Genomic DNA, 57671 nt, shown 5'->3' with positions numbered 1-57671 from the left:
AATATGATAGATTAATTTTTCAACCAAAGGTGTCTCTGTTAAATCATTCCTATAGTAAGGAATAGGGCAACTCAACACCCTAGATGCATGAATACGCTCCACCATAATTGAAATTGTCTTTCGAAGGAGTTCCTTTGTTTCTTTCGGGATTTTATACTCCTGGAGTAGCGTCTCCAGAAAAGAAGATGTTGCCTCGGTGAGTGTCTTTCCTTCAAAGTAAGGGGCCACTTGGTGAATATAGAGCAAGCGCAAATTCAGCTCGGACCCCAAGACCTCCAGCCCACGGTTGGGCTTTCCTGAAATAGTGATAGAGTAACTCTCTGCCAAAGATTTTACTTGTTTTAAATCCTTATTAAGGGTACTTCTACTAACACCTGCTTCCTCAGCCAAGTCGTCAATAAGAAGAGGGGAGGTTGACTTAATTAAACGTTTTAGTAAATAGGCAATTCTTTTACTGGAAGAATTGAAGTCACTCTCCCGTTTTAAACTACCAGATAAAATCCCTTCCAACTCAGTATAGTCATACACCTCTAACATTAACTTATCATCTTGTGAGATAATCTGGATACTCGGAGCCAAAACATCATTTAATTGTTGGATACTCTTTTGCAAGGTTTGCATACTAATATCCAGCTCTGAGCGCATATCTACTAAGGAATAAGTTGGCTGTGAGACCATTTTTTCTAAAATGTTATACCATCGATTTACTATGGTCAACTCTCTTCCTCACCTTCATTTTTTTAACCGCGAGTTTTCCCTCCGGCAATATTTGTAGTGACTCCAGTTATATAGCTAGAACGGTCTGAAATATAGAATGCTACAAGGTCAGCTACTTCCCGTAGTTTACCACTTCGTCCCAAAGGAGTTGTTGAAGTTGAAGCATAACCAGCTCGAATATCTTCTACCGTCTTTCCACGGGTATAAGCAAGAGCTTCCTCATAAGAAAGAGTTCGAAGTCCCGTAGCTTCCATAATTCCTGGAGCAATTCCAACCACACGTACACCATGCTTACCCAGCTCTTTTGCCCATGAACGAGTGTAACTATAGACTGCTGCTTTTGTGGCAGCATAGGCACTTTGTCCTTCAGAACCTTCCAAGCCTGCTTCTGAAGCCATGTTCACAATTACACCTTTTCCATTTTTCACTAAAATACGTCCCACTGCCTGACTAACCAGATACAAACCTTTTTGATTAATCATCGTTACTTTTTCGAACGTCTCATCGTCCAATTCGTAAGGACCTTTAGGATTTTCTGCATCGATTAATAATCTAGGGATATTAATCCCTGCATTATTGACCACTGCATCAATATTGCCAAATCTTTCAACTATTTTGGCAACACCCTCTTCTACTTCAGAGCGAGAAGTTACATCAACTTTCACAAATAATAGATTTGGATGACGCAAATCGTTGTCGCTAAGATCGAAATTCGCTACATTGACACCTAATTCCAGCAATTCTTCAACGATTGCCTTACCGATCCCAGATGACGCGCCAGTCACAAGAACTGTTTTGCCTTTTATGTTTAACCAATCATTCATTTTGATACCTCTCAAATTTTATTTACAAGGCAATTATACAGCGCTTTCATAAAAGAATTAAGACACTCTTTTTTATACTGTTCAAAAAAATAATAAACTAATTATGAGGCTTGTAGTAAAAAATCCACAAGAAATGAACTTGTGGATCTCTTTTTATACTCTAAATGAACTCAAGGCATATAAGAATCAAAGGCGTGCATTCAACTCAGCACCCAGCTCTTCAAAGCCTGGTTTTCCAAGAAGGGCAAACATGTTTTTCTTATAAGCCTCAACTCCAGGCTGGTCAAATGGATTGATACCATTCAGGTAGCCAGAAAGAGCAATAGCCAACTCAAAGAAGTAAATAGTGTAGCCCAAAGTGAACTCATCTTGCTCAGGCAGTGTCACAAACATATTTGGAACTCCACCATCAGTGTGTGCTAACAGCACTCCATCTGTAGCTTTTTTATTGACAAAGTCAACATCTTTTCCTTGCAAGTAGCCAAGACCGTCCAAGTCTTCTGCCAATTCAGGAATCAGCACATTTTTGCGAGGTTTATCTACACGTACAACTGTTTCAAAGAGGATACGGGTACCTTCCTGGATAAATTGTCCCAGAGAGTGCAAGTCTGTTGAGAAGTTGGCTGAAGTTGGGTAAATCCCTTTTTGGTCTTTCCCTTCTGACTCACCAGCCAGTTGCTTCCACCACTCAGAGAAGTATTGCAGAGATGGTTCATAGTTAGCTAGAACTTCTGTCAGATAACCTTTACGGTACAAGATATTGCGTACAACTGCATATTGATATGCTTCATTTTCAGCCAACTTATCAGAAGCATAAGCCTTGCGAGCAGCATTTGCTCCTTCCATTAACTTGCTGATATCAGCCCCTGCAGCTGCGATTGGCAAGAGTCCCACTGCTGTCAATACTGTAAAACGACCACCTACACTATCAGGCACTACAAAAGTATCCCAGCCATTAGCATCTGCTTCAACCTTAACTGCACCTTTAGCGCGGTCTGTAGTTGCATAAATCCGTTTATTTGCTTCTTCCTGACCATACTTCTTAACCAAGAGTTCTTTGAAGACACGGAAAGCAATAGCAGGCTCTGTAGTCGTTCCTGACTTAGAAATAACGTTGACAGAGAAATCTTTGTCTGATACATAGTCTACCAAATCAGCCAAATAGCTTGAAGAAATAGAATTTCCAGCATAGAGGATTTGAGGTGCCTTGCGTTCTTCCTTGCTTTGTAGATTTACAAAAGAATTATTCAAGAAATCAATAGCTGCACGAGCTCCTAAATAGGAACCACCAATACCGATTACGATCAATACCTCACTATCAGATTGGATTTTAGCAGCAGCCTTTTGAATACGAGCAAATTCATCTTTGTCATATTCTTCAGGCAAGTTCAACCAACCAGTCATTTCTGCCCCAGGACCTGTACCATTTCGCAGAGCAGAATCTGCAGCAGTCACTTGAGGCTGCATATAATCTAGTTCATGTGGTGCTACAAATTTATCTAACACCTTTGAGTAGTCAAATTTAATATGTGACATGTTTATCCTCCAATTGTTCTTTTCTTTTATGATAACGCTTTAAGAAAAAATAAGCAAGTGCTTTCACTATTTTAAAACGTTTACATTTTATATTCTATACTATTTTTCTAAATAAGCTAACCTTAGGACATAACCGAGAGCACTCGTTTGCGTAAGTCAACAAATTTTAGGCCTATTGAGAAGAACAATTTTGATTGACAAGAAAACAAATACGCTTCTTAAGATTGGATGTCAGCTGAATTCATTTCAGGTCCGTTCAAACTAGATTCGCTGCTCCAATATTCATCTGCACCTTTTAGGCTTGATTCATTATACTTCGGAACCTAGTTCTCACTTTGTTCGAACTGCGTCAATGCACCTAAGTTCATCCGCGTCCGTTGGACTTGATTCACTAAGGGCTATCATAGGTTTACAGCTTTTTCCCTAACGGGAAAAACTGCATCCATTGCTCTAGGATTCGTCTGCGTCCCTTGGACTTGACGCATCAAGAGCAATAGAAAAGAGCACACAGTTCACTTCGCTTAGGGCTGCTGGATTCCTCCCCTGACCCGCTTCACGCAAAACTGTTGCTCCATGAATAGTATATCATATTTTTTTACTTTTGGCGACGATTTCTGAAAAAATCTTGCATGATTTGAGCGCACTCTTCTTGGAGAACACCTGCCTCCACCTCCACTCGGTGGTTTAGTCGTTCATCTGTTAAAATATCATACAGGCTACCAGCCGCACCAAACTTTTGATTTGGTGCTCCGTAGACAACATGAGGTATACGTGCTAGGCCGATTGCTCCGCTACACATGACACAGGGTTCAATGGTCACAAAAAGCGTTGTATCCAGCAAGCGCCAGCTATTCTCATGCTGATTCGCCTCTTCTATTGCCATAATTTCCGCATGCATAACCGCCCGCTGCAACTCCTCACGTGCATTATGCCCACGACCAATAATCTGACCGTCTTTTACGACGACACAACCGATAGGAATCTCGTCATTTTCTAAAGCAATTTTGGCCTCTTTCAAAGCCTCCTGCATAAAATATTCTTTTTCTTCTTGACTATAGTTCATAGATTTTCTGTTATCTTTCAAATTCTCTTCTGCTCTATTATAATGTTTAGAGCCAAAAAAAGCCACCAAGAATCTTGGCGACTTTTTAGGAGATTATGAAAAATTTTAGGATAGGTATATCATAAACTCCCTTACTTAAAGAAAACTTAAAGTTTTTTAGAAATTCCGATTGGATCGATTATAGCCGTAGCGCTCCATAAAATCTTCACGGAATTCTAACAAGTTATCATCCATAATAGCTTGGCGAACTTTCTTCATAAGGTTTACTAAGAAGTAAAGATTGTGGTAACTTGTCAAGCGAAGACCAAATGTTTCGTCAGCCTTGAGCAGATGGCGGATATAAGCCCGCGTGTAATTGGTACAAGTGTAGCAATCACAGTTATGATCCAATGGCGTGAAATCTTCTTCAAACTGGGCATTTTTGACGACTAATCGTCCTTCGCTAGTCATACAGGTACCATTTCGGGCAATGCGAGTCGGCAAAACACAGTCAAACATATCCACACCACGGATAACACCATCAATCAAGCTATCTGGCGCTCCCACTCCCATGAGATAACGAGGCTTATTTTCAGGCAACATAGGTGTTGTGAAGTCCAGCACCGCATTCATCTCTTCGTGAGACTCACCAACAGCCAGTCCTCCGATAGAGTAGCCTGGGAAATCCATGCTGACCAAGTCTTGAGCAGACTGGCGACGCAAATCTTCAAAGCCAGCCCCCTGAACAATACCAAAGAGACCTTGGTCGTGCGGACGGCTGTGGGCCTTGAGTCCACGCTCTGCCCAACGGCTGGTCCGCTCAATGGACTTTTTGACATAGTCATAAGGCTGGTAGAACTGCGGGCATTCATCAAAGGACATCATAATGTCACTGCCCAGATTGTTCTGGATAGAGATAGCCTTTTCTGGCGATAGGAACATCTTGGAACCGTTGAGGTGGTTCTTGAAGGTTACCCCTTCTTCTGTGATGTTTCGACTATCAGCTAAAGAATAGACCTGGAAACCACCACTATCGGTCAGAATAGGTTGGTCCCAGTTCATGAACTTGTGCAGACCACCTGCACGGGCAATTAGCTCATCGCCTGGACGTAGCCAGAGATGATAAGTATTGGCCAAGATAATACCCGACCCCATTTGCTTGAGTTCCTCTGGTGACTGGGTCTTGACTGTCGCCTGAGTGCCGACCGGCATAAACATAGGCGTTGGGAAGGTCCCGTGAGGTGTGATAATCTCTCCCAGACGGGCACCTGTGTGTTTTTCTTTTTTGATCAATCGATATTGAATCGGTGAATCTGACATTTTTACCTCCGACGCTGGGAAAGACAGTCCCAGATCTTATTTTTTGTGGAAGATTCCACAAGATACTGTATGATTTTATCAAAAAAAGCCCCGTCTGTCACGGGGTATGATATAATAGATAGCATTACTGGAGGTTTTTATGAATTTACGTCAACTAAGGGCTGAAGCCCGTCTCCTACAAAGGAAAATACCAGGACTCCTACTTCTCTTTTTCATCCCGATTATGATCTTGTTGCTTAGCAATTTTTTGGGTGATTCGCAAGAGGATTTGATGGAGTATTTCGCGTCAGTTGATCTAAAACAGGCTTTCTATCTTGAAGTTAGTCGCGGTCTTTTCTCTCAAGTTATCAATTTCGTCATCTCTCTTTTTATCATTTCAGCGTCCTATGCTTTAATTGATTTGTTGCGCAGGCAAACTGAACAGTTGAAGTTTTCGGACTCTCTGCGTGCTTTTTCCAATCAAATCTTTACTCCCCTTGTACTTACTTTGTTTTGCAAGCGTCTGATTTTATTTTGTTGGAGTATTTTACTTTGGGTTGGCTCTGTCATTTCTATATTTACGAGCTACCGCATCCTCTATATCTACAATCAAGCTCCTAATAATCAACTGTCTGATCAAGCCATTCAGCAGATTAGCAACTACTCGCCTTCTCTGTTTCTGGGCTTGCTTCTCGTTACTCTAGGCTTGATTATCTCCCTTCCTCAGTGTTATGCTTATTCGCAAGCTGAGTTCCTTCTTTACGATCAACTTAAAGAAGGAACTTACCAAGGTCCGCTTCAAGTCCTTCGTCAAAGCCGGCTTATGATGAAGGGATATAAAGACAAACGCTTTATACTAGATGTGAGCTTTATCGGCTGGCAGGTTTTAATGTTTCTGACCCTTGGTCTTGCTGGAATCTATGTTATCCCCTATATCCATACTAGCTCCGTCCTCTTTTATGAGCAATTAAAAGCCCTAAAAAATAAAAGCAACTCTGCTTGAGTGTACTGACCCCAAAAAGTTAGACAGTAAATCTAACCGATTGGGGGTAGTTCATAAGGCAGAAGTGCTTTTTGTTTGTACGCTATTTTAAGCCAGCTCGACTTTAAAGACCAATGGCAGATTAGTCTCAACTTCAGACAAGAATATCCGTAAACCTTGAGAAGTTTGCTCCCATTTCAGTGCTTTTTCATAGTCTAGCAAGGAGACACTTTTTATAATACCGTGAAAACGAGAGGAGGGATTTTCCCTTTCATCCGCCAAGGCTTCTACTGTCAGCCATTGATCCATAACTGGCTCCATTGCAAATACATAAACAGAACCTCCCTTGGCTGTAAAACGGAAATCTTGATGAGTATAGGTTACAGTATCATCATCTGAAAATGGTCCACTAGCCGGCTGCGTCGGCCCTTCTCCAAATTGTCTCCAAGCATAGGAGTCATATATCGCTGGGCCATTCACCTCCAGCCAAGCTCCTATTTCCTTTAAGATAGCCTGATCTCTCTCAGGAATCGAACCGTCTCCTTTAGGTCCGATATTGAGCAGGAGATTCCCATTTTTAGAAACTACATCGATCAAAGTTTGGATGATTTCTTTAGCTGATTTATAATCCAGTTGCTCTGTGTAGCCCCAAGAATTGCGTGCGATAGCTGTATCTGTCTGCCAAGTGAAAGGCTGTATCTCCGCAAAGCCACCGCGTTCCATCTCAACAATCCCAGACCCAAAAGCCAGAGCATCGTGCTTGTAGCAAATACTAGCCGGCTTACCGGTCGCAACTCCCAAATTATAATAATAGGCCGCAAAAAGTTTCAAATGTTCTTTAAAGGCTATATGTTGAATCCACCAATCAAAGTACAAAATCTCTGGCTGATAATCTCGGACAAGCTCACAGGTCCGCAAAAGCCAATCATCTAAAAATTCTTGATCAGGATAGGGCTGACCAAATAAATCATGGTGATCTGGCTCTGGCATAGCTGGCCAATAAAGTTCATCTCGGCTGACTTCTTTAGCAATGTCACTATCGAATTCTTTCCCATGTGAGAAGAAAAAATGATGCTCAGCCCGATGGGAAGAAGTACAGAAATGAAGATGGGCTTGATCTGTTGCCTGCTTTAACTCCTGTAAGATATCCCGCTTTGGCCCCATTTCCACACTATTAAAAGGTGAGAGCTGACTTTCATAAAGCTGGAAACCATCATGATGCTCAGCTACTGGAAAGATGTAGCGCGCCCCAGCCTCTTTAAATACCTGTACCCACTCCTCCGCCTGAAATTTTTCAGCAGTAAATAGAGGGATGAAATCCTTATAACCAAAATCCTTGTGGGACCCATAGGTTTTGACGTGATGTTCAAACTCGGCTGTACCTTGGATGTACATATTTCGAGAATACCACTCACTCCCAAAAGCCGGGATACTATAAAGCCCCCAATGGACAAAAATCCCAAACTTGGCTCCTTTGAACCAGTTGGGCACCTGATAGGTCGCAAGAGAATCCCAGTCTGGATAGAAAGGCCCTTGATTGGCAACTTTTTTGATTTCTTCTAAGCTAATTTTCATCGCTACTGCCTCATTAGTTTATTTTAAAACGCTTTCTTTTATTCTACCAGTTTTTTGGAAATTAAACAGATTATTTTAGCAAAAAATGATTCTAGATTTGCTTATCCATCATATTCACTCCCATCAAAAATATATTCTTCCGTATGAGGTAGTAGGGTTATCTCATCCTCTTGCTTGACATGATGGTAATCTTGAAAATAGAGAATCTTTTTTCTCCTGCATAAAAAAGTGGGATCATAATCGGTTTTCCATTTTTGCAAATACGATAAAAAATCGCACTGTCTATCATATTTTCAATAAAAATACCATCCTGCCCCTCTGAGATCAAACGTTGGAAACGGGCTAATAGCTTACCATGATGATCATATAAAGCGATCGTTGTAAGACCTAGCGGTGTTTCTTCTAATCTTTTTGGAAGCATTGTTTTTTCCTCCTTCTACTGAGATTATACCGATTTCCCCTTGCTCAAAACAGGACATGGATGTCACTATGATATTTGATGCTTTTAGCAAAAAACTCTTTTTCTAAAAGACTCATTTACAAGAGGACTTTAAAACCTGAACTAGAAAAAAGAAGGCTAAAGCAATGTTCAACCTTCTTTGTCTTTGAATCTGTGAATAGGATCATTTTGCAGGCAATTAGTTGTTTTCACAGATACACATCATTTACTAATTTGCCACTCGGTAGTATGGATGAAGTGCTACGTCAGAACTTTGACCAATAATTAAACGATCCTGATTTTCGTCTACTTGATGTACAGCCTCATCTTGACTATAGGCATCTGGCAGACGAATACCACCTGGCACTAGTAGACATAGAGCCCCACTCAAATTTTTGGCTCGGAACTCTCCAATATATAGCCCATCACGTATTTCTTTTAAAAGTATAGCCCCATCTTTGTTCGTTGTCCCATTATTGTAAATAACCAGCTTGTCTCCTTGGTCATTTTGCCAAGTTCCCGCAAGACTAGCGAAGTTTCCCTGTGCCAATTCATCAAAGTTGAAATTGGACTGTTGATTAGTGCTGTCTTTGCTCTGGTCTGCCTCAGAGGAAGGGGGAGTATCTTCTTTTTGACTAGCTTTGGAATCCTGGCTACTTGAGTTGGCCGTAGCCTTTTCCTTTGTGGATGATGTTGCTGATTTTTCGCTGGATTTGGTAGTCTGAGTAACCTTGCTTGAGCTTCTAGCAGTACTTTCTTGCTTATTCCCACAAGCATTGAGAATGAAGCAAGTCGTTAAAGACATAATAACTAAAAGAGTAAATTTTATAGTCTTCATCGCTAATTCTCCTTTTTGTAACAAAAGAAATATTTTGTAATTTAATTGTAATCTTTTGTAACATATATGTCAATAGTTTTTTGATTATATTTTAAATTTAATAGGAGGCTACAAAAAAAGTGACACTTAAACTGAAATGTCACTTTTAAAATTGGGTAAAGATTAAAATCCGTCTAAATCTTGACAAATTCGCTGAAAAGCTGTCTCAAGCGAATCCTCATCTGTGAAAAAGACTTCCTCTTCCCAGCCTAAGAAATCCCGTTCTTTCCACCAGCGCTTCATGTCGGCTGGGGTAAATTCTTCTTGTTTCGCTCTGGTCTGATGACGGCGGACCGTTTCTTCAAAAGTCAAATCATAGTAATACGCTAGAGTCTGAGAACCAAATAAATTCCGCAGTAGCTCTAGCATCTGTCCGTATATGTCTGTCTCATAAAACCCTTCTACCAGAACCAGCAGATCATGTTCATAACCGAAGCGAGCCAGCGTTTCCGTCAGGTCAATAGACAAATTTCCCGGCTCAACCTTTTCCTTGAGCATGTCCCGTCTAACCGTATCCTGCGATATTAAGAGAGTTCCTCGACCGTAGTGAGCATGCAGTTTTCTGGCCAGGCTAGACTTGCCAGAGCCCGAATTGCCACGAATGATAACTAACTTGGCCATCTTATTCGCCCAGAATCAAGCGGGTATGCTCGCGTTTAATACAGCGGTCCATGACAATATCGTCTCGACCAGCTGCCCGCAAAATCTGCTCGGCTTCCTCACTCTCCAAGCCCAACTGAGCCCAGAAAACCTTGGCATCAGCCTGCAGAAAATCATGCGCCACATCCGGCAAAAATTCACTGCGGCGGTATACATCGACAATATCCACTGGGAATGGAATGTCTTTGAGACTGGCATAAACAGTCTCACCAAAAATCTGACGGCCCGCTACCCGCGGATTGACAGGGATAATGCGATAGCCCCGTTCTTGCATCTCTTTGGACACACGGTTGCTGGTTGTTTCTTCGCGGTCAGACAGTCCGACAACAGCAATCACTTTGCTGTTTTTCAAATAATGCTTGACGATTGCATCGCTGGGATTTTGAAAATGATAAGTCATAGATTTCCTCCTCATTCATAATAAAGCTGGATAATTTTGCAGTGTTTGCGTCTTAACTGAGTCTGAGCTAAAACCTCGGAAAATAGATAATCCGTTCTAGGAGCATCGCTTCTCCGTCCGAATTGCTAATTTTCAGTCGGTTTTGACTCTCTTTGTATCTTGTCTTACTTCGCCTCGTACCAAGTCTGGCCGGCATTTTCATCAGCTACCAGTGGAACGGCTAGCTCAATCGCAGCTTCCATAGTTTCTTTGACTAGCTGGCAAACGGCTGTTAGCTCGTCATTTGGCACTTCCAGCACGATTTCATCGTGCACCTGCAAGAGCATGCGAGACTTGAAATTTTTCTCTGTCAGAGCTCGATCCAGATTAATCATAGCGACTTTGAGAATGTCTGCGGCCGATCCTTGGATCGGGCTGTTAATGGCTGTGCGCTCCGCAAAATTTCGGATGTTAAAGTTGCGGGAATTGATGTCCGGCAAGGAGCGGCGGCGATGGTAAATGGTCTCTACATAGCCCTTATCACGCGCTTCACGGACGATGGTTTCCATATAATTTTTGATTCCTGGGAAACGCTCAAAATAAGTCTGAATATAATCTTTGGCAGCCTTGCGAGAAATGCCCAGATTATTGGCCAGACCGAAGTCGGAAATGCCATAGACCACTCCGAAGTTGACAGCCTTGGCATTACGACGGTCATTAGGTGTCACATCCTCTGCCTTTTCAATACCAAAGACCCGCATGGCGGTAGCCGTATGAATATCTTCTCCATGCTGAAAGGCAGCAATCAAATGCTCGTCCTGCGAAATGTGAGCCAGCACCCTCAGCTCAATCTGGGAATAATCCGAGCTGAGAAGCACACTGTCTGCCCACTCCGGTACAAAGGCCTTGCGAATGAGGCGCCCCTGCTCCAAACGAACGGGGATATTCTGCAGGTTCGGGTCAACCGAGGACAGGCGACCCGTCTGGGTCAAATCCTGAACATAGCGAGTGTGAATCTTGCCGTCAGCCGCAATCGCCTCCTGCAGTCCGATGATATAAGTGGACTGGAGCTTGCTGATTTGACGGTATTCCAGAATCTTAGATACAATCGGTGCAATCGGTGCTAAACGCTCCAGCACATCCACCGCTGTCGAGTAGCCCGTCTTGGTCTTTTTGGTGTACTCCAGCGGCAACCCCATATCCTCAAAGAGAATGGTTCCCAGCTGTTTCGGCGAGTTAATATTAAACTCCTGACCAGCCAGATCATAAATCTCCTGCGTCAGGCTTTCCAGCGTCTTTTCATTTTCTGCCTGCATGCCCTGCAGGGTTTCCCGCTCAACCTTGATCCCCGCAATCTCCATCTTAGCTAAGACAAAAGCCAACGGCTGCTCCATTTCAAGCAACAAATCCAGCTGATCGTGGGAACGAAGCTGTTCTTGCATCGGCTCTTCTGTTTCCAGCAGCACCTGGATCTTACGAGCTAGATGCTCAAAGAGCTGCTCTTGCTCCGGCAAAGCGCGCTTGGCTCCCTTGCCATACACCTCGTCATCAGTTGGCAGGATTGTTTGGCCGTAGAGGCGAGCAATAGTCGCCAGCTCATTATCCTCGACCGTCGAAAGCAAATACTTGGCTAGGCGCGCATCAAAGGAGGCTGCTGGTAGTTCAATGCCGTAATGACTGAGCAGTACCTTGGTCCGCTTGAGGTCGTAGGTTTTTAGAGCTGTTTTTGTCAAAAACTCCTGAAAGAGAGGTTGTTGCAGTAAATCGCTGGAGCCGACATAAATCTGACGGCTATCGCCCCAGGCAAGACCGACAATCTCTTCCTTGTGGTAGTTGTCACCCAAGATTTCAAAATAGAAAAATTGCTCCGGTGCCAACATATCTGCTGTCACCTCAGTCACTTTGGTAAATTCAATTGGTTTGACTTCTACTGGCTCCTGAGTAGTCCCTAGCTGAGCTTTGAGCTGCTTGAAGCCCATCTCGTCGTAGAACTTGCTCAGAGCCTCTACCTGCGGACCCTTATAAACCAAATCATCTAGCCCGATTTCAATCGGAGCCTGAGTATTGATGGTGGCGAGGGTTTTAGACAAGAAGGCCTTGTCCTTGTCATTGATCAGATTTTCCTTCATCTTAGAAGCCTTGAGCTGGTCAATGTTTTCATAGAGATTTTCCAAAGAACCATACTCCAAGAGAAGTTTGAGACCAGTCTTCTCACCGATCTTAGTCACACCGGGGATATTATCCGACTGATCGCCCATCAGCGCCTTAAGGTCGATGAACTGCTCTGGCGTGATGCCCATTTTTTCCATGAGATAGGCTGGGGTAAATTCCTCAAACTCGGCCACACCTTTCTTGGAAATCTCCACCACTGTATTATCATCCGTCAGCTGAATCAAGTCTTTATCGCCGCTGACAATGGTCACATCGTAAGGCACAGCTGTTTTTTCAGCCATCTTGTCCAATGTTCCGATGATGTCATCTGCCTCATATTGAGCCAAGTCATAGAAGTGAATGCCTAGGTGCTTCAGCATTTCACGGATAAAAGGTAGCTGCTCACGAAATTCATCCGGTGTCTTGGCCCGACCAGCCTTATAGTCAGCATACATCTCGGTCCGGAAGGTCGTCTTACCAGCATCAAAAGCTACTAGAACATGAGTCGGCTGCACGCGCTCCAAGAGATGATTGAGCATGAGGTGGAAGCCATAAATGGCATTGGTATGCAGGCCCGATGGACTCTTGAAACGGTCGATTTGATTATAAAGCGCAAAAAAAGCGCGAAAAGCAACGGACGAACCGTCGATTAATAATAATTTATTCTTATTTTCCATAGGTTTATTATAACACGAAAGGCGGACAAAGACAGAAAAGTCGGCGTGGAAAATAGAAAGTGATTTTAACTACTCCTCTGTGTTATAATAATAAAAACTGGAGGTAAAAGATGTTTCCAATCCGTATTACAACTCTGATGACTGAAGAAGTTTATAAAAGATTTTCTTGGGCTATTCTCGTGCGACGAAAAGGATTTGTATTATACATAATCATACTGATAATCGGACTGTTCACCTACGTAATGTTCAGTCCGTTAGAGAAAAAGATAATTTCTATCATATTGGCTCCTCCTATTTTCGCCTCTATGTACTATTTTGGCATGAATTATCAGATTAAGAAAGCTTATCAAAAAAATCCTTTATTTCAGAACATGGAAGTCACTCTGATATTTGACAGAGAGGCTTTTATCGCAAGAAATATACGTGGAGAATTTCGCTATACCTATGATGATATTGTCAAAGTCATTATGACAAAGCAAGATTTTTATATCTTGATTGGTGAGAATACTGGCTTCCCTATTGAAAAAAAGAACTGCACTCCCGAGGCTCTTGAGTTCTTGCTGGAACTTCACATTGAGCATATGTAAAAGAAAAAGCAGGCTAGACTGACAGTAGATCAGTTCTGGTCTGCTTTTTATTTTGTAAATAATTGCTTGATATCCACCAACTTCTCGATTTTCTGATTGATTTCTGGTCGGTAGTCACAGAAGTTAATGCACTGGATGCCACTGTTAACGGCGACATCCACATCCAGCGTCCGGTCGCCGATATAGTAGGTTTCCTGTTTATTCAGGCCATATTTCTCAAGCAGATAGTCGACACCTTCTGGGTGGGGCTTGCGCTCAAAGCCGTTGGCTGCTGTGATGATTTCTGTAAAATAGTCATGAATACCCAAGTCTTGCAAGATTTGATGGGCATTGAGTCCCTTGTGGGTATAGACAAACTGGGCAACGCCCTGCTCTTCAGCCCAAGCCAGTATCTCCGCTGCTCCTTCCATCAGATGGACTTGAGCATTTTTCTCCTTTAGGCTTGCTCCTCGGAAGGCATTCATATCGGCAGCGTCCAGACCTTTCTCAGACGCTACTTTTTCCAAGAGCTTCTGGACAGAGTGCTTTAGGATATAGCTGTGGATACCTTCTCTGTCAAAGTCCAGACCATAGTGAGCATAGGTTTCCTCAATCCCTGCCAAAATAGCATCATAGGAGTCCAGCAAGGTGCCGTCCAAATCCCAAATAAACGCTTTTGTCATGTGATTTCCCTCATTTTTCTGTCAAATAAAACCTTTAAAAATAGCCAGCGGAAGCCATTGTCCAAGAGTGTCCCAGCCCAGACCCCCGGAAGGCCCAAGCCAAATGTCACACCCAGCAAGTAACCTGTAATGATGCGAATCAGCCACATACCAATAGTCGTGGCATAAAAGGGCAGTCTAGCATTGCCTAGCCCCTGCCAGACAGCTGTGTAAATCACGGTTCCCACTGCCATGGGAGTTCCCAATAGAGAGAAGAGGATAACTAAAAGACTAGCTGTGATCGCTCCGCTATTGTCCGTATAAAGCAAGGTCAGTGGCCGACCAAAAGCAAAAATCCCTAGAGCCACGGGTAGCATACAAGCAAAAGATAGCCAGAAGGTCCGCTTGCGAATCAGACCGACCGCTCGCATATCTCCCTCACCAACCGCATGGGCTACCAACATGACTGTTGCTGTTGAGACCCCAAAGATTGGCATATAGTTAAACTGAGTCAGAACTTCACCGATAGCATTCCCAGCTACAGCTTCCGTACCAAAGGCAACCACAATGGCGATAATCACTACATCACCCGCCCGCATCATAAGCCGCTCTCCAGCAGCTGGCAGAGACAGGCGCAAGAGCTCTCCATCTAAGCCCCAGCTCCAGCGAATCTTGAAAAAATCCAACTCTCGCCAAAGAATGACTACACCGACCAATCGAGCCAGCACGGTTCCCAGTGCTACACCGACAATACCAAGCTGAAAGACGTAGATCCCTAGACCGGACAAGAGAGCATTGAGTACATTTGTCAGAAGACTGACATACATGGGAAATCTAGGATTGCGCGTGACCCGTACCAGAGCTCCAAAGCTAGTCATCAAGCCCAGTAGGACAATAGTCCCACCAACCAGAGCCAGATAAAGACCCCCAGCTTCAGCCACTGCCTTTTCTGTCCCCAGAAGATCCAGCATCTGCCTGCCAAAGAGTAGAGAAATCAGCCCCAACAGAAGGCTCAAAAGCAAGGTCAGCTTGATAGCCTCGGTTGTATGATAAGCTAGATTTTCCTTGTCTCCCTGAGCCAGAGTCTTGGAAATGAGACTAGAAATGGCAGCCCCCAGCGCGATAAAAATCGCCTGATAAATAGTAATGATGTTGCCAGCCACCGAGACACCAGATATCGCAATCAGTCCAAGGCTAGCTACCAGATAGTTGTCTACCATCCCCATGAGCATTTGCAAAAAGTTCTCCGCCATTGCTGGCAGGGCGATATTCATGATTTTTTTATAAGTCGTCATAAAGAAAATTCTTCCTTTTAAGCATAAGCTACTTCACCTTTCCATAGGGCATCTCAAGAAAAAATCAGCCAGATATCTAGCTGATTTTAGGCTTTCTAAGCAAACTTTATAATCCTAAGTAATCCTCAACCGCTGCCTGCATTTGGTCTGCAGCAACCGTCGTTTTGTGGCGAACCGGTGCTGTTTCTAAGCCATCCACAGCTGGTGGAAGTGCTACGCCAGAAAGTTCGTGCAGTTGGTCCAAAGCCTCGAAGTCACTAAGTCCTGTTTGGCCAGTCACAGCCTCAACAGCCACAACTGGGAACTTGTAAGGACTAGCGGTAGACGCGATAACAGTCTTGCGCTGATCACCTGTCTCTGCCAAGTATTTTTGATAGACAGCAGACGCAACGGCAGTATGAGGGTCTTCGATGTAGTCAGATGCTTGATAGACCCGCTTGATTTCAGCAGCTGTTTCTTGCTCTGTCGCATAATCAGCCGCAAAGAGCTCTAAAATCTCAGCGTCAAAGTCTGTCAGTTCATACTGTCCATGCTCATTCAGAGCCTCCATTAGGGCAGCTGTTTTCTCAGCGCTATTACCAGACAGATGGAAAATCAAGCGCTCCAAGTTAGAGGAAACCAGAATATCCATGGACGGACTAGACGTCACCTTAAAGCTCCGCTTCTTGTCATAAACCTGAGTCTTGAAGAAGTCTGTCAGGACATTGTTTTCATTCGATGCGCAGATCAGCTTGCCAACTGGCAGACCGATTTGCTTGGCATAGTAGGCCGCCAAGATATTACCAAAGTTCCCTGTCGGAACTGTAAAGTTGACCTTGTCTCCTACTGTAATTTCTCCCGTCTTCACTAGCTGAGCATAAGCATAGACATAGTAGACAATCTGTGGCACCAAACGGCCGATATTCATAGAGTTAGCTGATGAAAACTGGAGTTTGTGCTCCAAGAGACGAGCTCGTAGGTCTGTGTCATTGAACATATGCTTGACATTGGTCTGGGCATCGTCAAAGTTACCGTCAATGGCCACCACATGCGTATTGGCACCTGTCTGGGTCGTCATTTGCAACTCTTGGACCTTGCTGACACCATCTTTCGGATAAAAGACAATGATCTCAGTCCCAGGAACGTCCGCAAAGCCTGCCATAGCCGCCTTGCCTGTGTCGCCAGAAGTCGCCGTCAAAATGACAATTTTATTTTCCAAGCCGTGCTTTTTGGCTGCAGTTGTCATCAGATGAGGCAGGATGGACAAAGCCATGTCCTTGAAGGCAATGGTCGCTCCATGGAAAAGCTCTAGATTATACTGACCATCCAGCTTGACCAAGGGAGCAATCGCTGCATCATCAAACTTGCTGTCGTAGGCATGGTTGATACAGTGGTCCAGCTCCGCTTCAGAAAAATCATCTAAAAAAGCAGATAAAACCAACTTGGCTACTTCCTGATAAGAAGCGTCTTTGAGCTTGGCAAAGTCCAAATCGACCTGCGGATAAGTAATAGGTGTAAAAAGGCCTCCGTCTGTTGCCAAACCTTGCAGAATCGCCTGGCTAGCTGTTACTCTATTCTTTTCGTCACGTGTTGATTGATAAACTAAAGTCATTCTTTCTTTTCCTTTATCTGTAATTCGTTTTATTATACCAAAATTTATCAGAAAATTCTCGCTTTTTCACAAAGAATATAAGAAAAAGCCCATTTCTGGGCTTTTAATTGTCTTATTTATTCATTCATAGATACGTGCACGTGGTCGTAATGGTTTTCAGTCACACTACCACGGTCTGGCATTTGGTTCCAAGTATTGGCTGGACCGTAAATGCTATCAAATGGTGCATAGAATTTCTGTTGCCAGATAACATAAGAGATGCCTCTTCCGGTCATGTTAGAAGTAACATCAGCTGCAACCTGATTTCCTAACTCAGTATTGTTGCCAACGATAAAGTCAGCGGCCAAGCCCTTACCATGATCTCCGCTATCACCTGGGCGATAGAGGCTGAATTCTGTAATTCCATATTTAGCTGCGATTTCTTCTTTCAAAGCAGCAGTTTGCGGTCTCAAACCTTCATTAGCAGCGTTATTGCTTGTTTGAGTTGCTACAGCTGGAGCAGTGTAGGTTGGAGATTCAATATTAGTAACATCTTGGTTAACCTGCTCTTGGTCCAATTGAGGGGCCACTTGCGTTACAGCTTCTGCTTGAGTTGCCTCAGGCTGAGCTGGGGTTGCCGGTGTAGCTGGTTCAGTGATAGGCTCAGCAGACTGTGGTTCACTCACTTCCGCAGCAGGTGCCACTTGACTTGAAGCCGCTTCTGGAGCTGATTGAGCTTCTGCAGGAACTGCTGGAGCCTCAGATGACACTTGTTCTTCCACAGGGGCTGGAGCCACTGGAGATTCAGTCACTGGGGCTGCTGGAGCTTCAGCATTTGCTTCAGTTGAAGGAGCCGTAGTTTCTGACGTAGCTACCTCAGGCTGAACTGGAGTTGCTGGAGCTGGCTCAGAAACCGGTCCTGTTACAGCTCTTGTTGCTTGTGGACTTGTAATTTCTACACCAGTTATTTCGTTTTTATCATTTGTCGTAATATTTAAAACTGTATTTGGATAGATTAGATCGATATTAGCAATCGCGTTAATATGAGCCAAAACATTTACATCCAAGTCAAATGCTTCCGCAATTGTTCCAAGAGTATCGCCATATTGGACTGTATAAGTCTGTTGATTTTCACTACTAGTAATGTCAGCTTTGATTTGATCAACTGTCCTAGCTGTCCAATTTTGTGATTCCTCTTCAGCATTGGCTGTTATCAATGGGAACACCGACAAAGCTACTGTTGAAGCGAATAGCATTTTTTTATTGATTTTCATATGTAAAGTACACCTTTCTTCATTCATACTACAAATCTCATCTTAACATAATTTCCCCAAGAATAAACCCTTTTTCATCCGATTTAATCGAACTGTCTGACCTTTGTAATATAGAGACGCACTTGTAACATATCCTCAATAGTTAGTAATAAATATACAAAAAATAGGACAGCTTTACTTCTTAATAAAAGGCGATTATACATTGGTATATCAAAGCATTAAAAATGATTAATAGCTTTTTATTTCAGATTTTCACATAGTCAAAGAAAGGCTAAAATAAGCCTAAAAACTCGGAAAAAAGAGAACTGGGCTTGAATTCATCGAATCCATCGTCCAGTTCCTATTTTTTTATTCAGTTTTCTTTATTTTTTTGTATCCTGCGAAACTGACCCCGACCTAAGCTCTTGGCAAAAAAGATAAAATCTCCTAGAAGCTATCGCTTCTCCGTCTATTTTCCTATTTTTGCTGTGAGCTCTTAACGGTCTTGGTATCTTACTTCACCTTCATCATTCGGACGAGGCTAGCCCGTTCGGCTTCTTCTAGCTTCATCTCGATGTAGTAGATGGTTTCTTTGAGGTCAGGGATGGTAGCATACTCTAGTCCGTTAACTCGACGGCGGGTTTTCTCGATTTCATCCGCCATGAGCTGGCAGCTTTTCTCAATCTCAGCCAATCGCAGCAGGTCAGGAAGCAGATCGCTCATACTTTCAATGGTTTCATCCATCTGGCTGTTAGACGCCACATAGCTATAAACCACGTCTCCTTCGTCATCACCATAGGGATTGTCAATATGGGCGTGCATCTTGGGCACGCGCACACTCATGATATTCTCAGTCTCCACATGTAGATTGACTTCCCGCATGGGCACAGCGAAAATCTCCTCGACCATGAGATCGCTCTCCAGCGCCTTTGCCATGACAAAGTCCTGCAGATGACCGACCAGAGCGGATTCGACCTTTTGGCGAAGCTGATTGTTCTCACGGACAGACTCAATGAAGCGCCGCATCAGCTCATCCCGCTTATCCTTGAGCAGTTTATGCCCACGGACAGCCGTTTTGAGACGGGCTTTTAAGTTATTCAGCTCCATCCGAGTCGGCTTGACATTGAGTCGTGTCATCTTTCTTCCTCCTTGGTCTGCGGCAGGTATTGGTCAATCATATCGTCCTTGATCCGCTTAAGCTCCGTTCTAGGCAAGATGGATAGGAGTTCCCAGCCCAGATCCAAGCTTTCCTCGATGGTTCGGTTGGTCTGGAAACCTTGATTGATGTATTCCTGCTCGAAGCGATCGGTAAAGCGCACATAGAGCTTGTCCGTTTCGGACAGGGCGGATTCCCCCAGAACGACAGCCAACTCCTTAGCCTGCTTGCCTTGCGCATAGGCAGCAAATAGCTGGTTCATAGTCGCGGCATGGTCTCCCCTGGTCTTACCCTCACCTGAACCCTTGTCCTTGAGACGAGACAGAGATGGCAGGACATTGATGGGCGGACGATAGCCGCTGTTGTAAAGGTCGCGTGAAAGGATAATCTGACCTTCCGTAATATAACCCGTCAAGTCTGGAATCGGATGGGTAATGTCATCCTCTGGCATGGACAGGATCGGAATCTGCGTCACAGAGCCTTTCTTGCCGACCAGACGTCCAGCCCGCTCATAGAGGGTGGACAGGTTAGTATAGAGGTAACCCGGATACCCACGACGGCCCGGCACTTCACGACGAGCTGCGGAAACTTCCCGCAGGGCTTCACAGTAGTTGGTCATGTCAGTCATGATAACCAGAACGTGCATGTCCTTTTCATAAGCCAGGTACTCGGCTGCTGTCAGGGCAATCCGTGGCGTCGCAATCCGCTCGATAGCTGGGTCATTAGCCAGATTGATAAAGAGCACCGAGCGGTCAATGGCTCCTGTCTCCCGGAGGTCATTCATGAAGAATTCGGCTTCTTCAAAGGTAATCCCCATGGCCGCAAAGACCACGGCGAAGTTTTCATCAGAGTTAAGCACGGTCGCCTGACGGGCGATTTGAGCGGCCAATTCCTTGTGGGGCAGACCAGAGCCAGAGAATACTGGCAGTTTTTGCCCCCGAACCAAGGTATTAAGGTGGTCGATGGCTGAAATACCGGTCTGTATAAACTCATCCGGATAATCGCGAGCTACTGGATTGATGGCTTGACCGTCAATATCAAGATATTTCTCTGGCAAGATAGCTGGGCCGCCATCAATTGGCTTACCCATTCCATTGAAAATCCGACCCACCATGTCTTCTGACACCGGCAGCTCTAGCGGACGGCCGGTAAAGCGGACCTTGGCTTTTTCCAGATTGATACCGCTAGATCCCTCAAAAAGCTGGACCATAGCCTTGTCTTCCTGGACTTCCAGGACCTGGCCCTGACGCTTGCTGCCGTCATGCAGCTGGATTTCTACCAATTCATTGAAATGCACGCCAGCAACTTGGTCGACAATCATCAGAGGGCCGACAACTTCACTGACGGTGCGGTATTCTTTAATGACGCTCATTGTCTAGTCCTCCTTGGGCAAGAATCTGGTGCAGGGTTTCCTCGATAGTCTGACTGAGAGCCTGAATTTTTTCCAGCTGGTCTTCATGGATAAACTTGCTGCGGGCAATTCGATCACGCAGCTCCACTGTTCCTTCCATGATTTCCCGGAAATAAGCTCCCAGCTCCAAGGCACGATTGGCCTCCGCATCGAAGGTCAGGATATTGCTCAATAAAGCCACCTGTTTTTTGAAAGAAGTATAGGTGTCAACATCATCAAAGGCATTCTGCTGCAGGTAGTCCTCACGAATCATCTTGGCTGCATTCATGGTCAGCCGGTCCTTTTCAGACAAGGAATCCAAGCCAACCAAACGCACGATTTCCTGCAGTTCGCTTTCCTTTTGCAGGATATTCATGGCCTTGGTCACCTTTTCTGCCCAAGTTATCTTCTCATGCTGGTCGATATATGCTCCCACTTCGTCTAGGTAGAGCGAGTAAGAGCTCAGCCAGTTGATAGCTGGGAAATGCCGGCGTTGAGCCAGCTGGGCATCCAAGCCCCAGAAGACCTTGACAATCCGCAGGGTATTTTGCGTCACCGGCTCAGAAATATCTCCACCCGGAGGTGATACGGCCCCGATAGCAGTAATAGAGCCTTCACGCGCAGTCGAACCGAGTGTCTTGACCCGACCAGCCCGCTCGTAATACTCAGCAATCCGGCTACCAAGATAGGCTGGATAGCCTTCGTCACCTGGCATTTCTTCCAGACGGCCGGACATTTCCCGCAGGGCTTCTGCCCAGCGAGAAGTGGAGTCCGCCATGATGGCCACGGAGTAGCCCATATCACGGAAGTATTCTGCGATCGTAATCCCTGTGTAAATCGATGCTTCCCGAGCCGCTACCGGCATATTGGAGGTGTTGGCAATCAGCACCGTCCGCTGCATGATGGACTGGCCAGTTGATGGGTCAATCAGTTCTGGAAATTCATTGAGTACATCGGTCATCTCATTGCCACGCTCACCGCAGCCGACATAGATAACGATGTCAACATTGGCAAACTTGGCCACCTGATGCTGAACGACAGTCTTACCAGCCCCGAAAGGTCCTGGTACGGCTGCTGCTCCCCCCTTGGTTACTGGGAAGAAGGTATCAATGACCCGCTGACCTGTCACCAAAGGCTCAACTGGAATCAGCTTCTGAGCAAAAGGACGCCCGCGACGGACTGGCCATTTTTGCATGAGATTCCCTTTAAAAGTAGACCCATCCGCCTGCTCAATCTCGTAAATAGTCTCTTCAACAGTGAAACTGCCAGCTGAGATATTGGCCAAACGTCCACTGACACCGACTGGCACCATGATACGGTGCTCCACCAGATTGGTCTCCTGCACCGTTCCCAGGATATCTCCAGCTTCAACACTATCACCGACAGATAGACTTGGAACAAAATCCCACTTAGCCTCCCGGTCTAGATTTGGCAGTTGAACACCGCGGACGAGGAAGTCGCTCTCCGTGATGGTTTGGAAACGCTCCAAAGGCCGCTGAATCCCGTCAAACATCTGAGAAATCAGACCTGGTCCCAACTCAACAGACAGAGGACTTCCAGTCGTGATGACCGGCTCTCCCGGACCCAAGCCAGAAGTTTCCTCATAAACCTGAATAGAGGCTTGGTCCCGCCGCATTTCGATAATTTCACCGATCAGCCCCAAATCGCCAACCCGGCAGATATCCTGAATATTCGCTTCCTGCATCCCTGATGCCAGCACCAGAGGACCAGAAACTTTGATAATCTTTCCTTGACTCACAATCTTCCTCCATTCTTGGGAGATTTTTCTTGTTTCTCAATGAAAATCTAAGCTCAAACTAAGCAACCGTTTGAATTTCATTTTCAAAGAGTATTATTGTTTCTTTTTATTTTAAAAATCAGATAAAGCTTTTATTTGTTGGCCCTTTTCGTCGAAATTGTCTGGGCTTAGCCATTTTTCTAGACGACTCTTAACGGCCGGCCAATCCCTGTCAATCATAGACAGCCAGTCCGTGTCTCGGTTACGCCCCTTATAGACTACCGCCTGACGAAACCTGCCTTCATAGATGAAACCAAGCCGCTCAGCTGCCCGTCTTGAAGGCTGATTGAGGGCATCGCATTTCCATTCGTAGCGGCGATACTCCAGCCCTTCAAAGACATAGCGTGCTAGTAAGTACTGGGCTTCTGTAGCCAGCCTAGTGCGTTTCAGCTTGGGCGAATAGGTCACAGCTCCCACTTCGATAACGCGGTTATTTCGGTCAATCCTCATCAAGGCAAAAGTTCCAAGAACCCTACCGCTCTCCCTGTCCACAATCGCATAGTGGAAACGATCCTGTGCTACCAGCATCTGATCTAGCTTCTGTGACCATTCTACCTGACTTTGGGCAGGATTTTGAAAGAGATAGGTCCACATATCCGCAGGAGAATCCGGACCATACACTTCATACAAATCCGCTCCATGCTTGTCCTTGGACAAACGCTCGATAATAACATACTGGCCTTCAATTCGCTCCAGATTGGGTAATTCTCCCGGCTGAAAATCCGGCAGAGCATCCCCAATGGGTTGGCCTAGTTCATTCATTCGCATAAAAACCTCACAATATATCCTGTCCGACAGCCTTTTCGACATTTTCATGAATCCGCGAAAGGGCCAGTCCCGTGCTCCCCTTATGAGTAGGAATGAGCACAAGAGCTGGAATCTCCAACTGGTCATAGTAGGCCAGGGTTTCTGGAATATCCGCTGCCATATCCTCCGTCAGATAGATAATGCCGAAATCTTCACGGGCTAGCCGACGCAAAGTATTAATCGTCTCCTGAGCTTCCTTCACTGGAAAGGTCTGAAAACCAATCAGCTTAAATGGGAGAATGGTGTCGCGATTCCCCACGACAGCAATCTTGTAGCTAGTCTTGTCCATAAATCGGTCGCATCCTTTCTCTGATAAGCTCTACCGGCAGCTGATTGTCCATACCGGTCAAAATCAGCCGCAGATTCTTGACTTCCAGCTCCTTGCCTAGCAAATAGCGAGCGAGAGGAAGCGGTCCATCTGTCTCAAACTGACCAGCCGCCAGCAACTTAGCCTGCAAGAGGTCCGCTAGATATTCTAACTCTACTGTCGTCAAGGTCTGGTTCCGCATTTTTTCCTCATAGGAGCGCAGATCAAGATCGTAAGCACAGGGATTGACCTGACTAAACCAGGTCAAGAAATCCCCCTGCTCTGCCATGGCAATCCAGTTGGCAGCAGAAAGGCTTCCTTCATCAGACAGGAGCTGCCTCATAAAGCTGCGCGGTTTCTCCAAGCCAACAGCCCGCTTGACAGTGATGGCATTGTAAAAATCAATAGTCAGATTCACCAGCTGCAACAGACGGTCATCTTCCAATTCCTGTGTCAGGCGCTTGAGATGCTGGAAATAAGCCATGTCCATGCCAATCTCCAGCACGCGCACATCCTGATAATCCTGGTATTCCTGCCAGGTCGCAAGCACCTCGTCTAGCATGAAATCTGGACAATACTCAGCCGAAAAGGCCATAACTAGGTGCTCTAAAACCTCCAGCGAATAGGTCCCCACCGGCATCAGCAAATGCTCCAGGGACTGACCTGTCGCCCGACCCTTGAGAAAAACCTTGAGATTGTGGTAGGTATAGCGGAGCGTGAAAATCTCCACTAGCTCCTTACTTGGACTGATCTCAAGCGCCCAATTATAAACGGAATACAAATGCTTCATCAGTACTTGCTCAATGGAATTGAGATCCTTGATAGCTTCAGCATCCATGGCATAGACCGTTCCCTGCAGAAGAGCCGAACGGCTGGCAGCATCGTCAGTCTGTAGCAACTGATCATATTGCTGGGGCGTCAAAAAGGAAGCCTCCTGCACGCTAATGGCTGTATTGACTTGAGAGAAGCTTGTTTCACTCATGGTCCGCCTCCTATTCTGCCTGGTCTTTGAAAATATCCTGAGCCAATCGGTAGCTTTCCTCCTGCCAGACAGAGTTCAGCAAGTCGCGATAGAGATAACTATCATCCACCCGTCCTTGGCTCAGCACAAAGCCTGCTTGATCGGCTATAAACTGGTCTGAAAAATGCACTTGCGGAAAGACCTTTTTCAAGTCTTCTAACTTGATGGAGTTAAATTTCTCAGCTGATAGAGCACCGAAAGTCAGTGTCAATTCTTCCTCTGGGTATTTAGCCAGGACACTCTTCAGAAAATGCTCCTCTTCAGCTGGTGACCAAGCCGCCATCTGAGCATAGGCCTCCTCAAAAAGCTCTCTGAGAACCCGCTGCTTGATGACCAGAGTAGACTGGCGCTTTTGATTTTCCAACTGCTGAATTTCACGCTGACTGCACCGGCTGATTTCTTTCAGCTGCTGCTCCCGCTGTCCAAGCTTTTGCCGAACCAGCTGGGCCTCACGTTCCTTGGCTTCCTGTTCTATTTTCTCAGTAGCCTCGGCCAAAAGCAGACGCCCCTTTTCGTGAGCCTGCTCCAAGACAGAAGCTTTGAGATCTGATATGTCAGACATAAAAGCCTCCTTACTTCACATTCAGAACCATGATGAAGGAAACAACGAAGGCCAAGATGGCGTAGGTTTCTACCATGGCTGCTAAGATAACCCCTTTCATGACCTCTTCTGGTCGCTTGGCCAAAATCTGAATACCAGCTGTCGCCACTCGTCCTTGATGCTTGGCTGAAAAGTAACCAACAATCGCAACTGGCAAAGCAGCTAGGAAATAAGCCACACCTGATTGCAGAGCCAATTCTGGCTTGATATTAAAGAAGACGGTAATCCCGATAACAAAGCCGTAGAGACCTTGGGTACCTGGCAAAAGCTGAAGAATTAGAGCTTGAGCGAATTTTTCTGGTTGTTCTTTCAAGAGGGCTGCCGCTGCCTGACCTGTGCTTCCAACACCCAGAGCTGAGCCCATTCCGCTGAGAAAGACCGCCAAAGCTACTCCCAGACCTGCAAAAAAGGCGCCACCGTAAGTTCCAAAATATGATGCTAAATGTTCCATGATTTACTCCTATGAAAATGCTGTAACCGTCGTAAAATCAACAGCTAGTTGAATGAATAATGCTTGTTTTGATGTTGTAGAAAGTGTATTTCAAAAGATGAGTTTCTCATCTTTTATCATAGTTTCTAATCTTTATTTCTTGCTTTGCTGAACGTATTTCTCACTAGGCTTGAGCGGAGTGAAAGGCTTGCCGCCACCGTCGTAGAATTTCCCGAAGAATTCCACGAAAATCAAACGTGCCCCGTGCACATAACCGGACAGAAAAGATAGAAACATATTGACCAAATGCAGGGCAATAAAGAGCAGAATACCAATGCTAAAGCGAGCGACAGGTGGAAAGAGACTGACAATCAAGTTAAAAGCCGAGCCAATGCTGGCCCCAGAAAGTCCCAGAGCCATCAGCCGCGTAAAGCTGACCAGGTCTCCTACATAGCCACTGACATTGTAGAGATTAAAGAGACCTGACCCCAATCCTGCCAAGCTTTTAGCACTGACAATAGACACTGCCAGTATACCCAGAGCATTGATGATGGCCAACCACTGACCAATCGTTGCTGCAAAGGCCAAGGATGGGAAGAAATTTCCCAGGGCCAAGAGTAGCAGCCCCAGCAAAATCAGCACCCAAGCAAAGCCTGCATTATAAGCTTCTGCATAATCCTTGAGGCGGATATTTTTCAGACCGCTGAGGAAGAGGCCCGCCAGCACCGTAACAAAACCAAAGACAACCGAAATAACCAGAATCGTCATGGCGTCGGAGCTGGTGCTAATCAGAGCGAAGGGCAGTTCAAAGCCAAAGAAAGAACCATAAACCAGTCCCCAAATGATGACTGCCACACCCAGCAGGCGGAAGAATCGTAGATTCTTAGCCAGTCCCGGCTTAACATGCAAGAAGTGCAGCGCCAGACTGGTGCCTACAAAGAGTAAAAGGCCGTAGCCGATGTCAGCGACCATCATGCCAAAGAATACAAAGTAAAAGAGCGAAACGACAGGGGTTGGATCCTTGTCACCATACTTAGGCAGGGAATACATCTCCGTCACTAGCTCGAAGGGCTCCACCAATGCATTGTTTTTAAGCTTTGTCGGAACCTTATCTTCCTCGTCCTCTCGAATCTCTCTGACCTGAATGAGAATGCTCTGGCCAAACTGCTCTGTCAAGCAAGCCTCAAGAGCTTGCACTTGATTGCTTTCAATCCAGCCTTCCAAGGCTGCCAGGTTTTGCGTACTGGCTAACTGGTTCTTACTTTCTTGGCGAGAGGAGAGATTGCAGAGATAGTCCAGCTGAACCTTGAGCTGGTCCAACTCATTCTTGGAAGCTGCCAGACTCTTGGTCATAGCATCTGCCACTGCCTTCTGCTGTCGAATATTGGCTTTTAGCTGGGCTATTCGCTCAGCAGGCAGTTCCACGTGATCGTACTCAAAAGGCTTAAAGCCATACTCTTTCAATACTTTGCGAACTTCTTCCAGAGAGCCTGCCTTGTAAAAAATAAGAACCCCATGCTCCGTATCATCGGTAAAGACTTCCTGAAACTTCAGGTCAGGATGTGCTCCCAGAGTCAGACGTAGAGCGTCGTCATCGGTATTGGGAATCGTCCCAATCAAAGCTCCCAAATGGCTGAAAGTCGCTGCTGCTTGCGGTGTTAGCTCCAAAGGCTCCCACTTCTCCAACGCAGCCACTTCCAAGCGGTCAGCTCCTATCTGATCTTTGGCCTCTTGCAAGACCTTGAGTTGCTTACTGATTCCTTCCAGCAACGCCCCCTCATCGCGAGACTTCCCTGCCTGCTCTAAAGCAGCAAAGGATAGCTCCAAAGGCTCTTCTTTTAAGGCTTCCAGCAGTTTCTTTTTGGGCATAAAAGGCTCCAGATCTGCAATTAGCCTCTCGAGCTTTTCCTGACGACTGAGCAAATCCTGCTGAGATAGCTGCTGATCCGGCCGGCCGACTAAAGCTTGCTCAAAGGCTGCCTGCCAGTCCTCTTCCTGCCGCAAGTCATGAATCTGAACCGACTCTAAACCCTGTAGGTAAAAGAGAAGCTGGTCTAGCAGTTCCTTGGGCAGGAGCAGAGACAGTTGCCGCATTTGACTAATGGCCATAGGCTTCTACCACCTTCTCTACAATAGCTCGCGCCAAGTCTGCTTTTTTATCCGTCAGCGCAGCCTCAACCTTATCTTGGTTACTCTGTATAGTCAGCTCCAGATCCTGCTCAAGCTTCTTAATTTCTTCTTCTTTTTTCTTCGCTAAACTCAGAACAGAGGCTTCCGTCTCCTTGTCATAAACCAGGCTCAGCTCTTCCAGCCTAGCTGTCTGCTCATCCCGCAGCGACTTTATCTGATCCTCATAGCTAGCTAGAACATCCTCTGCAGCTTGTTCAATTTCTTGCATCTTCTCTAAGGTCGTATTTGTCATATCCCCACTATCTCCTTTGGGTTGTATGTTCTTTCATGTGTAAATTATAACACATTTATGCTTTATCCGTCATAAGCTACAAGTAGTTGCTTATGTTCAATTACTGTACAGACTTATATTCTGTCATATAGAAATATCTTTCTCAGATTCTCTTTTCAAAAACAAGTTCGCTTATGTTTTTACAGATTATGTTATAATATAAACATATAAAAACGCTTACTAAAATTTCAAGGAGATATTGATGGGAAATCAGCTGCATATTATAGAAATCATTGAAAACAGTTTAGATAGTATGACCGGCCTAGAAAGAGAGATTGCCCACTACTTCTTGAACTCTACAAATATTCAGGAAGATCTATCATCGCTTCAAGTGACCAAGCAACTGCATATTTCACAGGCAGCCTTGACTCGATTTGCCAAGAAGTGTGGTTTTAAAGGTTATAGAGAATTCAAATTTCAATACCAACAGCAAACTACATCGAGTGAGCCCGAAGCGCCTTCTCCCGGGCACGACTTATCACGTCGTGTCTTGCGAAATTATACACAACTTCGAATGCAGACAGAAGAAGTCATAGATGAAGACAAACTACAGCGAATAGCTACTTTGATTGAAGATGCTGATCGGGTTTATTTCTTCGGCATTGGCAGTTCTGGTTTAGTAGCACGTGATATGAAGCTACGCTTTATGCGACTAGGAGTCGTTTGTGAAGCCCTGACTGATCAAGATGGTTTCGCTTGGACAACTAGTATTTTAGACAAAAACTGTCTTGTCATCGGATTCTCCCTGTCAGGACAGACTCAATCTATTATTGATAGTCTAATTGATGCTAAAAATATGGGGGCAAAAACAGTTTTGGTCACTGGACAGCCCCAAAAAGTCCAAAAAGATTTCACAGAAATACTTGCTGTAGCTCTGCAAAGCAAACCTGAATTTATCCTGCGTATATCAGCCCAATTTCCCATGCTTCTTATGATTGACCTCATTTATGCCTTTTTTCTTGAGATTAATCGTGAAAAAAAAGAAAAAATCTTCAATAGCTTTTGGGAGAACCAGAAACTAAATGGCTATCACCGCCGCAATACCCATAAAAGATAAAAACGAATCAGGATTTTCTGACTCGTTTTTCTTTTTCAGTTCTCGCTTTTTCGTCTTTTTCACAAGGGAAGGATTGGACCGTAGATTTCCAATTGGGGTTGAACTTTTTCTATATGAAAAGTATCGTAGGTACGCCACTTTTGATAAGTAGACTGATCCAGTTTGAGGCTACTAAGACCAATTAAAAAACTAGCACTTTTATGAAATCTTTCAAGAGCAATGAGGATACGATTATCCAGAGCCTTGGTTTTCTCCAAACTCCTCAAAACTTCTACTAAGCACTCGTAAAAGCGGATTTCATCACTCGACCGAATTGCCTTCTTTTGAAAATCTTCTATCAAAGAACCTAGAAGCTGAGCAGCTTCCTGAATGAAACTTCTTTCTGTCATTTGATTTTCCTCTTGAAAGACAAGGAACCTGAGAAAAATCTCAGGTTAAGCTTGTCTATTTTTGAAATGATAGTAGGCTCCAAACATACCCGCAGTATTTTGATGATGAGCAAAGGCCAGTTTGGTTTTGTCAGCAATGCTTGGGACTAAAGCTTCCTGCAAAGCCGCCTGAATACGAGGTCTAAGAATAGCTTCTTGTCCCATGATGCCTCCTCCTAGGATAACAACTTCCGGATTAACAACATAGCAGATATTGGCAATTCCTTGGCCCAGATAGCCAACCATGCGATCAATGCCCTCGATACAGAGTTTATTGCCCTCAGTTGCTTCTTTGAAAATCCGACGGCCATTCCAATGCTCTGCGTCTTCTCCGTGTAGCTCAGCCACATAATTGACTAAAGCAGTTGTAGATGCCACATCCTGAAAGGCTCCGTCTGGTAGATGCAGGTAACCGACCTCACAAGCAGAGTTACTAAAACCATGGAAGACCTGACCATCTACGACCAGACAGCCTCCGATACCTGTACCGATTGTCAAACAAAGGGCAATCTTGGCTCCCTTGCCACTGCCTGACATAGCCTCCGCCAGACCAGCACAGTTGACATCATTTTCAATCTCACAAGGCAGGGAGAATTTTTCTTCCAGCACTTTTTTGAACTGGGTCCCAGCGTAATTCGGAATCTGTGGCCCGGCATAGAAAATTTCACCTTTGTCTGGATCCACCATGCCAGCTGAAGAAATACAAATCCCAGCCAGTGGTCCTTTTTCTAAATAGGCTGCAACAATTCCTTCAACTTTCTGCATAATTCCCGGACCGCCTTTGTGGGCCTCCGTCGGCATTTCATGTGCTTCCACCAAGGTTTCCGCCTCGTCGATTAAGCCATACTTGATATTGGTACCGCCAATATCAATAGCAACATAGTGTTTCATAGCACACCTTCTCTCTAGTGTTTATCCTGTTGCTTATAAAAATTGCTCCTTGGTTTGTCTAATCAACTGAGCAGCTTCTTCCACAATTGGCCGATCACTTTCCTGCACTGGTGTCAGAGGAGAGCGGACAGATCCGATGGTCAAGCCTTCATTAATTTCCAAAACGCCCTTAATAACAGCGTATATATTGCCGCGGGCACTGGTTAATTTTCCGATGATGGTATTTATCGCATATTGCAACTCTTTAGCCCGTTCCAATTCCTTGTCAGCAATCAGTTGATTGAGTTTGAGGAAGAGCTCTGGCATAGCCCCATATGTACCACCAATACCAGCTGCAGCACCCATGAGTCGGCCACCTAAGAATTGCTCATCTGGACCATTAAAGACTACATGATCTTCTCCCCCAAGAGCTACAAAGGTCTGAATATCCTGCACTGGCATTGAAGAGTTCTTCACACCAATCACGCGCTCATTCTTGAGCATCTCCTTGTAAAGGCTAGGAGTCAAGGCTACACCAGCCAGCTGAGGGATATTGTAAATCACGAAATCAGTATTAGGCGCCGCCGCACTGATGTCATTCCAATACTGGGCAACCGAATACTCTGGCAAACGGAAATAAATCGGCGGAATAGCTGCAATAGCATCCACACCCAAACTTTCCGCATGACGAGCCAGCTCCATGCTGTCTTTAGTATTGTTGCAAGCCACATGGGCAATGATTGTCAGACGCCCCTTAGCAACTTTCATCACTTCTTCTAGAACCCGTTTTCGGTCTTCCACGCTCAGATAGATACACTCGCCCGAAGAACCGTTGACATAAAGACCTTGCACGCCCTTGGCGATGAAGTATTCCACTAAAGCGCGAGTCCGCTCCGGGCTGATTTCACCTTCCTCGTCATAGCAGGCATAGAAAGCAGGAATGACACCTTCATATTTTTTTAAATCTGACATAGTTTTCTCCTAATGTTTTAGAAATGAGAGGGACGAAAATCATTGTTTCATCCCCACATCTTTTATTTTACAATTTCCGATAATTTAACTTTACGATCTTCAAACATAGACTGAGTACATGCATCTGCTGTCGCAATAGCCTCCAGAGCTGCTTCTCCCGTCAATAATTTTTTGAATTCTTCTGTTACAGGTGCTCCTTGCATAATTTCATGAAGGTAACGCATTTCCTTATCAATAACAGATGATAACCATAATGGGGTACGTTTACCAGGTTTCCCATAAGCAATCGCTCCATCCATTTCTGTACTATGGTAAATACGAGTACGATCATCATCTTCTTCCTGTGACTCATGGATTAGGAAATAACTTTCTTGGCCATCTAATTTGAGAGTTCCTTTACAGTTGAACAAGTCCAGACGAATCGCACCTTTTGTCCCTTGAATCAAGACATAGTGTTCACCCCAGCGATAAGCAGAACCCCATTCTAGCAGAGCAAAACGCTTGTTTGAAAATTCCATATTAACAAAAATCATGTCATCTTCATCACCAAAGTTTTCTCCCTCATGGGCTACATTACCGCCAGTCATTGTAACAGTTTCAGGCATCCCACCCATGAGAAATTGAACACAGTCCAATTCATGGATATGGTGATATAAGTGACCACCAGATTTTTCTCGAATTTTTTTCCAAGATACTGATGGTTGTTGTTCCTCCCATCCATTACGAGCTGTATGACAATATAGAACGTCCCCAATCACACCTTGATTGATTAGTTCTTTGGCATGATGAACACCATTAAAGAAGTTCATGATATGCCCTGCCATAAAGGTCACATTATTTTCTTTACAAGCGTCTACCATTTCGCGACAATCCTCATAGGAAAGAGCAATTGGTTTTTCACAAAAAACATTTTTTCCATGTTGAGCTGCTTTGATAACCGGCTCTTTGTGCAGATTATTTGGAGAAGCTACAATAACACAATCAACTTCATCGCTAGCGACTAATTCATCTAACGATGCTGCAACTTTTGCTCCTAGCTCTTCAGCTACTGCTTCCGCATTTTCTGGATCATAAACAACCGTAATCTCTGCACCATCGTTTTTTTGCATATATCGAGCCAATTCAGCTCCAAAATATCCTGTTCCTACGACGCCATATTTAACCATTTGTTTCTCCTTTGTTATGGTGTATAACATTTTTATTTTTTCTATTTCACAGATCCCTCAGACAATCCTTTTGCTATCTTATTTTGAATAATAGAGAAGAAGATAATTGAAGGAAGGACGACGATAACAGAAGCTGCCATCATATCTCCCCAATCCAGAATTTCTGAACCGTTTAATGAACGAAGTGCTACTGCTACTGTCATCTTACTGGTATCATTAATTAAGATTAAGGCATATAAAAATTCATTCCAAGCATTGATAAAAGTATAAATTGCTGTTGCCACAATCCCTGGTGCTACAATAGGTAATACAATCTTATAGAATGTCACAAATTTATTTGCACCGTCAATTCTAGCTGCTTCTTCAATACCGATTGGGACAGTCTGGAAGAAACCTACCAGAAGCCAAACCGCATAAGGAACACTAAAAGATAGATAAACCATCATTAAACCAAATAAACTATTTGTCAAGCCAACTTTTGCAATTGCTATTGAGTAAGGAATCGCCAACAAAATTGGCGGGAAAATATAGGTAATTACAAGCAATCTAGACATGATTGCTCCTAGCTTTGGAAAGAATCGAACAATCCCATAAGCAGCCATTGCCGAGATAATAATTGCAATGACTGTAGTCGTAAGGGCAATGAGTAAACTATTTTTGATATTATCAATAAAGTGTAAATCATTAATAACATGAACAAAATAGTCAAAAGTAAATTGCTCAGGCCAAAATCTAGTAGGAAACTGAGTCAGTTCTCCCTTACCCTTTACTGATGAGATAATGATCCAAATCAAGGGGAAAATAGCAACTATTGTTGCACCTACCAAGAGTATATGTGAAAGAATATCTAAATAAATTCCTGATTTCTTTTTCATTATTTTCTACCCTCCTTTTCCCACTTGCTTATAATGCCAAAATAAATAAAGCAAACTGCCATTAAGAAGATAAAGAGTAAAACAGTTACAGCTGAGGCACGACCCAACAATTTAGTTCCCCATCCAAGATTATAGGCAAAAATTGGGAGAGTCATTGTTGCATTTGAAGGTCCTCCACCTGTAATCAGATAGATGATATCAAAATTATTAAATATCCATACTGTTCTTAAAACAACTAGAAGCCCTACTACGACTTTAATATGAGGGAACACAATAAACTTAAATACTTGCCAACTAGACGCCCCATCAATTGTAGCTGCTTCAAATTGCTCTTCTGGAACTGTTTGAAGAGCAGACAAAACGTTGACCATAATCATTGGAGCACCAAACCAGATATTGATAAATACCAAGCAGATGAAGGCCCATGTGCTGTCTGTTAAAAATGCAGGAACATGATTCATGAGACCTAATTTAACAATCAAGTTTGGTAAATAACCATAAACTCCGTTCAAAATCCATTGCCATGAAAAAGCTATAACGATAGTCGGGAAAGCCCAAGGAACAATCAAAAGAGTGCGATAGAGTTTCTTAAATCGTCGTACTCGATGCAGGGCTAAAGCTAATACAAAACCTACTAAAACTTGCCCAACCAGCGAGAAAACCGTCCACTTAATGGAGTTAAAGAACGCATTAAAGAAGTTGGGATCTGATAGCACAGCCTTGTAATTCGCTAATCCAACAAATCGATAGTTTGGCATGATTAAATGTTTGTTGGTAAAGCTAAAATAGATGCTGGAGAAAAATGGATAAACAAATAATAGTCCAACAATGATAATAGCAGGTAATACAAACACCCATCGAGTCAAATTTCTATTTTTGACCATATGCTTATTCCTCTCTAAAAACAGAGGCCACATAATTGTAGCCTCTGCTATTATTATTTAACATCAACTGCTACAGTTTCAAATAAATCATTCAATTGTTTTTCTGCATCCTTAGCAGCCTCCATTGGATCTTTACCATTTGTAATAATATCTTGGAACATTTGTTCAATGATATGTTGGTTTGTTAACATTCCAGCTTGAACACTTGGACCATTTTCATATCCAATAGCTGTACCTTTTTCTGCCGCTTTTGTAATAACTTCTTCTGCATGTTGGAATTTCTTACGGACGTCATTATCTTTATAGGCTGGATCATCGCTAATGCCTTTGATGGCAGGCAACATTCCGACAGGAGTTGAATCCAAGAAATGAATATAGTCTTTCTTTTCATACAAAGATTCTAAGAATGCTTTCGCTACTTCTGGATGTTTTGAATTCTTCCAAACTACCAATGGAATATTAGAAGTTTCAATACCATAATCTTTATCTGATTCTTTTACTTTTGGAATCGGATAAGCATCAATCGCATCAATTAATTGAGGGCTATTTGCTTGGATACCACCAATATGGAATCCTGAGTTAAAGTCAAAAGCTGTCTTTCCTTGATAGAACAAAGTAGCTTGTTGCAAGACATTAAAGTTCAGTGAATCTTTTGGAGAAAATTCCTTGTACATTTTCACCCAATATTTAATTCCATCTTGAGCCAATTTGCTTGTCAAGTTGGCTTTCATATCCTTTGTCAACAGACTTCCACCGCCACTTCGTACATAGAAATTCAAGAAGCGTGTCCCCATCAGATCATTTGTCCCAAAAGGAACAGACAATCCATAAACTCCATTTTCTTTTAATTTTTTAGAAGCTTCATACAACTGGTCCCATGTTTTTGGAACTTCAATATTATATTGTTTCAATAAATCAGTGCGAACCCACATGACTTGAGCATGGGAGTACAATGGAACAGAATAAAAATTGCCATCAACTTTTGCTTCATCTAGTGCTGTTTTTGTAAACTTATCTTCCCCGATTTTCTTAACAGTATCATTCAATGGAATCAAAGCATCTGAATTGACCATTTCCATAACTTGGTTTGGCAAAGCCGTGCTAATATCTGGAACATTGCCATTCGCTAAACCAGTTGTCCATTTTGTATAAAAGTCATTCCAAGAAAACGTTTCGATTTTAATTTTTGTTTTTGGATGTTTTTTCATAAATTCATCTGCTGATTTTTGGATGCTTTCTAGACGAGGACCCTGTGTAAAGGAGTGCCACATAGTAATCTCACCAGATAATTCTGTTGATGAGCCTTTGTCAGCTGTCTTTTCCGTCTTGCCAGAACAAGCAACCAAGGCAAGACCTGTCAGAGCAAGACCTGCAAGACATAACATTTTTTTAAATTTTTTCATTGTTATTTCCTTCCTTTATTACGAAATTGCAACTTTAAAAACGACTTTTTTTACAGGATCATCATTTACACGAACCTTAGGTTGATGGAGATCTTCTGGAAAAGTAATTAAACATTCTCCAGCTCTTAGATGCACTAATTGCTCTACTTTTCCTTTGTATAACGCAATATCTTTATTTTCATCGTATTCTTGGGTTACGCTTACGCTTTCTGGTGAAGTAACTGCCATTGCTTCCTCATTTTCTAAAACCAAGTGGATATCTAAATATTTTTGGTGTGTTTCAAAAAATGTGCCCGCTTCACCATCAGCTAAATAAGTAAAGCAATTCCCAAATATACTATCTCCATCAATCTCCAGCAAACCCTCTTGAAGATCATCTAAATCAGTTGATTTTAGAAAGGAAATTAACTTTTCAAAATGCGGATTCACACCTGTATAGGTTGCTAAACGATTGATTTTGGTAATAATCATCCTCCATCCTCCTCTTTTTTCGTTAAGTAAAATTATTCCTATTTTTTTACAGCAGCCACAAAGCGTTCTGTTATTTCTTTGGGACGAGTAATTGCCCCTCCAACCACAATACCACGAACACCTAAATCATGAATCACTTTAGCATCTGCGGGGTAATGAATCTTCCCTTCCGCAATGACATCCAAACCTGCATTACAAAGATTTTTGATAAGTTCGAAATCAGGCCCATCTACTTTAGGACTGTAAGAAGTATAACCCGATAAGGTTGTCCCTACAAAATCTACTCCCGCCTCTGCCGCGTCTACACCCTCTTCAAGAGTGCTAATATCTGCCATTAGCAACTGTTTAGGGTACTTTCTCTTGACTTCCTTAATAAATTCCTCAATCGTTAAACCATCAAAGCGATCCCTTTTAGTACAATCCATTGCAATCACTTCAATATCTAACTCCGCCAACTCATCCACTTCTTTCATTGTTGCAGTGATAAAAGGTTCTTGCGGTGGATAATCCCTCTTAATAATTCCGATAATAGGAAGAGAGGATATCTCTTTAATTTCCTTGATATCCCGAACACTATTTGCTCGAATACCAATTGCTCCCCCCTGCTCAGCAGCCTTAACTAAAAGCGGAATCACTCCCCCTTTTTCTGTATAAAGCGGTTCATGAGGTAAGGCTTGGCAAGATACGATGATGCCATCCCTAATTTGTTCAATTAATGCTTCTTTGGAAATTTGTGCCATAGACAATCTCCTTTTTCTTTTGATATTCCGTTTATTTTGTAATGTCATTATATACAATTATTAAAGCGCTTTCAATATTTTCTGGCATTTAGATTTTAGTTTCCTATTTTTGGCATTTCTCATAAAAGTCTGAAAGTAGTTTCAGACTTTAGTCCATTTCCATAAAATAAAAAACAAAGATTTTTTTACTTTCTTTTTCATTTTTCTCATCTTCCTGCGAATAGTTAAGTGTAAGCAAAATCGCTTAACAAACTGTAAAGGAGTAGCAAAATGTTTTTATTACCACTTTTCTGGCCTCTATTTTTCAAAATCTAAAAGATTGGAGATAATAATGAAAGAATTCAAAGAACTAAGCAAACAAGAGTTAGAGAAAACATGTGGCGGAGTTGCCATGCCTGTCTTATGGTTTTTTAGACGCCAAGCACCTTCAGGAAATCGACGGTCCTCTAGATTTTCACTTCTCATTCTCTAGACCATAGATGAGATAAAGCTCAACCGCTAGTCCTAAAGCTAGCTTCACTTCTACCAACTTAACAGTTGGTAACCTATATAATAAAGGAGAATATACAATGGAAAATATGACAACAATTGAAAACCACTACCTAGCCCTAACCGAAGATGAATTGATGAATGTAGAAGGGGGAGAATTCTTCACTGCTACTATTGCGGGTATTGCTGTATGGAAAATTGGAGTAGCAGCTCTATCTGGACTAAGCCTAGGTTATTTAATTAACCGTTAAAACCCTATACTTATATAAAAGGAGAATAACATGAGTAATTTCAATAGCTTTGATAAATATGAAACACTAACTGAGACAAGCTTGGCAGAAATCCAAGGTGGTGATTTAGGAGTTTTAGTCGGAATTTTCGCTGCCGCATACGTTATTGGTAGTGACTTAGCTAGACGAAAAAAATAGACCATTATGTTATCTAAAAAAGAAATAGTTATAACTGTTTTGTATCTTGTCTATATCATTTTTTATGTATTAAACGATATGCATGTTCTGAAAATTGGTAACCTTCCTAATCTATTAGTGCCAACTATTCTATTTTTATGCTTAAAATACGAAATCAGACGAAATAGCGAACATAAGAAAAAGCCTGTATCTTAGGCTTTTTCTTATCCTTCAGCAAACACACACTTCAGCACCTTTGCCTCTTTGACAACTCTACGCCTGAAAGATGGCTAGTAGACCACTCTTTGATTCCACCTAATCGCCATTCAGTTTATGTTTAGCACGGAGAAGGCAACTCATTAATCCCAACATAATGAGCTCCTAGTGAGGAGAGATACGATAGCCTAATAACATCAATAGAATCAAGAAATCGGTGTTCACTATTGCTCCTCCTAGACTAAATTTCAGTCCATCGCCACCTATCTCTACATTTTGCTGATCAATATACAAAAATCCCTCACTCATCCGAGCGAGGGATTTTTGTATGATCTTTACAGGAGTTTTTCACTCCTTCAGCCATGTACTTATTTACGACGTCCTGGACGTTCTTTGTAACCGTAGTAAGAATCTTCGATGATTTCTTGCATATGGTCAACCATTGGAAGACGTGGGTTAGCTGGAGAACATTGATCTTCATAAGCAAGGAAGGCTAATTCACGTGAATGTTTCTTCCATTCTTTTTCGTCGATTCCTTGAGCCTTGAAGTTCATTTGGATACCAACACGCTCACCAAGTTCGTAGACTGCTTTTGCGTAAGATTCTACACCTTCTTCTGGAGTAGAAGCTGGTAAGCCAAGCATACGAGCAATATCTTGGTATTTTTCATCAGCACGGTAGTAGTTGTATTTAGGCCATGTCGCTGTCTTAGCTGGACGTGTACCATTGTAGCGGATTACGTATGGAAGCAAGATAGCATTTGTACGACCGTGGATAGTGTGGAATTGCGCACCGATCTTATGAGCCATTGAGTGAGAAATACCCAAGAAAGCATTGGCGAAAGCCATACCAGCAATAGTTGAAGCATTATGCATCTTTTCACGTGAATGGAAATCTGCATTCTTCACAGAGCTTTCAAGATTTTCAAAAACAAGTTTGATTGCTTGAAGAGCAAGACCATCAGTGTAGTCGCTGGCCATTTGAGATACGTATGCTTCTGTTGCATGAGTCAATACGTCCATACCGGTATCCGCAGCAACAGATCCTGGAACTGTTAATACCAAAGCGGGGTCTACGATGGCTACAGTAGGAGTCAATGAGTAGTCAGCGATTGGGTATTTACGGTTGTTAGCCTTATCAGAGATAACGGCAAACGGTGTTACTTCAGATCCTGTACCAGATGTTGTAGGGATCGCAATAAACTTAGTCTTCTTACCAAGCAATGGGAACTTAAAGGCACGTTTACGAATATCCATGAATTTTTGAACAAGGTCACGGAAGTCAACTTCTGGTTGTTCATAGAAGAGCCACATTACTTTAGCTGCGTCCATTGGTGAACCACCACCAAGTGCGATGATTGTATCAGGTTTGAAGGCACGCATGATCTCTGTACCACGTTCAACTGTTGTGATATCTGGATCTGGTTCTACGTCTGCAAAAATTTGATAAACAACCTTATTACGACGAAGATCGAGTTGTTCGATGATGCGATCTAGGAAACCAAGCTCTACCATAGCATGGTCTGTAACGATCATGACACGCTCAACGTCACGACATTTTTGAAGGTATTGAATTGAGTCACGTTCAAAGTATGTTTTTGAAGGAAGTTTCATCCATTGCATGTTATTTCTCCGTCTTCCGACTTTTTTGATGTTCAAGAGGTTGATGGCGCTGACGTTATCTCCAACTGAGTTGTGTCCGTAAGAGCCACATCCAAGTGTCAATGATGGCAAGAAGGCATTATAAACGTCCCCGATACCACCGAAAGTAGAAGGTGAGTTACAGATAACACGAATAGCTTTAACTGCTTTACCAAATTCTTTAGTTAATTCCTCATCTGCAGTATGGATCGCTGCTGAGTGACCAAGACCATTAAATTCAACCATTTGCCGAGCCTTGTTAATTCCGTCTTCACGACTGTCAGATTTCAACACAGCAATAACTGGAGATAATTTTTCACGAGTCAATGGCTCTTTTTCGCCAACTTCTTTACATTCTGCAGCAAGGATATTGGTTCCTTCTGGTACAGAGAAGCCAGCTTGTTCAGCGATCCATGCTGCTGGTTTCCCAACGATGTCCGCATTCAATTTCGCACCCGCACAGTTTTTGCTGTTAGCTTTTACGCCGAAGCAGAACTCTTCAAGAAGGGCTTTTTCTTTTTTGTTAACAAAGTAAGTATGGTAAGATTTGAATTCTTCAACAAACTCATCGTAAATTTCTTTGTCAATGATAACAGCTTGCTCAGATGCACAGACCATACCATTGTCAAAGGACTTAGACATCACGATATCATGAGCTGCCTGACGGATATTCGCTGATTTTTCAACATAAGCTGGTACGTTTCCGGCACCTACCCCAAGGGCAGGTTTTCCACATGAATACGCAGCCTTCACCATTGCATTACCACCAGTTGCAAGGATTGTTGCTACTCCTTCATGGTTCATAAGAGCGCTAGTTGCTTCCATAGACGGTTGGGTAATCCATTGAATACAGTTTTCAGGCGCACCCGCTGCGATTGCTGCATCACGAACGATTTGAGCTGCATGTGCAGATGATTCTTGAGCAGATGGGTGAAAGGCAAAGACGATTGGATTACGAGTCTTCAATGAAATCAAAGACTTAAAGATTGCAGTTGAAGTTGGATTGGTTGTTGGAGTAATCCCACAGATAACACCAACTGGTTCAGCAATCAAAGTCAAACCTGTCACATCATCTTCTTCAATAACGCCAACTGTCTTTGTGTGACGCATGTTGTTTACAACGTGTTCACAGGCAAATAGATTTTTTGTCGCCTTATCTTCAAAAACTCCACGGCCAGTTTCTTCATAAGCATGAAGCGCCAATTCTCCATGGGCGTCAAGTGCTGCAACAGAAGCCTTAGCCACAATGTAGTCGATTTGTTCTTGGTCCAATTTGCGCATTTCTTCAAGAGCAACCAAGGCCTTTTGTACTAGCTCATCTACATGCTTTTCAGCTGCAAGTTTCTTTTCCTCAGGTGACACAGTTTTTTTATCAGCCATATTTTCCTCCATAGCTTTCAAGGAATTTATCCTTTGTTAATTTTTTCACAAGTTTATTATAACCCATTTACTTTCCTTTGTAAACACTTTCGCTTACATTTCACAAACTTTTTTATTATTGTTTGTGAAAATTTTATCAATATCTGTTTATAGCTGGGGACTTCGCTATTTCTTTGTGAATTTAATCTTTTATAATAATTTCATTTCACATAGATTTGTTTACATATTTTCACAGAAGCTTGTAAAAATAAGGTAAGCGCTTTCATATATTATATATAAAGAACCCGAAGCTCGGGTCTTTATATTCATCATTTAATTAGGGTTTAACAGGACCTTGATTAGCTTTATCAAGTGTAGTTTTAATTGTTTGAGCGTATAATTGACCACCTGCAGCAATGCTTTGTGCCTCAGTGCCAAAGTGAACGTAATCTGTTCCATACCAGATAGCAGGATTATCAATAGCTGCTTGATACCAATCTGCTACGTAGACATAATCATATTTCTTCGCCAATTCCAATTGGTACTGCCGAGTTTTTACTAGATCGCTATTTTCATCTCCAGCAACTCGTCCATCATACGGAGTCACTAAGATTAAACGGTGTCCTTTTGGAAGTTTTTCAACCAGTTTATTAAGCACTTCTTCGTAATTAGGAACTGTATTAGCGCCTAAAGCAAGGACTACATTTTGTAGAAGAACCTTGTTGCTAATATCTGTCTGGAAAACCTCTAGACCTGATTCCAGATTTCGGCTGACAGCCGCATCCAACTGCACACCAGGAATGGCCTCTTGTAACCAGTCATTAGCTCGCAGAGCAACAGAATCACCTATCAAGGTCGTTCCAGGCGCCACATTGTAATCAGTAGCTGTTGTTTGATCCGCTTGGCTACGAGTTAATTGCATCTTACTATCCGCTTGATTTAAGGCATTAATCATTAAGTCTTCCTCAAAAGCTCCAACTTTAGGGGAAGTAAAGATGATAAAGAAGCAGATGAGCCCCAAAGGGATCAGACTATAAAAAATCGGTCTCGCAATTGATTTTACATCGAGCTTAATACCAAACAAATCTGGCTTTCTACCAGCTAATACAGGTTCTAAAATATAGAAGGAGACTGCTGCAAAAGCAAAGGATAGAAGAGTAGTTAATACTACCGCTCCTGCATTCCCCATCAGCTGACTGAAAATAATGTAAAAAGGCCAATGGAAGAGATAAACACCGTAACTCGTATCAGCAATAAATGTGACCCAGATTGGCTCTTCCAGCTTAGGTGTCTTTTCATGGAGAACACGAGCACCCAAAATCATAGCCAAGGCAGCTATCGTTGCTAGGAGAAAGCCGACTAAATAAGTGAAGATATTATCAAAACGAAGCAGGAAGGTTAGAAGAATTAAGACGGCAAAACCACCACCAATAGTGGCTATCGTCTGCTTCATGCTCCAAGACTGTTCTAGTTTCTTAAAATTTGCCCCTACATTTTGAACACCAGAAACTGTAGCTAAAGCTGTCCCAGCAAAGAAGGGGAAGATATGTGTCCAGCTTGAAAAATAAAGTGAAGAAAAATTCTTAGTGAAAAAGCTACTTACAAACATAGACAGAAAACTAAATAAGAAAATCCCTGTCGAAATCAGAAAAATTATCCCTCGAAATTGGCCGAGGCTTCGACTTTTCTTAGCCAAGAACCAGACTGCCAATCCCCACAAAATATAATAATGCACCTCAAGTGCCAAACTCCAAGTATGTACAAATAAATGAGGTACAAACTGACTCTCGTAGCTACCGCCCGATAAAATTTCATAGAAATTTGTTACAAAACCTAGGGCACCCGCTATCTGCGTTCCAATACCAGCCACAAAATCTTTGCGAATGAAGAGGGTAAATGGCAGAGTGATCAAAATCATAAAGACCAGAGGCGGAAAAATCCTATAGAAACGTCGTCTTAGAAACCCTAAAATATCAATTTCTTGACGTTTTGCAAATTCATCAATCAGGAGTGAGGTGATCAAGAATCCAGAAAATGCGTAGAAAACGTCCACCCCAATAAAGCCTCCAGGAAACACTCCCTGGAAGAAATGATAGAGTAGAACGAGAAGCAATCCTGCTATCCTTACTAATGAAAACCATTTAATGCGCATTTTGATAAATTCCTTGTTTAAACTTTCCTTTGTAAACGACCTTTTGCTCGGTTGTTAGAGTGCCTTGGCCGTCCGCTTGGCCTTTACTAAACTCACCTTCGTACTTCCAACCGCTCTTAGAGGTAAATTTCCCCTTGCCATCAAAGATTCCATTTTTGAAATCTCCTTCGTACTTATCGCCATTTTTGAAAGTCAAAGTTCCTTGACCATCCATCTTTCCATGAACCAGACTGCCATCATACTTAATCGCTCCCTTATCAAGAGTAAGCACTCCTTTATCTGGAATATTAGAAGTAAAAACTAAAATCGCAGACAAAGCAATTAGTGTAACAGCAGCTATCTCAAAATTTGTTCTTGTCAAATAATGCTGGTAGCGATTATAAAATTCTTTTAATTTATCCATTTTTATCCATCCAAACGTTCCAGCCAGCGCTCACATCCCGCTTGAACCAACCGGTAAGTTTCATCAAAATCATTAGTATACCAAGGATCTGGTACACTTTTATCCATAAACTGATATATCTTATCCTGATATTTCCGAGGGGCCATCTCTTTTAAATCGGCCACATTGGAAGCATCCATACCAACGATATAATCAAAGAAGGCAAAGTCCTTTTCAGACATCTGCAGAGAAGTTTTTTCAACATCAAATATAATCGCATGCTCATTCAAAGCTGCTTGAGTCCCTTGGTGAATTGGATTTCCATGTTCCCAATTAGAAGTTGCCCGACTTTCAATATGAAATTTATCAGTCAAGCTTTTCATAACAAACTCAGCCATCGGACTCCGACAGATGTTACCCAAGCAAACAAATACAATTTTCTTCATAGAAATACCTCTTCTTAATTATATCAGAAAATGACATTAAATAGGTTGCTGACCTCCAAAAAAACTGGACGCTTTTCTGCCAATTTAGCATTTTTCTTCCTTCCAATAAGCAGGAAAAGACCACCTGATTGGGTGGTCTTTTAAGGAGATTATTATGAAAAAGAAAAGTTTTAGGAGTTCAAGCTAAGTATCCTTAACTTATGATTACAGTATACTCGAGCCAACTTAAAATTATCTTAAAGCAATTTTAAGTTTCTTTTTCTGGCAAATAAATATCCAACCTAGGCCACTTAGATTGCCATTTTTTCTTTTCCAAACGTTCTCTATAAAGTTTGATCCTTTCCTCATCCGCTAAAAAATGCGGCGTGGGTTTGACTTGAAAGTTAACAAGATCAGTCAAGCCATAAGCTGTGAATAACTCAAGATCATCATTTTTTAATAAATGTAAACCAAGAGCTGTACAGGTTTCTGGATATTTACTCATAGCGTCCTGTGAACTAGTATAAGGCTCAGTATTAGGACTGTGAATATGCATGTAAACTTGGTTCTTTATTTCCCATTGATAGAGTGGATGAGCTTCTCTTAAGCGCTTCTCAATTTGTAACGTCTCCTCATAAGAGACTGTCGGATCAAAGAATATCACATCTATATCTGTTTCAAAATCAAATTTTTCCCGACCTGACAAATGATTCCAGATGAAATTTCTAACACTTCCAGCTGCCAGCCAGCTATCCTGTAAATTCAACTCTCGAATAATCTTTACAATAGTCATTAAATGCTGATCATCATAGAAAAGGTCTAGAAGATTTTTCTCTTCTATCTCCATAAGCCTATTTCTCCATATATTCATAACCTAAATGTTCATAGGCTTTTCTAGTCGCAACACGACCAGTTCTCGTTCTCATGATAAAGCCCTTTTGAATCAAATAAGGCTCATACATATCTTCGACCGTTTCACGCTCTTCAGCAATATTTACGGACAAGGTACCTAGACCGACTGGACCACCACCATACATCTCAATCATCGTTCGCAGAATTTTTTGATCAACATAGTCCAGACCTTCATGATCTACATCTAACATGGAAAGAGCTTGATCTGTGATCGTCTCGTCAATCAAACCATTGCCCATAATCTGAGCATAATCTCGAACCCGCTTCAATAGACGGTTGGCAATTCGAGGGGTGCCACGACTACGCAAAGCTAGCTCCTTGGCTGCTTCATGAGTGATATCCATCTCAAAAATTTCTGCCGTTCGCTCAACAATCTCAGTTAAATCAGCTTCTTCATAGTACTCCATGTGCCCTGTGATACCAAAGCGAGCTCTCAGAGGATTGGACAACATTCCTGCACGTGTCGTCGCACCGATAAGTGTAAATGGTGGCAAATCAAGATGGACACTACGATTAGCATCCCCTGAACCAATCATGATATCGATGTAAAAATCTTCCATAGCACTGTAGAGGACTTCTTCTACTGCCATTGGCAGACGGTGTATTTCATCGATAAAAAGAACGTCACCAGGCTCTAAATCATTTAAAATAGCAACCAAATCTCCTGCTTTTTCAATAACTGGTCCCGAAGTCTGCTTGATATTCACACCCAGCTCATTGGCAATCACAAAAGCCATGGTCGTCTTCCCCAGTCCAGGAGGTCCAAACAAAAGCGCATGATCCAAAGCCTCATCTCTGAGTTTAGCTGCTTCAATAAAAATCTTCAACTGATTCTTGACCTTATCTTGGCCAATATACTCCTGCAGATATTGTGGTCGAAGCGTGCGCTCCACCATTTCTTCATCCATCATTTGTTCATTATCTAAAATTCTACTCATGTCACCATTATATCAAAATATCATAGTTTAGGACTATTTTAAATAAAAAGAGAGCGAGAAACCTTTTTAATGAAGGTTTTCCATCGCTCTCTTTCTTTTAAAACCAAAGATTAATTAACCTTTTTTGTACGATATAAGAAGACTGAAGCTGCAAGGAGTAGGAAGCCAACAAGAACAGAGAATGCTGAGGACTCAGCTGTTCCTGTCTTAGGCAATTCTTTCTTCACTTCTTTTTTAGGTTCTTCCTTCTTAGGATCTTCGTGCTTATCGCCTGATGGTTTTGGTTTTTCTTCAGATGATGTTGGAGGTGTTTTAGCAGCATACGTATTGGTAAAGGTTGGTCCATTACCAGTAACGGTCGCTACAAGTTTACCGTTCGTATCATAAGCAACTTCTACAGTCACTTTGTGAACTGTCTTATCATAAGTCACACCGGCTTCATTACCAGCTTTTTCAGTAATAGTGTATTCATACTTACCTGGTGAAGTGAAGCTTTGTGATTTAAAGGTTACCGAACCATCCGCTTTATTCTTAGCAGTATCCACTACGTTACCTTGATAAGTCAACTCAAATTCAAACTGACCATCTTTCAGCTCTTTACCAGTCAAGACCTTGTTTGCTTGAATAGTTGCAGTGGCTGGAGTTGGTTGTTGCGGATTTGGAGTTGGCGGTGGAGTTGGTGCAGTGTATTTATTCACAAATGCTGGTTTATTACCAGTAATTGTAGATACCAACTTACCTTGGCCATTGTCTGCAACCTCTACGGTTACTGTGTGGACTGTCGTATCGTAAGTAACATTCTCTTCATTGCCAGCTTTTTCAGCAACAGTGTAGGTATGTGTACCTGCTTCTGTATATGTGATTGATGGGAATACAACTTTTCCATCTGCAGCATTTGTTGCCGTGCCGATGACTTTGTCGCCTTCCTTCAATTCAAATTCATATTTACCTGCTTCTAATTCCTTTCCAACTAAAGTTTTTGTCGCTTCAATTGTAATGGTATCAGCAGCTGGAGCTGGTTTTGTATAAGTGTTAGTGAAAACTGGTTGTTCACTAGTGATAGTTGCTACCAATTGACCTTGGCCGTTATCCGCAACATCTACAATTACTTTGTGTGAAGTTTTGTCATAAGTCACACCGGCTTCATTACCAGCTTTTTCTGACATAGTGTAAGTATAAGTTCCTGCCTTAGTGTATTCAATTTCTGGGAAACTAATCGAACCATCTGCAGTATTCTTAGCTGTAGCAACTACTTTGTCGTTTTCTTTGAGCTCGAACTCATATTTGTCAGCTTCAAGGGCTTTACCGTTTAAAACTTTCTTAGCTTCAATTACTGTTTTTCCTGGTTTTGCAGCATAAGTATTGGTGAAGACTGGCTTTTCACTTGTAACAGTCGCTTCAAGCTGACCTTGGCCGTTATCCGCAACATCTACAGTTACTGTGTGTGAAGCTGTGTCATAAGTCACACCTGGTTCATTACCAGCTTTTTCTGACATAGTGTAAGTATAAGTTCCTGCCTCAGTGTATTCAATTTCTGGGAAACTAATCGAACCATCTGCAGTATTCTTAGCTGTACCAACTACTTTGTCGTTTTCTTTGAGCTCGAACTCATATTTGTCGGCCTCAAGTTCTTTACCATTCAGAACTTTCTTAGCTTCAATTACTTTTTTACCTGGTTTTGCAGCATAAGTATTGGTGAAGACTGGCTTCTCAGCTGGAACAGTTGCTTCAAGCTGACCGCGTCCATTGTCAACAACATCTACAGTTACTGTGTGTGAAGCTGTATCATAAGTCACACCTGGTTCATTACCAGCTTTTTCAGTAATTGTATATGTATGAGGACCTGCAGCAGTATACTCAATTGCTGGGAAAACTACTGAACCATCTGCTTTGTTTTTAGCTGTAGCAACGACTTTATCGTCTTCCTTGAGCTCGAACTCATACTTGTCAGCTTCAAGGGCTTTGCCTTTCAAAACTTTAATTGCTTCAATAGTTGCTGTAGTTGGTTTGGCAGAGTAGGAATTCACAAATACTTTGTTGTCGTATTTAACACTTGCGAACTTTTCTCCATAGACATCTGTTACTGTAACTTCAGCATTAATCGTCTTGTTATCATAAACATAGCCTGGTTCTTTCTCATCCACTTCTTTGATTTGGTATTTGAAAGTACCAGCTGTTGAAAATTTAATGGCCTTAAATTTAACTTGTCCGTCTTTGTTGTTTTTGGCAGTTTCAACTACTTTGCCATCTGGATCAATCAATTGGAAGATGAATTCATCACCTTTCAATGTTCCACCATTCAGTTGTTTTGTAACTTCAAATTCAACTTCAGAAGGGCGAGCACCTGATCCAATTCCTTCAGTAGTTGTCAGAGAGGCAAAGCCATCCACATCATAAACACCATCTGATGTTGTCACTTTCACATTGTTGAAAGCTTTCTTGGTAGTATTATCAACTGGAGCAGTCAAGCGAGTACGGTACAAAACATATAGACCTTGTGTACTCAAGTCACCATTTCCATTTGGAGTGATAGTGAAAGAGTTTGTACCTGTAACATTTACATGTGAAGCATCCAGTCTTGGACGAGCCTCAGCCTTATTCCACTCAGTAAAGTAATATCCAGTAATTTCACTTGCTAATACTTGTCCTTCAGGGATTGTATCCTCAATCTTAACTCCTGTAACAGGTTTTACGTAACGATTGATACGAATACGCCAGTTAACATAATTAGGATCATCAGCATCTTGGACACCCCACTTGGTATAACCAGTAGGATCATCATCTGGTACGATACGAGTCAATCTGTATGTTCCGGCACCAGGAATATCAATGCTGTATTCCTTATTTAACTCGACATCATCCGCCCAAACTACAGTGAATAAAGCAGTCAATTCACGATCTTCTGTCAGATTTTTGAAGTATTCTTCATTAGTAATGGTCACTGTAGCAGAATTAGTTGCAGCATTTGTCTGCAGTTCTGCGATTTTAGTAGCTCCATCCTTGGCGTAGATATCTGTCGTGATGTCACGCTCAACTTTAAACTCTTTTGGCACTTTATAAACCATAAAGTCCCCGTTCTTCAAAGTGGCAGAATCATCAAACTTGTAGGTCGGATTAAGATAAAACTTTCCTTCACCATACTTGGCACCATCAACCAACCGATTATTATTAATGGTTGGAGAGGTTGTCATCGTATAGTTGTTTGACGGTAATTCGTCCGCTTTAACTGTGTAACTTGTTTTTAGTAGAGGTATGAATACCGATACTATTAACAACAGCGTCATAAATGCATGAAAGAGCTTTCTATTCGTCTTTTTCACAACATTTCCTCCTTTATATTTGGGTACAATCCCTTACTTTATATTATATATTCTTCTATGAAGTTGTCAAGGATATTTCATCTAATTTTTATGCAATCTATACATTATAAACACGACAAATAGATTTTATACATAAAATCAAATATAATGTCATAAAACAACAGAAAAATCCGACATTTCTTCCTCTTTTTCTATATGCCTTACCTTCTAGCCCTATGCCTTTATCCTCCATAAAACAAAAACCCCAGCAGTCAGAATTAAGATCTAACTGATGGGGTTATCTAAGAGAATTTTTTATTTATCTAAATGCCACACTTCATCATTGTATTGTTGAATCGTGCGGTCAGCTGAGAAGAAACCAGCTTTAGCAATGTTTACAATAACTTTATCCAACCATGCGTCACGGTTTTCATAGTCAGCAAGCATTTGCTCTTTCACTTTGATGTAGTCTTCCAAGTCAAGGAGAGTCATGAACCAGTCTTTGTTGATCAACTCCTTGTATAGACGTTCCAAACGCTCTTTGTTCCCAACTGCAAGAACTGCATCACTTACGATGAAGTCAACCAACGGTTTGATAGCTTCACGAGCGTAAAATTCACTTGATTTGTAAGCAGATTTCGCATAAAGATCGATAACAGTTTCTGAATCTTCACCGAAGATGTAAATGTTTTCGTCGCCAACCAACTCAGCGATTTCCACGTTTGCACCATCCATAGTACCAAGAGTCAAGGCTCCGTTCAACATGAATTTCATGTTACCAGTACCTGAAGCTTCTTTGGAAGCAAGTGAGATTTGTTCTGAGATATCACACGCTGGGATAAGGAAGCTTGCTGCAGTAACATTGTAGTTTTCAACCATGACTACTTGCAAGTGTGGAGCTACTGCTGGGTCGTTTGCAATGACTTCTGACAAGCAAAGGATCAAGTGGATAATATCTTGCGCAATTGTGTAAGCAGGAGCTGCTTTACCACCAAAGAAGACAGTAATTGGACGAGCAGGAATGTTTCCAGCCTTGATGTCAAGGTATTTGTGAATCACATACAAAGCGTTCATTTGTTGGCGTTTGTACTCGTGAAGACGTTTGATTTGGATATCAAAGATAGAGTTTGTATTGATTTCCACACCTTGGTGCTCTTTCAAGTGACGAGCCAATTTACGTTTGTTGTGAGCCTTGATGCTTTCCAATTTTTCTTTGACAGCAGCCTTGTCTTCGTATGACAAGAGTTTTTCAAGCTCATCTGCTTCATGGTGCCAACCACGGCCAATAATCTCATCCAAGTAGTGAGACAGTCTTGGGTTGGCATGCATGAGCCAACGACGGAATGTGATACCGTTTGTTTTGTTATTGAATTTTTCTGGGTAGATGTCATAGAAAGCTTTCAACTCAGAGTTCTTCAAGATCTCAGTGTGGAGAGCCGCAACCCCGTTAACACTGTATCCATAATGGATATCCATATGAGCCATATGAACACGGTCATTTTCGTCAATGATTTGGACAGCAGGATCTTTGTAAACTTTCTTGACACGTTTGTCAAGTTCCTTGATAATCGGAACAAGATGAGGAACAACTTCTTCCAAGAATTCTAGTGGCCATTTCTCAAGAGCCTCTGCAAGAATAGTGTGGTTTGTATAAGCTGTCATTGACTTGACAATGTTTACAGCTTCGTCAAATTCCAACCCACGTTCTGTCAAGAGACGGATCAATTCAGGGATAACCATTGAAGGGTGAGTATCATTGATTTGTACAACTGCATAGTCCGCAAGGTCGTGCAAGTTGCTTCCTTTTTCGATTGCTTCATCAATGATCAATTGCGCACCATTTGAAACCATAAAGTATTGTTGGAAGATACGAAGAAGTTCACCTTGTTTGTCACTATCGTCTGGATAAAGGAAGAGAGTCAAGTTACGAGCAATATCTGTCTTGTCGAAATCAATTCCTTTTTCAATCAAGCTAGAGTCCACAGAATCTAGATCGAAGAGACGCAAACGGTTTTTCTTTTCTGTCTTATAACCTGGTACATCAATGTCATAGAGTGTAGAAGTTAAAGTAAAGTTTGCAAAAGGCACTTGGTAGCTACGAGTTGATTTTACCAACCAATTTTGGTCACTCAACCAGAAGTTAGGGATTGTTGTTTGCTCATTGTTTTTCAACACTTGTTGGAAGAGACCAAAGTGGTAGTTCAAACCTACACCGTCTCCATTTAAACCGAGAGTTGCGATTGAATCAAGGAAGCAGGCAGCCAAACGGCCTAAACCACCATTACCAAGAGATGGTTCTAATTCTACTTCTTCTACTTCAATCAAATCTTTACCTGCATCAGCCAATTCTTTTTTGACATCATCATAAAGGCCAAGGTTGATCAAGTTGTTTGACAAGAGTTTACCAATCAGGAACTCAGCAGAAATATAGTACAATTTCTTTTTTGAATCATTGACAGGTTTAGTTGCACTGTATTCTTTTGTATAGTTCAAAAGAGCTGTATAGAGTTCTTCATTGGTACAATCAGCAATGTTTTTTTGATACGCGTTTTGTACGTATTGCTGTAATTTAGACATTTTTTTCTCCTTTGGAATTCTGATTTACATTGTTTTTGGGTTTAAGTTTTGTATTAATTCGACGATAAATAGTTGTTAGAGAGAGTAACTCTGCCTCTACTTCTTTAGACAGTTCGTCTTCTGTCATACGCCATTGCCAGTTGCCACCAATAGTGGATGGCAAGTTCATTCTTGCAGAACCATCTAATTCCAGTAAATCTTGCATGGTTGCAATCGCCATATAGCTAACAGAAGCAAAGATCGTACGGAGCATTGCATGAGGAACTGTTTCATATTCTTTACGGTTGGTATAAACAGCTAAGTATTCCCGTGTTGGATCATCAATCTCATCTTTATACCAGCCAAGAACAGTATTATTATCATGAGTTCCTGTATACATCACTGAGTTATGAGGCGCCAAGTGTGGGCTATCGATGCTTTCATCATCTGGATTGAAGGCAAACTGCAAAATCTTCATTCCTGGGAAACCAGTTTTCTCACGCAACTCAATAACTTCATCAGTCATAAAGCCTAGGTCTTCAGCAATGATATTTAGTTCTCCCAAAGCTTCTTTAACAGCTTTAAAGAGAGCATAGCCAGGTCCTTTTACCCACTTACCAGTTGCAGCTGTTTCTGAATCCGCTGGGATTTCCCAATAAGATTCAAATCCGCGGAAATGGTCAATACGAACGATGTCATAAATCTTAAAGCTCTCGCGCAAGCGCTCAACCCACCAAGAATATCCATCTTTATCCATAGCTTTCCAGTCATAGATTGGGTTCCCCCAAAGCTGTCCTGTTTCTGAGAATTCATCAGGCGGACATCCTGCCACGCAAGTTGGTTTACCAACAGCGTCTGTTTTAAAGAAATGTGGTTGTGCCCAAACATCAGCACTGTCTGCTGCTACATAGATTGGCATATCTCCGACAATCTCAATATGATGCTTATTCGCATAATCTTTTAAAGCTAGCCATTGTTGGAAGAAGAAGTATTGAGTGACACGATGGTATTCCATCTGTTCGCTCAGGCGCTCACGGTAATCAGCCAAGGCCTCTGGCTTACGCAGGCGAATGTCTTCATCAGACCACTCTGTCCACGCCGCCAAATCAAAGTGCTCTTTGATTGCCATGTAGTCAACATACAGGTCTAACCAGTTGGCATTGTCTGCCACAAATTTTTTATAAGCCTTCAAATCAGAACTTTGAAGGAAATTTTTAACAGCTTTTTCCAATAGTGGACGACGTGCTTCGAATATCTTAGCATAGTCAACGGCCTTAGGGTCACTTCCAAAATCCACACCATCTAAATCACTTTCTTGAAGCAAACCTTCTTTTATAAGAAGATCTAAGTCAATAAAGTGAGTATTTCCTGCGAAAGCAGAAAAAGATTGGTAAGGAGAGTCTCCATAGCTAGTCGTGCCTAGTGGCAAAATCTGCCAATAGCGTTGCTTAGTTCTTACCAAGAAATCTACAAAATCATACGCACTTTTCCCAAAAGATCCAATTCCGTATTTCCCTGGCAAAGAAGAAATATGCATGAGAACACCACTTTGACGTTCTTTCATCTTGTCACCTCAATATTTTTCTTAGTTAAAATCTACGTTTTGTTCAACGAAAACGTTTGCGTAGTTCGATTATATCTGTTTTTAGTTTTCTATGCAACCATTTTATAAAAATTTTTTCAATTCTTCAAGCGAATCATCTAACTTTTCTTTTTTTCTTCTATAATATTGGCAAATAATTTGTCGAATAAAAAATATTTTTTTGATTTTTTAGAAAAATATCTTGCAAACGGTTACTTTTTGTGATATAATTTTTTCAGTTTAAGAAAACGTTTGCGTAAACTTAAATGTAAATTATTACTTTTTTTATTCTTAGGAGGAATAAACATGAAAAACAAAGCTCTTAAAAGTGCTGCTGTACTAGGTACTGTTGCTTTAGCTAGCCTTATCTTAGCAGCTTGTGGTAACAAGGCTTCTTCAACTAAATCATCTGAATCTGGTGATAAAAACGTTACTGTTTATGTTGAAGAGCAGTACAAGGCTTACATGGAGAAAGCTGCAGCAGCTTTTGAAAAAGAAACTGGTTCTAAAGTTACTATTAAAACTGGTGACCAAATGGGTGGATTGGACAACCTTTCACTCGACAACCAGTCTGGTAAAGCTCCAGACGTTTTGATGGCTCCATACGACCGCGTAGGAAGCCTCGGTACAGATGGACAATTAAACGAAGTAAAATTAAGCAAAGATAGTAAGACAGATAAAACTACTGAATCTCTAGTAACAACAGAAGGTAAAACATACGGAGCACCTGCTGTTATCGAAACTCTTGTAATGTACTACAACAAGGACTTGATTTCAAAAGCTCCAACTACTTTTGCTGAATTAGAAGAGCTTGCTAAAGACAGCAAATATGCATTTGCTGGTGAAGATGGTAAAACATCTGCCTTCCTTGCTGACTGGACAAACTTCTACTACGCTTACGGACTTCTAGCTGGTAACGGCGGTTATGTATTCGGTGACAATGGTAAAGATCCTAAAGATATCGGTCTTGCTAATGAAGGTGCAATTAAAGGTATCGAATACGCTAAAACTTGGTATGCAAAATGGCCTAAAGGAATGCAAGATACTGAAGGCGCTGGAAACTTGATCCAATCACAATTCCAAGAAGGTAAAACTGCTGCTATCATCGATGGACCATGGAAAGCATCTGCTTTGAAAGAAGCTAAAGTAAACTATGGTGTTTCAACTATCCCAACTCTTCCAAACGGAAAAGAATACGCTGCTTTCGGTGGTGGTAAAGCTTGGGTTATCCCAACTGGTGCTAAAAACCCAGAAGTTGCTCAAAAATTCGTTGACTTCTTGACTTCAACTGATCAACAAAAAGCATTTTACGATGCTACTAACGAAGTACCTGCTAACACAGAAGCTCGCGAGTACGCAGTAAGCAAGAAAGATGAACTGACAGACGCAGTTGTTAAACAGTTCCAATCAGCTCAACCAATGCCAAACATCTCTGAAATGAGTACAGTTTGGGATCCAGCTAAAACTATGTTGTTCGATGCTGTAAGTGGTAAAAAAGACGTTAAAACTGCTGCTGACGATGCAGTGAAATTAATCAAAGATACTATCGCTCAAAAATACGCTAACAAATAATAAAGAACTCTAGGGGTGGGAATTTTCCCTACCCCTTCTTTATTAAAAAAGCTATTAAAACAACTACGGGTTTCTTAAAAATTTTGAAAAAAGAGAAATATTTTCTAACATTTAGTTTTATATTCTCTGCTTTCAAAATTTTTAGCCCCTCTTTGAATCTTATTCAGGAGACAAATATGACTAGACAACAGAACCCAAGTAAAGCCTTGTTGCTGTCCCTGATTCCAGGACTTGGACAAATTTATAACAAACAGAAAGCCAAGGGGTTCATCTTCTTAGGTGTGACACTGGCCTTTCTAATCTATTTCTTTGCGATCGCTTCTGGTGAGCTAGGAAATCTTATCACACTTGGTGAAATGCGCGGACGCGACAACTCCCTCTTTATGTTGATCCGTGGTGCCTTCCACTTAATTATCGTACTGGTTTATTTCCTATTTTATGCCTTCAACTTAAAGGACGCTCACACAACAGCTAAACGCTGGAATAACGGTATTCCGGTTCATACTACTCTGAAAGAAATGATTCACAGCATCTATGAGAATGGTTTCCCATACTTGCTGATCATCCCTTCTTATGTAGCTATGACCTTTGCTATCATTTTCCCTGTATTGGTAACTCTTCTGATTGCTTTTACAAACTATGATTTCAAACATTTGCCACCAACTAAATTGCTTGACTGGGTTGGTTTGACAAACTTTAGCAATATTTGGAGTCTCAGCACTTTCCGTTCAGCCTTTGGTTCTGTCCTATCTTGGACCATCATCTGGGCTTTATGTGCTTCAACTTTACAAATTGTTATCGGTATTTTCACAGCTATTATTGCTAACCAGCCTTTTATCAAAGGAAAACGCATCTTCGGTGTTATCTTCCTACTTCCTTGGGCGGTACCAGCTTTCATTACAATCTTGACTTTCTCAAATATGTTTAATGATAGTATCGGTGCCATCAACACCCAAGTTATTCCTATGCTTAGCAAGGTATTGCCTTTCTTGAACAATACCCTCATCCCTTGGAAAACAGATCCTACTTGGACCAAGGTTGCCTTGATTATGATGCAAGGTTGGCTAGGATTCCCATACATCTACGTCTTAACTTTGGGAATTCTGCAATCCATTCCAAATGATTTGTATGAAGCAGCTTATATTGATGGAGCAAATGCTTGGCAAAAATTCCGCAACATTACGCTACCAATGATTTTAGCTGTTGCTGCGCCAACTCTTATCAGTCAGTATACCTTCAACTTCAATAACTTCTCTATCATCTACCTCTTTAATGCGGGTGGACCTGGTAGTGTCGGTGGAGGCGCTGGTTCAACAGATATCTTGATTTCTTGGATTTATCGTTTAACTACTGGTACTGCACCTCAGTACTCAATGGCCGCAGCCGTAACCTTGATTATCTCAATTATCGTTATCGGTATTTCAATGATTGCTTTCAAGAAACTACACGCATTTGACATGGAGGACGTCTAAGATGAATAATTCTGTAAAATTAAAACGTCACTTTAATCATTTTCTGACTTACCTGTATCTCGTAGTTCTGTCAGTAATCATTATTTATCCTCTATTAATTACGATTACATCAGCCTTTAAAACTGGTAACATTGTCGCCTTCAAACTTGATTTTAATATCGATTGGAGTTTTGACAACTTCAGCAGGCTCTTCTCTGAAACACTCTACGGAACCTGGTACCTCAATACGGTCATCATTGCCGTCTTGACAATGATTGTGCAAACCAGTATAGTAGTTTTAGCTGGTTACGCATACAGCCGCTATAACTTCATCGCCCGCAAGCAAAGTTTGGTCTTCTTCTTGATTATCCAGATGGTACCAACCATTGCTGCCCTCACCGCCTTCTTCGTCATGGCTTTGATGTTGAATGCTTTGAACCAAAACTGGTTCCTCATCTTCCTTTATGTTGGTGGAGGAATTCCAATGAATGCTTGGCTGATGAAAGGTTACTTTGATACCGTTCCAATCTCTCTTGATGAGTCAGCTAAACTAGATGGTGCCGGTCATTTCCGACGCTTCTGGCAAATCGTCCTTCCTCTGGTTCGTCCAATGGTTGCTGTACAAGCACTTTGGGCATTCATGGGACCATTTGGAGACTATATCTTATCTAGTTTCCTCCTTCGGGATAAAGAATTCTTTACAGTTGCAGTCGGTCTGAGAACATTTGTCAGCGATGTTAAAAATATGAAAATCGCCTTCTTTGCCGCAGGAGCTATCTTAACAGCTCTTCCAATCTGTATCTTATTCTTCTTCCTACAAAAGAACTTTGTATCTGGTTTAACAAGCGGTGGTGACAAGGGATAATCTTGTCCCACCCTGTTTTTTGTCGGACGACTATAAAAATTAGAAAGAGCTACTATGTACCCCTACCCTTTTAATTATTTTTCAA

Annotated in this window: 52 protein-coding genes and 1 other RNA gene (2 of these 53 running past the window's edge); 9 read left to right on the top strand and 44 right to left on the bottom strand. The window is 42.2% G+C overall.

The genetic code is table 11. The annotated features are described in order from the left end of the window. The 6 genes from PCY09_RS04715 to tgt all read right to left on the bottom strand — a co-directional run. A protein-coding gene (locus PCY09_RS04715) for a PRD domain-containing protein (RefSeq protein WP_080713450.1) crosses the window boundary here: on the bottom strand, positions 1-678 show its 5' end (the start). The gene continues 1149 nt to the left of window position 1, outside the view; 678 of the gene's 1827 nt are visible here — the first part of the coding sequence; it begins with the start codon at positions 676-678; its stop codon lies beyond the left edge, outside the window. A 62-nt stretch (positions 679-740) separates the two neighbouring features. Further along, entirely contained in the window at positions 741-1541 is an 801-nt protein-coding gene (locus PCY09_RS04710; protein ID WP_001000837.1) for an SDR family oxidoreductase, read from the bottom strand. A 186-nt stretch (positions 1542-1727) separates the two neighbouring features. Next, positions 1728-3077: a glucose-6-phosphate isomerase gene (locus PCY09_RS04705; protein WP_008808173.1), complete on the bottom strand. Its 1350-nt coding sequence runs from the start codon at positions 3075-3077 to the stop codon at positions 1728-1730. Positions 3078-3562: 485 nt separating this feature from the next. Continuing rightward, an RNA gene (gene ffs / locus PCY09_RS04700) (signal recognition particle sRNA small type) lies at positions 3563-3660 on the bottom strand. Positions 3661-3672: 12 nt separating this feature from the next. After that, complete coding sequence (gene tadA, locus PCY09_RS04695) at positions 3673-4140, bottom strand: tRNA adenosine(34) deaminase TadA (protein WP_048775963.1); 468 nt, start codon at positions 4138-4140, stop codon at positions 3673-3675. 156 nt (positions 4141-4296) lie between these two features. Then, positions 4297-5439, bottom strand: coding sequence for a tRNA guanosine(34) transglycosylase Tgt (gene tgt, locus PCY09_RS04690; protein ID WP_045505222.1), 1143 nt, complete (start codon positions 5437-5439; stop codon positions 4297-4299). A gap of 139 nt (positions 5440-5578) precedes the next feature. On the opposite strand from tgt, the gene PCY09_RS04685 reads away from it, so the two are divergent. Further along, entirely contained in the window at positions 5579-6421 is an 843-nt protein-coding gene (locus PCY09_RS04685) for a DUF975 family protein (RefSeq protein WP_125396785.1), read from the top strand. A gap of 87 nt (positions 6422-6508) precedes the next feature. Here PCY09_RS04685 and PCY09_RS04680 read toward each other — a convergent pair whose 3' ends face one another. From PCY09_RS04680 to polA, 6 genes are all read right to left on the bottom strand, one after another. Continuing rightward, a complete protein-coding gene (locus PCY09_RS04680) occupies positions 6509-7975 on the bottom strand; it encodes an alpha-L-fucosidase (RefSeq protein WP_125396784.1) in 1467 nt (488 codons plus the stop codon). Positions 7976-8132: 157 nt separating this feature from the next. Beyond that, positions 8133-8396 (bottom strand): hypothetical protein, encoded by a 264-nt coding sequence (locus PCY09_RS04675; RefSeq protein WP_125396783.1) that lies wholly within the window; start codon positions 8394-8396, stop codon positions 8133-8135. Between the two features lie 247 nt (positions 8397-8643). Then, positions 8644-9252 (bottom strand): DUF6287 domain-containing protein, encoded by a 609-nt coding sequence (locus PCY09_RS04670; protein ID WP_061599862.1) that lies wholly within the window; start codon positions 9250-9252, stop codon positions 8644-8646. A 162-nt stretch (positions 9253-9414) separates the two neighbouring features. Further along, the gene (locus tag PCY09_RS04665) at positions 9415-9912 is read right to left on the bottom strand and encodes a kinase (RefSeq protein ID WP_061583164.1); all 498 of its coding nucleotides are present in this window, start codon (positions 9910-9912) and stop codon (positions 9415-9417) included. Position 9913: 1 nt separating this feature from the next. Continuing rightward, a complete protein-coding gene (locus PCY09_RS04660) occupies positions 9914-10351 on the bottom strand; it encodes a CoA-binding protein (RefSeq protein ID WP_125396782.1) in 438 nt (145 codons plus the stop codon). 164 nt (positions 10352-10515) lie between these two features. Next, complete coding sequence (gene polA, locus PCY09_RS04655) at positions 10516-13158, bottom strand: DNA polymerase I (protein ID WP_125396781.1); 2643 nt, start codon at positions 13156-13158, stop codon at positions 10516-10518. A 110-nt stretch (positions 13159-13268) separates the two neighbouring features. Here polA and PCY09_RS04650 point away from each other — a divergent pair, with 110 nt between their 5' ends. Continuing rightward, complete coding sequence (locus PCY09_RS04650) at positions 13269-13745, top strand: YcxB family protein (protein WP_125396780.1); 477 nt, start codon at positions 13269-13271, stop codon at positions 13743-13745. A 47-nt stretch (positions 13746-13792) separates the two neighbouring features. Here PCY09_RS04650 and PCY09_RS04645 read toward each other — a convergent pair whose 3' ends face one another. From PCY09_RS04645 to PCY09_RS04580, 14 genes are all read right to left on the bottom strand, one after another. Then, positions 13793-14407: an HAD-IA family hydrolase gene (locus PCY09_RS04645; protein WP_125396779.1), complete on the bottom strand. Its 615-nt coding sequence runs from the start codon at positions 14405-14407 to the stop codon at positions 13793-13795. Then, entirely contained in the window at positions 14404-15681 is a 1278-nt protein-coding gene (locus PCY09_RS04640; RefSeq protein ID WP_125396778.1) for an MATE family efflux transporter, read from the bottom strand. The genes PCY09_RS04645 and PCY09_RS04640 overlap by 4 nt, the downstream gene beginning before the upstream one ends. 106 nt (positions 15682-15787) lie before the next feature. Continuing rightward, positions 15788-17272, bottom strand: a complete 1485-nt coding sequence (thrC, locus tag PCY09_RS04635; protein WP_125396777.1) for a threonine synthase — start codon at positions 17270-17272, stop codon at positions 15788-15790. A gap of 116 nt (positions 17273-17388) precedes the next feature. After that, positions 17389-18525: a LysM domain-containing protein gene (locus PCY09_RS04630; RefSeq protein ID WP_125396776.1), complete on the bottom strand. Its 1137-nt coding sequence runs from the start codon at positions 18523-18525 to the stop codon at positions 17389-17391. Positions 18526-19017: 492 nt separating this feature from the next. Then, positions 19018-19641: a V-type ATP synthase subunit D gene (locus tag PCY09_RS04625; RefSeq protein WP_004192619.1), complete on the bottom strand. Its 624-nt coding sequence runs from the start codon at positions 19639-19641 to the stop codon at positions 19018-19020. Then, positions 19638-21032, bottom strand: a complete 1395-nt coding sequence (locus tag PCY09_RS04620; RefSeq protein ID WP_002902006.1) for a V-type ATP synthase subunit B — start codon at positions 21030-21032, stop codon at positions 19638-19640. Before PCY09_RS04620 ends, PCY09_RS04625 begins: the two co-directional genes overlap by 4 nt. After that, positions 21019-22809 (bottom strand): V-type ATP synthase subunit A, encoded by a 1791-nt coding sequence (locus PCY09_RS04615; RefSeq protein ID WP_125396775.1) that lies wholly within the window; start codon positions 22807-22809, stop codon positions 21019-21021. Before PCY09_RS04615 ends, PCY09_RS04620 begins: the two co-directional genes overlap by 14 nt. A gap of 111 nt (positions 22810-22920) precedes the next feature. Next, positions 22921-23616 (bottom strand): GNAT family N-acetyltransferase, encoded by a 696-nt coding sequence (locus tag PCY09_RS04610; protein WP_061604000.1) that lies wholly within the window; start codon positions 23614-23616, stop codon positions 22921-22923. Positions 23617-23623: 7 nt separating this feature from the next. Then, on the bottom strand, positions 23624-23944 hold the full coding sequence (locus PCY09_RS04605; protein ID WP_002898763.1) for a V-type ATP synthase subunit F: 321 nt from the start codon (positions 23942-23944) through the stop codon (positions 23624-23626). Further along, positions 23931-24944 carry a V-type ATPase subunit gene (locus PCY09_RS04600; RefSeq protein ID WP_060553229.1) on the bottom strand — a complete coding sequence of 338 codons (1014 nt, stop codon included), beginning with the start codon at positions 24942-24944 and terminating at the stop codon, positions 23931-23933. Before PCY09_RS04600 ends, PCY09_RS04605 begins: the two co-directional genes overlap by 14 nt. Before the next feature lie 10 nt (positions 24945-24954). Beyond that, a complete protein-coding gene (locus PCY09_RS04595; RefSeq protein ID WP_060553230.1) occupies positions 24955-25545 on the bottom strand; it encodes a hypothetical protein in 591 nt (196 codons plus the stop codon). 10 nt (positions 25546-25555) lie between these two features. Further along, positions 25556-26035 (bottom strand): V-type ATP synthase subunit K, encoded by a 480-nt coding sequence (locus tag PCY09_RS04590; RefSeq protein WP_002898768.1) that lies wholly within the window; start codon positions 26033-26035, stop codon positions 25556-25558. A 132-nt stretch (positions 26036-26167) separates the two neighbouring features. After that, the gene (locus PCY09_RS04585) at positions 26168-28123 is read right to left on the bottom strand and encodes a V-type ATP synthase subunit I (RefSeq protein WP_125396774.1); all 1956 of its coding nucleotides are present in this window, start codon (positions 28121-28123) and stop codon (positions 26168-26170) included. Then, complete coding sequence (locus PCY09_RS04580) at positions 28113-28436, bottom strand: hypothetical protein (RefSeq protein ID WP_011999676.1); 324 nt, start codon at positions 28434-28436, stop codon at positions 28113-28115. Before PCY09_RS04580 ends, PCY09_RS04585 begins: the two co-directional genes overlap by 11 nt. Positions 28437-28677: 241 nt before the next feature. Between PCY09_RS04580 and PCY09_RS04575 the strand changes: the two genes are divergently transcribed. Continuing rightward, on the top strand, positions 28678-29532 hold the full coding sequence (locus PCY09_RS04575; protein WP_061601678.1) for a MurR/RpiR family transcriptional regulator: 855 nt from the start codon (positions 28678-28680) through the stop codon (positions 29530-29532). 59 nt (positions 29533-29591) lie between these two features. On the opposite strand, the gene PCY09_RS04570 is transcribed toward PCY09_RS04575, so the two are convergent. The 9 genes from PCY09_RS04570 to PCY09_RS04530 all read right to left on the bottom strand — a co-directional run bounded on the left by PCY09_RS04570 (position 29592) and on the right by PCY09_RS04530 (position 37341). Next, entirely contained in the window at positions 29592-29921 is a 330-nt protein-coding gene (locus tag PCY09_RS04570) for a hypothetical protein (protein WP_061601679.1), read from the bottom strand. A gap of 45 nt (positions 29922-29966) precedes the next feature. Next, positions 29967-30851, bottom strand: coding sequence for an ROK family protein (locus PCY09_RS04565; RefSeq protein ID WP_061601680.1), 885 nt, complete (start codon positions 30849-30851; stop codon positions 29967-29969). A 33-nt stretch (positions 30852-30884) separates the two neighbouring features. Next, a complete protein-coding gene (locus PCY09_RS04560; protein WP_125396773.1) occupies positions 30885-31802 on the bottom strand; it encodes an N-acetylneuraminate lyase in 918 nt (305 codons plus the stop codon). Between the two features lie 62 nt (positions 31803-31864). Next, positions 31865-32968 carry a Gfo/Idh/MocA family protein gene (locus PCY09_RS04555; RefSeq protein WP_045772652.1) on the bottom strand — a complete coding sequence of 368 codons (1104 nt, stop codon included), beginning with the start codon at positions 32966-32968 and terminating at the stop codon, positions 31865-31867. A 41-nt stretch (positions 32969-33009) separates the two neighbouring features. Next, positions 33010-33843 (bottom strand): carbohydrate ABC transporter permease, encoded by an 834-nt coding sequence (locus tag PCY09_RS04550; protein WP_011999670.1) that lies wholly within the window; start codon positions 33841-33843, stop codon positions 33010-33012. Beyond that, positions 33843-34727: a carbohydrate ABC transporter permease gene (locus tag PCY09_RS04545; protein WP_045634488.1), complete on the bottom strand. Its 885-nt coding sequence runs from the start codon at positions 34725-34727 to the stop codon at positions 33843-33845. Before PCY09_RS04545 ends, PCY09_RS04550 begins: the two co-directional genes overlap by 1 nt. Before the next feature lie 53 nt (positions 34728-34780). Further along, on the bottom strand, positions 34781-36130 hold the full coding sequence (locus tag PCY09_RS04540) for an ABC transporter substrate-binding protein (RefSeq protein WP_045634489.1): 1350 nt from the start codon (positions 36128-36130) through the stop codon (positions 34781-34783). A gap of 18 nt (positions 36131-36148) precedes the next feature. Further along, positions 36149-36601 (bottom strand): YhcH/YjgK/YiaL family protein, encoded by a 453-nt coding sequence (locus PCY09_RS04535; protein WP_061600699.1) that lies wholly within the window; start codon positions 36599-36601, stop codon positions 36149-36151. 38 nt (positions 36602-36639) lie between these two features. After that, positions 36640-37341, bottom strand: a complete 702-nt coding sequence (locus PCY09_RS04530) for an N-acetylmannosamine-6-phosphate 2-epimerase (protein ID WP_045634491.1) — start codon at positions 37339-37341, stop codon at positions 36640-36642. A 569-nt stretch (positions 37342-37910) separates the two neighbouring features. Between PCY09_RS04530 and PCY09_RS04525 the strand changes: the two genes are divergently transcribed. Further along, entirely contained in the window at positions 37911-38081 is a 171-nt protein-coding gene (locus PCY09_RS04525) for a hypothetical protein (protein WP_008808145.1), read from the top strand. 30 nt (positions 38082-38111) lie between these two features. Beyond that, the gene (locus PCY09_RS04520) at positions 38112-38258 is read left to right on the top strand and encodes a hypothetical protein (RefSeq protein WP_048809665.1); all 147 of its coding nucleotides are present in this window, start codon (positions 38112-38114) and stop codon (positions 38256-38258) included. Positions 38259-38821: 563 nt separating this feature from the next. Here PCY09_RS04520 and adhE read toward each other — a convergent pair. The 9 genes from adhE to malQ all read right to left on the bottom strand — a co-directional run bounded on the left by adhE (position 38822) and on the right by malQ (position 53680). Continuing rightward, positions 38822-41473, bottom strand: a complete 2652-nt coding sequence (gene adhE / locus PCY09_RS04515) for a bifunctional acetaldehyde-CoA/alcohol dehydrogenase (RefSeq protein WP_045634577.1) — start codon at positions 41471-41473, stop codon at positions 38822-38824. Between the two features lie 316 nt (positions 41474-41789). Then, positions 41790-43604 carry an acyltransferase family protein gene (locus tag PCY09_RS04510; RefSeq protein WP_045634492.1) on the bottom strand — a complete coding sequence of 605 codons (1815 nt, stop codon included), beginning with the start codon at positions 43602-43604 and terminating at the stop codon, positions 41790-41792. Continuing rightward, entirely contained in the window at positions 43594-44007 is a 414-nt protein-coding gene (locus PCY09_RS04505) for a hypothetical protein (protein ID WP_008808141.1), read from the bottom strand. Before PCY09_RS04505 ends, PCY09_RS04510 begins: the two co-directional genes overlap by 11 nt. Positions 44008-44009: 2 nt before the next feature. Continuing rightward, positions 44010-44432: a low molecular weight protein-tyrosine-phosphatase gene (locus tag PCY09_RS04500; protein ID WP_011999658.1), complete on the bottom strand. Its 423-nt coding sequence runs from the start codon at positions 44430-44432 to the stop codon at positions 44010-44012. Between the two features lie 247 nt (positions 44433-44679). After that, positions 44680-45258: a nucleotidyltransferase family protein gene (locus tag PCY09_RS04495; RefSeq protein WP_125396771.1), complete on the bottom strand. Its 579-nt coding sequence runs from the start codon at positions 45256-45258 to the stop codon at positions 44680-44682. 4 nt (positions 45259-45262) lie between these two features. Then, entirely contained in the window at positions 45263-46261 is a 999-nt protein-coding gene (gene ruvB, locus PCY09_RS04490) for a Holliday junction branch migration DNA helicase RuvB (RefSeq protein ID WP_008808138.1), read from the bottom strand. Between the two features lie 110 nt (positions 46262-46371). Next, on the bottom strand, positions 46372-49581 hold the full coding sequence (locus PCY09_RS04485) for an SGO_0107 family LPXTG-anchored pilin-like protein (protein WP_185760606.1): 3210 nt from the start codon (positions 49579-49581) through the stop codon (positions 46372-46374). A 294-nt stretch (positions 49582-49875) separates the two neighbouring features. Continuing rightward, positions 49876-52137, bottom strand: coding sequence for a glycogen/starch/alpha-glucan family phosphorylase (glgP, locus tag PCY09_RS04480; RefSeq protein ID WP_045634495.1), 2262 nt, complete (start codon positions 52135-52137; stop codon positions 49876-49878). Beyond that, positions 52130-53680 (bottom strand): 4-alpha-glucanotransferase, encoded by a 1551-nt coding sequence (malQ, locus tag PCY09_RS04475; protein WP_008808135.1) that lies wholly within the window; start codon positions 53678-53680, stop codon positions 52130-52132. The genes glgP and malQ overlap by 8 nt, the downstream gene beginning before the upstream one ends. A 324-nt stretch (positions 53681-54004) precedes the next feature. On the opposite strand from malQ, the gene PCY09_RS04470 reads away from it, so the two are divergent. The 4 genes from PCY09_RS04470 to PCY09_RS04455 form a co-directional block, all read left to right on the top strand. Further along, positions 54005-55270, top strand: coding sequence for an extracellular solute-binding protein (locus tag PCY09_RS04470; protein ID WP_011999653.1), 1266 nt, complete (start codon positions 54005-54007; stop codon positions 55268-55270). A 176-nt stretch (positions 55271-55446) separates the two neighbouring features. Then, a complete protein-coding gene (locus PCY09_RS04465) occupies positions 55447-56742 on the top strand; it encodes a sugar ABC transporter permease (protein WP_105026350.1) in 1296 nt (431 codons plus the stop codon). Between the two features lies 1 nt (position 56743). Beyond that, the gene (locus tag PCY09_RS04460) at positions 56744-57586 is read left to right on the top strand and encodes a sugar ABC transporter permease (RefSeq protein ID WP_011999651.1); all 843 of its coding nucleotides are present in this window, start codon (positions 56744-56746) and stop codon (positions 57584-57586) included. Between the two features lie 54 nt (positions 57587-57640). Beyond that, positions 57641-57671, top strand: the beginning of a protein-coding gene (locus tag PCY09_RS04455; RefSeq protein ID WP_125396770.1) for a DUF1189 family protein. The gene runs 773 nt beyond the window's last position; the window shows 31 of its 804 coding nt (coding positions 1-31); the start codon lies at positions 57641-57643; its stop codon lies off the right edge, out of view.

Origin of the sequence: Streptococcus sp. SG2 (genome assembly GCF_030439925.1) — a bacterium.
Classification (GTDB): domain Bacteria; phylum Bacillota; class Bacilli; order Lactobacillales; family Streptococcaceae; genus Streptococcus; species Streptococcus gordonii.
This window is presented reverse-complemented; position numbering and strand designations above follow the sequence as displayed.

Coding starts and splice junctions, on each gene's coding strand:
- malQ (WP_008808135.1), bottom strand. CDS start 53,680: ATGAAAGAACGTCAAAGTGGTGTTCTCATGCATATTTCTTCTTTGCCA.
- PCY09_RS04705 (WP_008808173.1), bottom strand. CDS start 3,077: ATGTCACATATTAAATTTGACTACTCAAAGGTGTTAGATAAATTTGTA.
- PCY09_RS04510 (WP_045634492.1), bottom strand. CDS start 43,604: ATGCGCATTAAATGGTTTTCATTAGTAAGGATAGCAGGATTGCTTCTC.
- PCY09_RS04650 (WP_125396780.1), top strand. CDS start 13,269: ATGTTTCCAATCCGTATTACAACTCTGATGACTGAAGAAGTTTATAAA.
- PCY09_RS04570 (WP_061601679.1), bottom strand. CDS start 29,921: ATGACAGAAAGAAGTTTCATTCAGGAAGCTGCTCAGCTTCTAGGTTCT.
- PCY09_RS04710 (WP_001000837.1), bottom strand. CDS start 1,541: ATGAATGATTGGTTAAACATAAAAGGCAAAACAGTTCTTGTGACTGGC.
- PCY09_RS04600 (WP_060553229.1), bottom strand. CDS start 24,944: ATGAGTGAAACAAGCTTCTCTCAAGTCAATACAGCCATTAGCGTGCAG.
- PCY09_RS04540 (WP_045634489.1), bottom strand. CDS start 36,130: ATGAAAAAATTTAAAAAAATGTTATGTCTTGCAGGTCTTGCTCTGACA.
- PCY09_RS04565 (WP_061601680.1), bottom strand. CDS start 30,851: ATGAAACACTATGTTGCTATTGATATTGGCGGTACCAATATCAAGTAT.
- PCY09_RS04660 (WP_125396782.1), bottom strand. CDS start 10,351: ATGACTTATCATTTTCAAAATCCCAGCGATGCAATCGTCAAGCATTAT.
- PCY09_RS04470 (WP_011999653.1), top strand. CDS start 54,005: ATGAAAAACAAAGCTCTTAAAAGTGCTGCTGTACTAGGTACTGTTGCT.
- PCY09_RS04595 (WP_060553230.1), bottom strand. CDS start 25,545: ATGTCTGACATATCAGATCTCAAAGCTTCTGTCTTGGAGCAGGCTCAC.
- polA (WP_125396781.1), bottom strand. CDS start 13,158: ATGGAAAATAAGAATAAATTATTATTAATCGACGGTTCGTCCGTTGCT.
- PCY09_RS04610 (WP_061604000.1), bottom strand. CDS start 23,616: ATGCGAATGAATGAACTAGGCCAACCCATTGGGGATGCTCTGCCGGAT.
- PCY09_RS04460 (WP_011999651.1), top strand. CDS start 56,744: ATGAATAATTCTGTAAAATTAAAACGTCACTTTAATCATTTTCTGACT.
- PCY09_RS04685 (WP_125396785.1), top strand. CDS start 5,579: ATGAATTTACGTCAACTAAGGGCTGAAGCCCGTCTCCTACAAAGGAAA.
- PCY09_RS04630 (WP_125396776.1), bottom strand. CDS start 18,525: ATGAAAATCAATAAAAAAATGCTATTCGCTTCAACAGTAGCTTTGTCG.
- PCY09_RS04505 (WP_008808141.1), bottom strand. CDS start 44,007: ATGGATAAATTAAAAGAATTTTATAATCGCTACCAGCATTATTTGACA.
- PCY09_RS04645 (WP_125396779.1), bottom strand. CDS start 14,407: ATGACAAAAGCGTTTATTTGGGATTTGGACGGCACCTTGCTGGACTCC.
- PCY09_RS04625 (WP_004192619.1), bottom strand. CDS start 19,641: ATGACACGACTCAATGTCAAGCCGACTCGGATGGAGCTGAATAACTTA.
- PCY09_RS04675 (WP_125396783.1), bottom strand. CDS start 8,396: ATGCTTCCAAAAAGATTAGAAGAAACACCGCTAGGTCTTACAACGATC.
- PCY09_RS04495 (WP_125396771.1), bottom strand. CDS start 45,258: ATGGAGATAGAAGAGAAAAATCTTCTAGACCTTTTCTATGATGATCAG.
- PCY09_RS04555 (WP_045772652.1), bottom strand. CDS start 32,968: ATGGTTAAATATGGCGTCGTAGGAACAGGATATTTTGGAGCTGAATTG.
- PCY09_RS04525 (WP_008808145.1), top strand. CDS start 37,911: ATGGAAAATATGACAACAATTGAAAACCACTACCTAGCCCTAACCGAA.
- PCY09_RS04520 (WP_048809665.1), top strand. CDS start 38,112: ATGAGTAATTTCAATAGCTTTGATAAATATGAAACACTAACTGAGACA.
- PCY09_RS04465 (WP_105026350.1), top strand. CDS start 55,447: ATGACTAGACAACAGAACCCAAGTAAAGCCTTGTTGCTGTCCCTGATT.
- PCY09_RS04580 (WP_011999676.1), bottom strand. CDS start 28,436: ATGACAAATACGACCTTAGAGAAGATGCAAGAAATTGAACAAGCTGCA.
- thrC (WP_125396777.1), bottom strand. CDS start 17,272: ATGACTTTAGTTTATCAATCAACACGTGACGAAAAGAATAGAGTAACA.
- PCY09_RS04590 (WP_002898768.1), bottom strand. CDS start 26,035: ATGGAACATTTAGCATCATATTTTGGAACTTACGGTGGCGCCTTTTTT.
- glgP (WP_045634495.1), bottom strand. CDS start 52,137: ATGTCTAAATTACAGCAATACGTACAAAACGCGTATCAAAAAAACATT.
- tadA (WP_048775963.1), bottom strand. CDS start 4,140: ATGAACTATAGTCAAGAAGAAAAAGAATATTTTATGCAGGAGGCTTTG.
- PCY09_RS04605 (WP_002898763.1), bottom strand. CDS start 23,944: ATGGACAAGACTAGCTACAAGATTGCTGTCGTGGGGAATCGCGACACC.
- PCY09_RS04665 (WP_061583164.1), bottom strand. CDS start 9,912: ATGGCCAAGTTAGTTATCATTCGTGGCAATTCGGGCTCTGGCAAGTCT.
- PCY09_RS04670 (WP_061599862.1), bottom strand. CDS start 9,252: ATGAAGACTATAAAATTTACTCTTTTAGTTATTATGTCTTTAACGACT.
- PCY09_RS04530 (WP_045634491.1), bottom strand. CDS start 37,341: ATGGCACAAATTTCCAAAGAAGCATTAATTGAACAAATTAGGGATGGC.
- PCY09_RS04575 (WP_061601678.1), top strand. CDS start 28,678: ATGGGAAATCAGCTGCATATTATAGAAATCATTGAAAACAGTTTAGAT.
- PCY09_RS04560 (WP_125396773.1), bottom strand. CDS start 31,802: ATGTCAGATTTAAAAAAATATGAAGGTGTCATTCCTGCTTTCTATGCC.
- PCY09_RS04620 (WP_002902006.1), bottom strand. CDS start 21,032: ATGAGCGTCATTAAAGAATACCGCACCGTCAGTGAAGTTGTCGGCCCT.
- PCY09_RS04500 (WP_011999658.1), bottom strand. CDS start 44,432: ATGAAGAAAATTGTATTTGTTTGCTTGGGTAACATCTGTCGGAGTCCG.
- adhE (WP_045634577.1), bottom strand. CDS start 41,473: ATGGCTGATAAAAAAACTGTGTCACCTGAGGAAAAGAAACTTGCAGCT.
- PCY09_RS04585 (WP_125396774.1), bottom strand. CDS start 28,123: ATGGCCATTAGTCAAATGCGGCAACTGTCTCTGCTCCTGCCCAAGGAA.
- PCY09_RS04680 (WP_125396784.1), bottom strand. CDS start 7,975: ATGAAAATTAGCTTAGAAGAAATCAAAAAAGTTGCCAATCAAGGGCCT.
- PCY09_RS04535 (WP_061600699.1), bottom strand. CDS start 36,601: ATGATTATTACCAAAATCAATCGTTTAGCAACCTATACAGGTGTGAAT.
- PCY09_RS04550 (WP_011999670.1), bottom strand. CDS start 33,843: ATGAAAAAGAAATCAGGAATTTATTTAGATATTCTTTCACATATACTC.
- PCY09_RS04545 (WP_045634488.1), bottom strand. CDS start 34,727: ATGGTCAAAAATAGAAATTTGACTCGATGGGTGTTTGTATTACCTGCT.
- tgt (WP_045505222.1), bottom strand. CDS start 5,439: ATGTCAGATTCACCGATTCAATATCGATTGATCAAAAAAGAAAAACAC.
- ruvB (WP_008808138.1), bottom strand. CDS start 46,261: ATGAGTAGAATTTTAGATAATGAACAAATGATGGATGAAGAAATGGTG.
- PCY09_RS04640 (WP_125396778.1), bottom strand. CDS start 15,681: ATGACGACTTATAAAAAAATCATGAATATCGCCCTGCCAGCAATGGCG.